Source organism: Allomuricauda sp. F6463D (assembly GCF_023015965.1).
GTDB lineage: Bacteria > Bacteroidota > Bacteroidia > Flavobacteriales > Flavobacteriaceae > Flagellimonas.
Genome location: NZ_JALKAN010000001.1, coordinates 1864470 through 1922140, shown reverse-complemented (window position 1 = coordinate 1922140; position 57671 = coordinate 1864470). Strand labels below are relative to the sequence as shown.

Sequence of the window (57671 nt, the reverse complement as noted above, 5' to 3'; positions counted from 1 at the left end):
GCCGCTTGTCTACCTTCAGAAATAGCCCAGACAATTAAGGATTGACCTCTTCTTTGATCACCAGCTGCAAAAACACCAGGAATATTGGTTTTATAATTGTGCGCCGAAGCTTTGATATTGGTTCTGGCGTCCAATTCCAAATTTAACTGATCGGCCACTGTAGTTTCCGAACCTGTGAAGCCCATAGCTAAAAGAACTAGGTCACAATTCCATTCTTTTTCTGTACCTTCCACCTCCTTGAGCTGGGGGCGTTGGCCAGGTTGTTTTACCCATTCAACCTCTACAGTTACCAAACTCTTAACATTGCCATTCCCATCGATATTAAATCTTTTGGTAGATATGCTAAATACTCGTTCTGCACCTTCTTTGTGCGATGTGCTTGTTCGTAGGCGCATTGGCCAAAACGGCCATGGCTGTCCTTCTGGGCGGTTTGATGTTCCTTTCGGCATTATTTCGAAATTGGTTACAGATACAGCACCTTGTCTTATAGAAGTTCCGATGCAATCAGAACCTGTATCACCACCACCGATTACAATCACTTTTTTTCCTTTTGCAGTAATTTCCTCACCCTTATATGGTATTCCATCTACTTTTCTATTGTTCTGTGGCAGGAAATCCATGGCTTGAACAACACCTTTCGCGTCTGCTCCTGGAACAGGAAGACCTCTCCTAACTGTTGCGCCGCCACATAGTACGATGGAGTCGTATTTATTTTGGAGTTCTTTGGCGGTTATGTCTACACCAACATGGATATTGTTTTTAAATTCAATACCTTCTTTTTCCATTATCTCCAGCCTTCGGTCTATGACACTTTTTTCCATTTTAAAATCTGGAATACCGTATCTCAGGAGTCCACCTGGTTTTTCATCTCTCTCAAAAACCGTTACGTTATGTCCGGCGCGATTAAGCTGCTGGGCAGCGGCCAAGCCTGTTGGTCCAGACCCTACAACGGCAACTTTTTTATCGGTTCGTACTAATGGAACCTCCGGCTGAACCCATCCATTCTTAAAAGCGGTTTCCACTATGTTTTTTTCGATATTCTCAATCGATACAGGGTCTTCATTTATTCCCAATACGCATGCTTCTTCACAGGGAGCAGGGCATAATCTTCCCGTGAACTCGGGGAAATTATTGGTGGAATGCAGAATCTCAGCTGCTTTTTTCCATTTTCCTTTATAGACCGCATCATTAAAATCAGGAATTAAATTACCCAACGGACAACCGCTGTGGCAGAAAGGAATACCGCAGTCCATGCAGCGAGCTCCTTGATTTTTTAATTCACCCTCTTTTAGAGGTTTGGTAAACTCCTTATAATTGTTGATACGTTCTTTAACAGGGGCGTATGTTTCGTCCTTTCTGTCATATTCCAAAAATCCTGTAATCTTTCCCATGTCTCAAATTATAAGGTTTGCATTTTTTCTTCTTCTAGTCGGATAAGTGCTTGGCGGTATTCTTCTGGAAATACTTTTATGAAATTTGGCAGACATTTTTCCCAATTTTCAAGAATACTTTGTGCCAATGGACTCAAAGTAGCGTTGTAATGGTTTTCAATCAAACCTTTCAATTCTTTGATATCGTTATCCTCTTCAACCGGGAGAAGGTTCAAGGCCTCTCCGTTGCAGTTTTGTTTAAAGTTCTTGTCTTTATCATAAATAAAGGCTATTCCCCCGCTCATACCAGCTCCGAAATTTCTCCCTACAGCTCCGAGTATTACTGCAACTCCTCCAGTCATATATTCACATCCATGATCTCCAATACCTTCTACTACAGCTTTGGCTCCGGAGTTTCTTACACAGAAACGTTCACCTGCCTTGCCATTGATATATGCTTCGCCCGAAGTGGCGCCATATAAGGTGACATTTCCTGTGATAATGTTGTCTTCTGGTTTTATGGTAGATTTAAAAGGTACTTTAATTACCAGTTTAGCTCCAGATAAACCCTTACCGAGGTAATCATTCGTGTTTCCATTGACTACCATGGTAAGTCCTTTTGTAGCAAAGGCACCAAAACTTTGCCCCGCTGAACCTGTAAAGTTCAATTTCAGTGTGTTTTCTGGCAATCCGTCTGCTCCATAAATTTTTGAAATTTCGTTGCTTATAATCGCTCCCACTGCCCTGTCTGTATTTTTTATTGGAAAATCCAGCGTGGTTTTCTCTTTTCTGAACAGTGCAGGGTGGGCTTTGCCTATAATTTCAAATTCAATAGATTTATTTATTTCGTGATATTGCTTTTCGGTATTGTGTAATTTAGTACCCTCTGGCACATCAATTTGATACAAAATTGGGGTTAGATCGATCCCTGCAGCTTTATAGTGCTCTATAGCTTTTTTTCTATCCAATTTTTGAACCTGTCCAACCATTTCGTCCAAGGTTTTAAAACCAAGTTTTGCCATTATCTCGCGAAGCTCCTGTGCCACGAAATACATGTAGTTGACAACGTGCTCTGGTTTTCCTTGAAACTTTTTGCGCAGTTCTGGATTCTGAGTGGCTATACCAACAGGACAAGTGTTTAGATGGCAGACCCGCATCATTACACAACCGGATGCTACGAGCGGAGCGGTGGCAAAACCAAATTCCTCTGCTCCCAACAGGCAAGCTATAGCTACATCTCGTCCGGTTTTTAGCTGACCATCACATTCTAAAGTAACACGGTTTCTTAAATCGTTCAAGACCAACGTTTGTTGTGCTTCGGCTATTCCAAGTTCCCAAGGTAAGCCTGCATGTTTCAATGAGGTCAAAGGTGATGCACCAGTACCTCCATCAAATCCAGATATTAGAATAACATCGGCTTTTGCCTTGGCAACACCAGCAGCTACTGTTCCAACACCAACTTCCGATACTAATTTCACATTTATACGGGCTTCCCTGTTTGCAGATTTTAAATCGTATATCAACTGTGATAAATCCTCGATGGAATAAATATCGTGGTGGGGAGGTGGAGAGATTAAGCCAACATAGGGGGTGGAGTTCCTTGTTTTTGCAATGGCCGGATTAACTTTAGGTCCCGGTAATTGGCCACCTTCTCCTGGTTTTGCACCTTGGGCCATTTTAATTTGTATTTCTTTAGCACTGGTCAGGTAGTTGGAGGTTACCCCGAATCTACCAGATGCAACTTGCTTTATAGCACTGTTTTTCCAATCACCGGTCTGGCTTTTGTAAAAACGAGCCGAATCCTCTCCTCCTTCGCCTGAATTGCTCTTTCCTCCAATTCGGTTCATGGCAATCGCAAGATTTTCATGGGCCTCCTTACTGATGCTTCCGTAGGACATAGCCCCAGTTTTGAATCTTTTTACAATTTCTGTCCAAGGTTCAACTTCTTCGATGGGAATGGGGTCATAATTCGAAAATTCGAATAGTCCTCGAATGGTCATTAAGTTTTTGGATTGCTCATTTACCAATTTGGAATACTCCTTATAGGTTTCCGGCTCGTTGTTGCGCACCGATTTTTGAAGCATGGCGACACTTAATGGATTGAACATGTGTTTCTCACCATTTCTTCTCCATCGGTACTCACCACCGACTTCGATATCAAGGTTGGCGGCTATTTCTTTTGATAGAAATGCTTTTTTATGACGTTTTGTTATTTCTTTCTCTATTTCATATAGTCCTATTCCTTGAATACGGGTAGGTGTGTTGGGAAAGTATTTATCAACCACCGTGGTTTTGATGCCAATACATTCGAACAATTGTGATCCTCGATAGGAGTTAAGGGTGGATATCCCAATTTTGTTCATCACTTTCAGAATACCTTTACCTACCGCTTTGTTATAATTTTTAATAGCTTCTTCAAAGGTGTAGTCGGTAATATTGTTTTTTTCAATTTGCTCACCTATGATTTCGTTTACCAAATAGGGATTGATAGCACTTGCGCCAAAACCGAACAAAAGGGCGAAATGATGAACCTCTCTTGGCTCGGCAGATTCTATAATAATGCTTAGTTTGGAACGTTTGCCCAATTTTCTAAGCCCGCTGTTTACGAAGGAGCATGCCAAAAGAGCTGAAATAGGTGCCATTTCGGTACTTATCATTCTATCTGATAATATAATTATATTGGCTCCTTCATCGATAGCATTGGACGCTTGTTCTAAAATGCCATCCAGTGCTTCTTCCAATCCATTGTGTCCTTTATTTATTTCGTAAAGTATGGAAATTGACACTACTTTATAGTCTGGGCTGGCATCATAATTTTTGATTTTGTCCAAATCCTCTTTGGAAATCACTGGATTTTGGATTTTTAGCTTTCGACAGTGCAGTTCCGAAAAATCAAAAATGTTATGGTCGCTCCCCAGCGTTAAACTTATATCGGTAATCAACTCTTCCCGAATTCCGTCTAATGGTGGATTGGTTACTTGTGCAAAAAGTTGTTTAAAGTAGTTGTAAATTAATTGTGGGCGCTCGGATAAAATAGCAATAGGAGTATCGGACCCCATTGAGCCAATAGGTTCTTTGCCATTTTCGGCCATCGGCATTATAATGGTGTTAATGTCTTCTTCCGTGTAGCCAAATGCGGTTCTTCTGGTTTTTAATGGAAATTCGCCAAAGAAAACGGGGCAATCATCATAGGGTATATCTTTTAAATGGACCAAATTCTTTTTTAGCCATTTTTGATATGGATACTTTTTGGCAATATGCTCTTTGATTTCTTCATCGTTTATTATTCTACCTTCTTCCATGTTCACCAAGAACATTTTTCCCGGCTCCAGCCTTCCATGAAATTCAATGTCCTCTGGTTCCAGTTCCACAACCCCAGTTTCCGAAGACATAATCACATAACCTTGCTTGGTTACGGAGTATCTTGAAGGACGCAGTCCATTCCTATCCAACACCGCTCCAATATAGTTGCCGTCTGTAAACGGTATGGAGGCGGGTCCGTCCCATGGTTCCATTAGGCAAGAGTTATACTCGTAAAATGCTCTTTTGGACTCGGACATGTCTAAGTTTTTCTCCCAAGCTTCTGGAACAAGCATCATCATAACTTCAGGTAAAGAGCGCCCTGTCATCAATAAAAGCTCAACCACCATGTCCATGCTGGCGGAATCGGATTTTGCGGGCAATACGATGGGAAGTATTTTTTTAATATCCTCACCAAACCAATCACTTTTCATGAGTTCTTCCCTAGAGCGCATACGCGAAACATTACCTCTAAGTGTGTTTATTTCACCATTGTGGCACATATATCTAAATGGCTGGGCCAAATCCCACATAGGGAATGTGTTGGTGGAGAATCTTTGGTGTACCAAAGCCAAGCGGGTAACTACCCTTGGGTCCAAAAGGTCTTCGTAATACCTGCTGATGTCTTTAGGCACCAATAATCCTTTAAAGATGATGATTTTTGTAGAAAGACTTGGTAAATAGAAAAAATCGCTTTCCGAAAGTTTACTTTCAATTATAGTGTGTTCTGTAATTTTTCTAGCAATGAATAGTTTGAGATTAAATTGAAAATTGTCTAAAACCTCTCCTTTTGCAACAAAAATCTGCATCACATAGGGTTCGGTTTCTGAGGCTATCCTACCTGGAACAGACCGATTAACAGGTACATCGCGCCAGCCTAATAATTGTAGACCTTGGTTCTTTATATTCTCTTCTATAACCTTAATACAGAAATTGCGTTGATTTTCTTTTTGTGGCAAAAACACGTTACCTACAGCATATTCTCCTGCTTTTGGTAAATCAAATGTGCAAGTATCAACAAAAAAGTTATGGGGAATATCGATTAATATTCCGGCACCATCTCCTGTTTTGCCATCTGCACTTACTGCACCTCGATGTTCTAATTTATCAAGAATTTCAAGGGCCTTGTGAATTATATCGTTGGATTTTATTCCTTTTAAGCTACAGATGAAACCTGCACCACAGTTATCATGCTCAAATTCGGGTAAGTATAAACCTTGCTTTTTCAACTTCATCATTAACGTATTTCTTCAAAAATATCAAAATGAATGAATAAAATGCAATATATTATTTGGTTTGATTGTAAATAATCAACACAACACATTAATGATTAAAAAATACTCAATTCAAAAATTTAAGGAATGTTAAATTATCATTATCTCAAAATGTAGGCTTGTAGTTGCTTCTTCCTCATAATACAGAGAGTATTTCTTGAAAAAGAATGCTATTTGTAAATGTATAGGTTAAAAATAGTTGGGGAGTATGATTAAAGAGGTCCTTTATGTAAAGAAGAACCCCCTCTTTTGGGGAGGGGGTCATAATTATTTAATCTTGAAGTATGCTTCTTGAGATGACAATTTTCTGAATCTCGGATGTTCCCTCATATATTTGAGTGATTTTGGCATCCCTCATTAATCGTTCTACATGGTATTCTTTTACATATCCATTACCCCCATGAATTTGTACTGCTTCAATCGTAGTTTCCATGGCAACTTCTGAGGCATATAGTTTGGCCATAGCGCCAGAAAGAGTGTAATCCTTGCCAGCATCCTTATCGCATGCTGCTTGATAGACCAAATGACGGGCCGCTTGGATTTTTGTGTGCATGTCGGCCAATTTAAAGGCAATGGCCTGATGATTGGAGATTTCGGTGCCAAATGCTTTTCGTTGTTTAGAATATTGCAATGCCAGATCGTAAGCTCCTGCGGCAATACCGAGTGCTTGAGCGGCAATTCCAATTCTACCTCCTGCCAAGGTCTTCATGGCAAATTTAAATCCGAATCCATCTGCTCCGATACGGTTTTCTTTAGGGATCATAACATCGTTGAACATTAAAGAGTGTGTATCGCTGCCCCGAATACCCAATTTATTTTCTTTGGGTCCTATGTCGAAGCCTTCCATCCCTTTTTCAACAATCAATGCATTTATACCGCGGTGCGCTTTGTCTCTATCGGTTTGTGCGATTACAATATATACTTCAGCTTGGTTTCCGTTGGTAATCCAATTTTTGGTTCCATTTAATAGGTAATGGTCTCCTTTGTCTATAGCAGTTGTTTTTTGAGAAGTGGCATCGCTTCCCGCTTCTGGTTCGGATAAACAAAAAGCACCAATGATTTTTCCTGAGGCCAAAGGAGTTAAATATTTTTGTTTTTGTTCTTCTGTCCCATAGGTTTCCAGTCCCCAGCAAACCAAAGAATTATTTACTGAAACCATTACTGAAGCAGAGGCATCAATTTTTGATAACTCTTCCATGGCCAACACGTAGGATAATGTATCTAAACCACTACCGCCATAATTGGCATTTACCATCATGCCCATAAAACCATGTTCTCCCATTTTTTTTACTAGGCTATCAGGGAATTTTTGAGTTTCATCGCGCTCAATTACATCTGGTAAAAGTTCGTTCTGGGCAAAATCTTTTGCAGCTTGTTGTATCATTAACTGCTCTTCGGAGAGTGAAAATTCCATAAAATTGAATAATATTTAAAAACTACCTACAAATATAGCTTTAGAATGTTAATATACTACGTTAAAGCTTAAATAAATGAGAATGATTTAATGATTAACAGTTTGTTTAAAAACAATTTCCCCTCTTTCACATTTTTTTAGATCAATAAGATTATGAGGAGATATTCATTTTGAATATCTTTAGCAATTCAGATAACTACTCAAATAAAATCAAACCTTAAATTAAACCAAACTTAATATGGAAACGCTTTTAGTTGTCATTTTTGTAATCGGATATTTGGCAATTACCCTCGAACACAATATAAAAATAGATAAACTTATTCCCGCTTTGGCCATGATGGCCATTTTATGGGCTTTAATGGCATTTGGAATTGATGGTTTTACCACTTGGTTCGATTCCGGTAATCATGCTCTGCTCGAGAATTTCGGAACTTTTGGACACGAGGAGAAGATGGAACTTATGGAAGAGACCTTGTTGCATCACCTTGGGAAGACCGCGGAGATATTGGTCTTTTTATTGGGTGCAATGACTATTGTGGAGATTATCGATTATTTTGATGGGTTTGCTACCATAAAATCATTTGTGAAGACCAGAAGCAAAAAGAAGATACTTTGGATTTTTTCTTTTTTGGCCTTTATTCTATCTGCAATAATAGATAACCTTACTGCTACGATTGTACTTATTTCCATCCTCCAGAAAATTGTGAAGGATAGAGAGGCTAGACTTTGGTACGCAGGTTTGATTATTGTTGCTGCGAATGCTGGTGGCGCATGGTCACCTATTGGAGATGTTACAACTACAATGTTATGGATCGGAGATAAAGTTTCGACTGCCATGCTTATAGAGCATTTATTGATTCCATCTTTGGTTTGTATGCTTATTCCATCTTTTATTGCATCTTTTCTACCAGCTTTTCAAGGTGAAATTGATGTAGAAGAAGAAGACCCTCAGAAATCAAAGTTTGGCCCGACCATGCTTTATCTTGGTTTGGGAGCGATTGTTTTTGTTCCGATTTTTAAAACTGTAACACATTTACCACCCTATGTAGGTATGATGTTGTCTTTAGCAGTAGTGGCAACTTTTGCTGAAATTTACAGTAATTCCAAGATTGCCATATCCTCTGTAGATCATGAAAGTGATGCAGCATCGCACCATAGTCCTGTACATAGTGCTTTAACTAAAATTGAATTGCCCAGTATTCTGTTTTTCTTGGGTATTTTAATGGCAGTTGCCGCATTGGAATCTTTAGGATTATTGTTCAATTTTGCCGATGGATTAAAACAGGGCATACCACTTATGGGTACCGAAATGGCTGGTACGCAAGTATCTGATTTGGTAGTAATCCTTTTAGGAATTGGTTCTGCAATTATAGATAATGTGCCATTAGTGGCAGCAAGTTTGGGGATGTTCTCCGAGCCTATGGATGATCAATTGTGGCATTTCATAGCTTACTCTGCGGGGACTGGAGGAAGCATGCTGATTATTGGTTCTGCCGCAGGTGTTGTGGCCATGGGGATGGAGAAAATTGATTTCTTTTGGTATCTTAAGAAAATATCGTGGTTGGCTTTTGTAGGATTTATTGCAGGAGCAATTTGCTTTATGGTGATGCGATATTTGTTCTAAAAAAAATACTTTAGTTCAAAAATCTCCGTTATAATTGCAACTTAAATTGGGGATTTTATATGAATATGTTTCAAGAAGTAACGGAAGGCGTTGAGGCAGCTGCTTCAATTTCCGAAGAAAAGACTTTGTCCGTAATAGATCTTATTGTTAACGGAGGAGCAGGAAGTATCATTATTATTATGGTGCTTTTTGTTCTTCTGTTTGTTGCCATGTATATTTATTTTGAACGCATTTTTGCTATTAAGGCAGCGTCCAAAATAGATAAGAATTTCATGAACCAGATTCGTGATCATGTCATGAATGGGAAACTGGAAGCTGCAAAATTATTGTGTGCACAAACAGATTCTCCTGTTGCACGACTCATTGAAAAAGGCGTGGTCCGCATTGGAAAGCCTTTGGACGATATAAATACGGCAATAGAAAACGCAGGTACCCTAGAGGTGTACAAACTCGAAAAAAACGTTAGTGTTTTGGCAACAGTGGCCGGTGCTGCACCCATGATCGGTTTCTTGGGAACCGTAATTGGTATGATTTTGGCATTCCATGAAATGGCAAGTAGTGGTGGGCAGGCAGAAATGGGGTCTTTGGCTTCTGGTATTTATACTGCAATGACCACAACGGTTGCTGGTTTGGTCGTAGGAATCATCGCATACATAGGTTACAATCATTTGGTGAACAGGACCGATAAGGTGGTTCATAAAATGGAAGCCAATGCCGTTGAGTTTTTGGACCTTTTGAACGAACCCATCTAAGATTTTCATATGAAACTGAAGGGAAGAAATAAGGTGAGTCCTGAATTTAGCATGTCATCCATGACAGACATTGTGTTCTTGTTGTTGGTGTTTTTTATGCTGACTTCCAACGCTCCCAATGCATTGGATTTACTTTTGCCAAAGGCTAAAGGAAAGTCGACCAATACGCAGAATGTTTCGGTTACCATTAATAAAGACTTGAAGTATTTTGTCAATAACGAGCAGATTAACAAGGAATACATTGAAATTGAATTAAAAAAGGCACTTGAAGGTCAAGAAAAGCCAACAATTATCCTAAGGGCAGAAGAAAACGTAGCCATTAAAGAAGCGGTAAACGTTATGGATATTGCCAATAGGAACAGTTACAAGGTTATCTTGGCGGTGCGGCCAAAATAATGTCCTTTTTAGATACGAGACACAAGAAAAAATCATTCACGCTTACAACACTTTTGTTAAGCGCACTCCTCTTATTGCTTTTTTATATTGGTTTGACTTACCTCGACCCGCCCATAGAAAATGGAATTGCTGTCAATTTCGGAACAATGGATTTTGGTAGTGGGGAAGTACAGCCTACGGAGCGAGTAAGGTCAGAACCAAGAGAAGTTGAAAGTCAACCTGAACCTCGAGAAGTGGCTGAGCCTGAGCAACCAGAAGAAACTGTTGTAGAAGAAGCTCCGGTCGAGGAGGTTTTGACGAGCAATGATGAGGAGACCATCAAATTAAAGCAACAACAAGAAGCTGAGCGAAAGGCGGAAGAGGAGGCAAAAAGAGCCAATGCCGAGGCTGAACGTATTGCTCGTGAAAAACGTGAAGCCGAAGAACGGCAAAGACAAGAGGAAGAAGCCAAGAAAAAAAGTGTAGATGCCCTGATCGGCGGAATCGGTAAATCCGATGGGACTACCACAGGTAGTGAAGGGGACGATGACAGGGCAGGAGATAAGGGTCAGCAGGATGGCGACCCGTATGCCTCATCCTATTATGGCACCCCAGGAAGCGGCACAGGTGGTTATGGTTTAAGTGGTAGATCTTTGGCCAACCAAGGTAAGGTACAACAAGAATGTAATGAAGAAGGTAGAGTAGTCGTTAGAATTACGGTGGATAGATCAGGTAAGGTCATAAATGCTCAAGCAGGTGTAAAAGGCACAACCAATACTGCCGCATGCCTTCTGGAACCCGCACGTAAAACGGCTATGCTTCATCGATGGAACCCTGATTCCAACGCTCCGGCCCAACAAATAGGTTTTGTGGTGGTAAACTTTAAATTAGGGCAGTGACCTATAAAGAAACTTTGGACTGGATGTTCGGTCAGCTTCCAATGTACCAACAAAAAGGTGCTGTGGCATTAAACGCAAAACTGGATAACATTGTTCATTTTTGCGACTTTTTACATAATCCAGAAAAAAAATTTAAAAGTATTCATGTTGCTGGCACCAACGGTAAAGGGTCCAGTAGCCATATGTTGGCATCCATTCTTCAAGAAGCAGGTTACAAGGTGGGATTGTACACATCTCCTCACTTAAAAGATTTTCGTGAGCGTATCAAAATAAATGGAAAAGTTGTAAGTAAGAAGTATGTAAAAGATTTTATAGGAAGGCACAAAGTTTTTTTTGAGTACAACAACCTGTCTTTTTTTGAAATGACTGTTGGGATGGCCTTTAGCTATTTTGCTGAAGAAAAAGTTGATATTGCTGTAATCGAAGTGGGGCTGGGTGGAAGATTGGATTCTACCAATATTATTACTCCCGAAGTTTCATTGATTACCAATATTGGGATGGATCATACACAGTTTTTAGGAAACACGCTTAAAAAAATAGCATTGGAAAAGGCTGGAATTATAAAACGGAAAGTCCCAGTTGTTGTTAGTGAGACCCAACCTGAGACAAAAGTAATCTTCAATCTAATCGCACATCAGTTAAAATCCGAGATAGTTTTTGCCGATAAGGAACCTATTCCAGAGTATGAAACCGATTTATTGGGAGCGTATCAAAAAAAGAATATTAAGGGCGTAGTCATGTGTATACGCCAATTGCAAAATTTAAAGGTTCCGGAAAATGCCATTTCTGCTGGACTCAAAAAAGTTGTGGAGAACACGGGACTTTTGGGAAGATGGCAGATACTGAATACAAATCCTTTAGTAGTCTGTGATACGGCTCACAATAAAGAAGGGCTTCAGTTGGTTTTAAAGCAGATAGAAGAACAAACATTTGATCAGCTCCATATTGTACTGGGATTTGTAAAGGATAAAGATGTGAAATCGGTTCTTGGCCTATTTCCGAAGAATGCAAAATATTATTTTGTGAGGCCTAGCATTCCTAGAGGTATGGATGCTTCTCAGTTGCAGGAACTTGCCAAGGAAAAACAACTTATCGGCAAGGCTTTTAAGTCGGTAAAAAAAGGGGTTGACAAGGCGTTAAAGAAAGCAAGCAGTAATGATATAATCTATGTGGGAGGCAGTACTTTTGTTGTGGCAGAAGTGGTTTGATTTGGTTAAAGCCCTAAATTGCTAAAAAAGATGGACTTATAACTTTCCCCAATGGGAATTCTCATATCGTTGATCACGATTCGGTTCCGTTGAACTGTTTTAATACAGCTAATATTGACGACAAAGGATTTATGAACCCTTAAAAATTGATTTGAAGGAAGTTTATCTAAAATTTCCTTAAAACTCATAAGGGTGAGTATCGCTTTGTTAGTGTTTTTAATATGGATTTTTAGATAGTCCTTTAGGCCTTGGATATACTCAATATCATCAAGATTTATTTTTACGCTTTCGTACTCGGCTTTCACAAAAACATACCCTGGGTTAGTTGTTTTTGAATCGCCATGAGAAGGGAAAACATTATCGTTCAAATTGGTTGGTGTTTTTCGATAGGTCAATATTTCTTTAGCCCTTGAGACCGCTTTTATAAATCTATTATAGGGGATAGGTTTTACCAAATAATCAATGGCATTGAGGTTGAAGCCTTCTACGGCGTATTGCGAATAGGCCGTGGTAAAGATGAACAAAGGAATGTTGTCCAAAGAATTTATAAAATCTATCCCATTCATCTGGGGCATTTCAATATCGCAAAAAATAAGATCTATTTTTTTTCTTTGATTACTGAAATTGCTTCCAAAGGATTGGTAAAGGTTTCTTCCAACTCAATAAAATCCAGTTTTTGGCAATATTCCATTAACACATCTATAGCCAAAGGTTCGTCGTCGATAATAACACACTTCATAGTCTATAGTTTTGGCATTAATTTAGATTGAGGGTCAGGTCCACCAAAAACGTTGCACCGTTATTGGTTATTTGTAATCTATGGGAATTGGGGTACAATAGCCTTAAACGATTTTTTATGTTCTCTAATCCCACTCCAGAATTTTTAATATTTTTTCTGTGTACACCAATCTTGTTCTCGACTTTAAAGTGAATATTGTTTTTTTCAATCAACAAATTGATGTTTACATACGTTCTTCCTTTATAGTCCGTCCCGTATTTAAAAGCATTTTCAATAAAGGAGATGAACAGTAATGGAGGAACCTTTTTTCCTTTGTCCTCTCCCGAAATTTTTAAATGAACATTGACACTGTCCGATAAACGTAACCGTTGTAACGCTACATAATTTTTGGGACGCTACAGAGCAGTTTGAAAGTGTAGGCACATATATGGATCAGGATGTTTATGGCGTGGGAATCGAATATCTAAAAAATGACAGAGGATATAAATATTTGGATCGTGTTCGCTATAGGGGCGGTTTCAATTATGACAATGGCTATCTTGCCATTAACGACAATCAGATTGATGGTTACACCCTAACAGCTGGGCTGGGATTGCCTGTAGGGCGTGCCAGCAATTCCATGATGAATATATCTTATGCCTACGGGAGCAAGGGGCAAATACAAAATATCCTTGTTAAGGAAAATTACCAGACCATTACAGTTAATTTTAGCTTGGAGGACCTTTGGTTCAGAGACAGGAAAATCAATTAAAAGTAAAGTGTGATTCTTTTTTAATTTTTTCTTTTTGGTAATGAAAAACTATTATATATTTGCACTCCCATTTAGGAAATTGAATGGGCGCTTAGCTCAGTTGGTTCAGAGCACCTCGTTTACACCGAGGGGGTCGGGGGTTCGAATCCCTCAGCGCCCACAACAGGAAAAAAAGCCTCCGATTTATCGGAGGCTTTTTTAATTTATATAGTTATTGATTCCCCAATATCCGGTAGCATCAGTTTCTTTCCTTTTTTATTAAAAAACTCAACTGCTTTTACTTTGTCTATTTTAATGGGAGGAAAGGTATCATAATGACACCCTATTATTTCATCACAAGCAATAAAGTCACTGGCTATTGCGGCATCTTCATATCCCATCGTAAAATTATCCCCAATGGGTAAAACGGCAATATCGAGTTTGGGGCAGGTTTTGGAGATGAGCTCCATATCCATGGTCAGAGCGGTGTCGCCAGCAATATAGATGGAATTTGACTCATTATAAAGAACAAACCCTCCTGGGTTTCCTCCATTGCTGCCATCAGGTAATGTGCTCGAGTGGATAGCGGTTACATATTTTGCAGTGCCAAAATCAAAATCGTATTTTCCTCCATGGTTCATGGGGTGTCCTTTGATATTTTTTTCCCCGAACCAAGTAATAATCTCAAAATTGGAAACTAATAGTGCCTTTGGGTTATTTTTTGCAATTGTTTCCACATCCAATACATGATCTTGATGGCCGTGGGTCAGAAAAATGTAATCTACCTCTAAACTATCTATGTCAATATCGGAAGCCATTTCATTTCCAGAGATAAAAGGGTCGAACATAATTTTCTTATCATTCATCTCAACAAGTAAAGTGGCATGGCCTAAGTATGTAATTGTCATATAATGGGATTTTTATTTCTGTAATACTTTTGACTTGTTTGATAAAGTTAACAAGAACTCTTCGGAATTTCAATTTGAAATTAGATTACGATAAATCTTGGTCAGGTATTTTTTGAATTAGAAATATGGATTGTAGAAAAAGCGTTTAACTTTGCAATATGATTGCTACAATTTGCAGGAAAGCACATTTTAATGCCGCACATAGGTTACATAATCCTAAGTGGAGCAAAGAAAAGAACATCCAAGTTTTTGGTAAATGCAACAGTCCCAGTTTTCATGGTCATAATTTTGACCTTGAAGTAAGGATTAAAGGTGAGGTGGACCCTGATACCGGTTTTGTAATGGATCTTGCAGATTTGGGTAATTTAATCAAGGATGAGGTGGAAGAGCGTTTTGATCATAAGAATTTGAACGAAGACTGCCCTGAATTTGAAAATTTATTGCCAACAACCGAATATTTTGTAAAAGTGATCTATGATATCCTGAAACCGAACTTGAAAAAAGGGCTATTGTTGCACATAACCTTGCACGAGACATCAAAGAATTCGGCAGAGTATGGAGATTGGGATTAATTTCCGATATTGCACACCCTTTAAAGGGATATTAGCTCAGTTGGTTTAGAGCGCTGCCTTGACAGGGCAGAGGTCACTGGTTCGAATCCAGTATATCCCACTTCCTTTTTTTACAGAATGTCCAAAACTCGTTCTAGAGCCATGCCTCGGGAACCCTTAATCAACAATGTTCCCTTTTCTACAGGATGTTTTTCTAAAAATGCTTTTAGGTCCTCAAAGGACTTAAACTTATTAAATTGGGTTTTGGTGCCAAAGAAATTCTTGCCTACCAGGTATACATTGCTAAATTTGAGTTCTTTTGTTAAATCGGCAATGGATTGGTGCTCTTCCGAAGCTGTATCACCAAGCTCGAACATATCTCCAATAATTATTGTTTTGGGTGTGCCATCCATTAGATTAAAGTTTTCTAATGCCGCTTTCATACTGGTAGGGTTAGCGTTGTAGGCATCAAGAACAATGTTGTAACCGTTTTTGGATACTATTTGTGATCGATTGTTATTTGGAAGATAGGTTTCAATCGCTGTTTTGATGTCTTTCAAAGGCACATTAAAATATTTACCCATGAGAATGGCTGCGCAACAGTTGAGAAAATTATACTTCCCTACCAGTTGTGTTTTGATTTCTATTCCTTCGACTTTTAGTGTTACAAATGGATCGATTCCATTAAATGTTATATTATAAAATCGATGGTCGTTTGTACTGAAACCTATTTTTTTATGGTAATTCTCTAATTTCTCTTTTTGAACTTTATCATCAGCATTAAAGAAAATATATTTATTATGCGAGGTTAGATAATCATATAGTTCACTTTTCCCTTTTATGACTCCTTCGAATCCCCCAAAACCCTCTAAATGTGCTTTGCCAAAGTTGGTGACGTATCCAAAATCGGGTTGCGCAATATTGCTCAAGGACTTTATTTCCTGCCTGTGATTGGCGCCCATTTCAATAATCGCTATTTCTGTATCTTTTTGAATGGATAAAAGGGTTAAGGGAACCCCAATATGATTGTTAAGATTTCCTTGAGTGGCTATGGTTTTGTACTTTTTGGATAGCACGGCATTTATGAGCTCCTTTGTGGTTGTTTTACCGTTACTTCCAGTTAGCGATACCACTTTTGCTTTACAATAGTTTCTATGGTAGGTTGCCAATTCTTGCAATGTTTTTAAAACATCTGGACACAAAATAGTTTTATGTGAGGACTTAGGAGGTTTCTCATCTACGATTGCATAGGCAGCTCCTTTTTTTAAGGCGTCTAGAGCAAAATTATTTCCATTAAAATGAGGTCCTTTAAGCGCAAAAAACAGACAGTTTTCAGTTATTTTCCGTGTGTCTGTAGAAATTGTGGGATGCTCCAAGAACAGAGCATGCAATTCTTTTGTTGTCATGAATCGAAGATAAAAAAAAGCTCCGACCTTTTGGTCAGAGCTTTTTTTAAATACTCAAAAATTAAATTTTATCTCGCTTTTTTGTGACGAACCGTTTTATTGGACTTGGATTTAGACCCAACTCTTGACATGGCACATCTAAAGCCTATATCGTCTGTTGCCATATATTGTGGTAAATATCTACGCTGAGCAGGATCTAACCAAAATGCCCTGTCTCTCCATGAGCCACCTTTGTAAACCCTTACCTCATCATTGATCAAAGAAGTTCTATGGTTTGAGGTGTCATATTTGCCTACTAGTTGACCCGTTGAGTCACGCTCTGCTTCGAATTGTGGGGAATCGTACATTTTCTGTTCATCCTCCTCATCGATAAAACGGCTAAAGAACCTTGAAGAGCCTACGTCACCATCCCTGAATCCTCTGTTGTCACTTTTATCAAAATTGGTTCTTAGGTAAGTTTCTTCTTGTCCAACAGGAACTTCTTTAACCTCGCCGGGAAGGTTCATGGCTACTATTTTACCGTTTGGTAAAGTATCATAAACAATTTTATCTTTTAATATCTCAACCTTTCCATCTTCCCCAATGGCTTTTTTCATAAAGACATTTCCGCGATAGTAATTAAAGTCACTTATTTCATCATCTACAATGGGACGATACACATCGGCTACCCATTCATTTACGTTTCCAGCCATGTCATACAGGCCAAAATCGTTGGGTTTATAGGATTTAACCTCACCTGTAATATCCGCACCGTCATCGGACCATCCAGCGATACCGCCGTAATCACCTTTACCTTGTTTAAAGTTGGCCAATTGGTCACCTCTTCCAACGCGTTGCCCACTACGGGTGTAATCACCTTCCCATGGATATTTTTTTCTACCTCTGTAATTATTATATTCTCTGGTGCCTACCAATGCTTGGGCAGCATATTCCCACTCGGTTTCAGTAGGAAGTCTATATGCAGGCATAATAATTCCACTGCTTCTTTTGGCAAAAGCATTGGTGGAATCTTGTTTTTGTTTCCCTTGGAGGGAATCTATTTGTCCACCATATACAGATTCTGGGTTGTTCAAGTAGGCCTCGGTGCTAAAAGTACCATCAACATCGCCGTTTAGAACTTTATATTTGGAATCTTCTGCCAAATATCCTTCTCTTTCCAACATTACCTCGTTTACCCGGTCGGTTCTCCATTCTGCATATTGGGTAGCCTGCACCCAATTAACACCCACAACTGGGTATTCAGCATAGGCAGGGTGTCTAAGGTAATTATTTGTCATTGTTTCGTTAAAGCCCAATCTATTTCTCCAGACCAAGGTGTCAGGTAGAGCCCCTTTATAGATATTGGCATAATTTGGATTTTCCGGAGGATAAACTTCCTTTAGGTAATCCAAGTATTCCAAGTACATTAAATTGGTTACTTCAGTTTCGTCCATATAAAAAGACTGAACATGCTGTTGGGTAGGGGTGTTGTTCCAATCTTTCATTATATCATCTTGAACCTTACCTTTGGTGAAAGTTCCACCCTCTACAAATACTGTTCCTGGTGGAGTTTCTTGTTCCTTGAAGTCAGAATTGTATTGAAATCCCCCTTCTTTGGCATTAATATTCCAACCAGTGGCTCTGGAGACGTTCTTGGATGAAGAAGAGTTTTTACAACTGGAAAAACTTCCCATCACTACGGCGCAAGAAAGTACAACTTTGATTAAGTGTTTTTTCATAATTTGGGCTTGAGTACTTTAAAACTCAGGGCTTAAACCCTCAGTAACTTCAACTTGTTTTGATTTTTTTAAATCCTTCGATGGCATTAAAACGATGTTTTTGCCATTATATTTTGTGCTGGTCAAATATTTATGACGATGTACCATTTGGCACATGCTACACTTCAGTAACGCAGAAGGGGACAAATTAGTATGGACAGCTTTATTTTTAACCAATAAGGGGTGTACTAAAATTATTGTTGGATGTAGTTGTGGTTGCATTGATTTTAAAAAATACATATATAAGTACAAGAATTTATGGAAAAGAACGTTTACTGTAATAATCCAATAATTTTATTGTTGGACCTAGATCTTTACTAAACGCTAAAAACTTAGAATGAAAAAGTTACTCGTATTGGTAGTGCTGCTTGCCATAGCCCCATGGGTGAGCGCACAGCAGGAAAGGGCAATCACTACAGCTGTTCCATTCCTTACCATTGCTGCAGATGCTAGGGCGTCTGGTATGGGTGATATGGGTGTGGCAACCTCTTTTGATGCCTATTCCCAGCAGTGGAACCCCGCTAAATATGCTTTTGCAACCCAAAAATCGGGTGTAGGTGTGAGCTATACACCATATTTGGAAACTATTGTCAACGATGTTTCCCTGTTAAATGCCAATTACTATAATAAACTTAATGATCGAAGTGCTTTTGCCTTCGGACTTAGGTATTTTGGATTGGGAGAAATAGAATTGAGACAAACTATCGATCAGAATGCTACCTTGGTAAAACCAAATGAGTTTGCATTGGACGGATCCTATTCCCTTAAACTGAGTCAAAGTTTTTCCATGGCAGTAGGAGGTAGGTTCATCAGTTCCAACTTAAGATTTCAGGATGGTGTGCAGGATTCACAAGCTGCAAATGCGTTTGCGGTGGATATTGCTGGATTTTATAGGTCTCGAGAGATTGCCTATAGCAATTATGATGGCCGTTGGAGATTTGGTTTCAATATATCGAACATAGGAGGTTCGCTTCAATATGACGAAGGTGGTCAAGAAAACTTTTTGCCAACTAACCTAAAATTTGGAGGAGGGTTTGATTTTATCTTTGATCAAGACAATGTTTTGGCAATCAATACCGAGTTCAATAAACTATTGGTTCCTACTCCAAGAGATTTTGATGGAGATGGAGACATTGACTCCAATGATAATGATGAGTACCAGAACATTAGTTTCTTTAATGGAATCTTTGAATCCTTTGGGGATGCCCCCGATGGTTTTGGTGAAGAGTTAAAAGAAGTTACTTGGGCGCTTGGGGCCGAATATAGGTTTAGGGAAGCTTTTATGTTGCGAAGTGGCTATTTTAATGAAAGCGAAGAAAAAGGATCTAGAAAGTATTTTACTCTTGGAGCAGGTTTCAAATTCAAATCTGCACAAATAGATCTTTCTTATCTATTTTCAACCTCACAGGTTAAGAACCCATTGGAAAATACGTTACGTTTTTCGCTTACCTTTAATTTTGGTGAAGAATTTTATAATGATTAGGATTATATAATATATCTAGTAAAAACCTGTCTCTTCGACAGGTTTTCTTATTTTTGAGACACACCTGAAAGTTACATGAAAAAAAAGAAAATTGGTTTTGAACTACTCGTTTTTGAGAACGCATCAGAGTTGTCACAAAACGATCACAAATTGTTACAAGAAGCCATGAATGCAAGGGAGAATGCCTATGCTCCATATTCAAAATTTAAGGTCGGTGCAGCGGTATTGTTGGAAAATGGTCAGATTGTTATAGGAAACAACCAAGAAAATGCATCGTATCCTTCAGGACTATGTGCCGAACGAGTCGCGGTATTTTACGCCGGTGCTAATTACCCAGGAACAACCATTAAGTCCATTGCGATTAGTGCTTCCTCCAGCGAACATGAGGTGGCTGCCCCAGCGGCTCCCTGTGGCAATTGCAGACAATCTCTCATTGAGTATGAGCAAAAGCAAAAGTCTCCAATATCCATAATTCTTGGTTCGGAAAATGGTCCAATTTATAAATGTGCTTCGTTGGAAGATATATTGCCTTTGGCATTCAATAGTTCATTTTTGAGCGATTCTTAATTCAAATATTTTTCCAAAAGAGATATATATGTATTTTTGCTTTTCTCCACCGCTGGAGAAATTCATTTAATACTACTGTAGATGAAAAAAATTACTAAAGAAGTTTACCTTAAATGGTACGAAGACATGTTTTTCTGGAGGAAATTCGAGGATAAACTTGCTGCCGTATATATTCAACAAAAAGTTAGGGGTTTTTTACACCTGTACAATGGTCAGGAAGCCGTATTGGCTGGTGCACTGCATGCTATGGATCTTGATAAAGACCGTATGATCACTGCATATCGAAACCACGTTCAACCAATTGGTATGGGTGTGGATCCAAAAAGAGTGATGGCCGAGCTTTATGGGAAAGTAACCGGGACATCCAAAGGTATGGGTGGTTCTATGCATATTTTTTCTAAAGAACACCGTTTCTATGGAGGTCATGGAATCGTCGGAGGACAAATTCCTTTAGGTGCAGGATTGGCATTTGCAGATAAGTACTTTAAAAGGGATTCTGTAACCCTCTGTTATATGGGAGATGGTGCTGTTCGACAAGGTGCGTTGCACGAAGCATTTAATTTGGCGATGTTGTGGCAACTGCCCGTAGTTTTCATTTGTGAAAACAATGGTTATGCCATGGGAACATCAGTGGCGCGTACATCGCATTCAACTGAAATTTGGAAATTGGGTCTAGGGTACGAAATGCCATGTGGGCCTGTTGATGGAATGGATCCAGCAATAGTTGCCAAAGAAATGGATAAAGCTATTGAGCGTGCCAGAACTGGTGGCGGACCAACTTTCCTGGAGATGAAAACCTATCGGTACCGAGGGCACTCCATGTCGGATGCTCAGCATTACCGAACAAAAGAAGAGGTTGAGGAATATAAAAAAATAGATCCTATTTCTCAGGTGAAAGATATTATTCTCGAAAAAGGATATGCATCTGAAGACGACCTAAAGCAAATCGATAAGAAAGTGAAAGACTTGGTGAAAGAGTGCGAGAAATTTGCAGAAGAATCGGATTTCCCACCAAAAGAACAATTGTTCGACACCGTGTACGAGCAAGAAGACTATCCATTTTTACAACATAAATTATAATAAGATGGCAGAAGTAATCAACATGCCTAGATTGAGCGATACCATGGAAGAAGGAACCGTGGCCAAGTGGCTCAAAAACGTAGGGGACAAAGTCGAAGAAGGAGATATATTGGCCGAAATCGAGACCGATAAGGCCACCATGGAGTTTGAATCCTTTCATGAAGGTACTTTACTCCATATCGGGATAGAGGAAGGTGATGGAGCCCCGGTTGATTCACTTTTAGCCATAATCGGCGAGGAGGGAGAAGATATTTCGGGTCTTTTGAACGGAGCTGAAGAACAAACTGCTCCAGACCAAGAACCAAACTCTTCCGAATCTGAAGAAGAAGCAAGTTCTGCACCAGAAAATACATCAGCCAATATTCCAGAAGGCGTGGAAATTGTAACCATGCCCCGATTGAGTGATACCATGGAGGAAGGAACCGTGGCTAGTTGGTTGAAAAGTGTTGGTGACGACGTTGAAGAAGGAGATATTCTGGCCGAAATCGAAACCGATAAAGCCACTATGGAATTTGAATCTTTTTATTCCGGTACCTTATTGCATATCGGTATTCAAGAAGGTGAAGGAGCTCCTGTCGATTCCCTTTTGGCGATAATTGGTCCAGAGGGCACCGATGTCAATGCAATTTTAAAGGCACAGGATTCAGCAGGGTCCTCCAAAAGTGCACCCAAGAAAGAGGCTAAAGAGGAAGCTCCAAAAGCGGAACAAGTATCTTCTAAAAAACAAACTTCTAACGATGGACAACGTGTTTTTGCGTCACCATTAGCTAAAAAGATCGCAGAAGAAAAAGGTATCAATTTGGCCGATGTAAAAGGAACTGGTGACAATGGTAGAATCGTAAAAAAGGACATTGAAAACTTTAAACCTTCACAAGCTGCTCCAAAAGCGGAAAAAACAGCCGAAACGGCGGCTCCATCTGCTCAGGTAAGTTTGCCAGTGGGTGAGGAAAGTATGGAAGAGGTTAAAAACTCAACTATGCGCAAGGTGATTGCCAAGCGCTTGGGTGAATCCAAATTCTCTGCACCTCACTATTATCTCACCATTGAGGTGGATATGGACAATGCAAAAGCTTCCCGTTCGCAGATTAATAGTTTGCCCGATACCAAAGTATCTTTTAACGATATGGTACTAAAGGCATGCGCCATGGCGCTTAAAAAGCATCCGCAAGTAAATACGTCATGGAACGGTGATACAACGGTTTATAAGCACCACGTACATATGGGCGTTGCTGTGGCTGTGGATGAAGGGCTAGTTGTTCCCGTCATCAAATTTGCGGACCAAATGAGCTTGACCCAGCTTGGTACCTCCGTAAAGGATTTGGCCGGTAGAGCAAGAAACAAAAAGATTAAGCCGGACGAAATGGAAGGTAGTACTTTCACCGTATCTAATTTGGGAATGTTTGGTATCCTGGAGTTTACTTCGATTATCAACCAGCCCAACTCTGCAATTTTATCTGTAGGAGCCATTGTTGAAAAACCAGTGGTCAAAAATGGTGAAGTTGTACCTGGTAGTACAATGAAAGTTACTCTGGCGTGCGATCACAGAACTGTTGATGGTGCTTCAGGAGCACAATTCCTTCAAACATTACGAGCGTATCTAGAAAACCCTGTCACAATGTTGGCATAATTTTCTTGGCCGTTTGATTTGATGTTTGCAACCTGAGGAACATTCAATAACTTACATATCAAAAGCATCCTTTTAAGGATGCTTTTTTTATCTTTAAAAAAATCAAAAAACAAAAAGAATGAAAATATTATGCTTTGCCGTGGCTACACTTTTAGCAGTGAATTGTGGATCTACGCAAGTTTCAGAATCCACAAAAATGGAATCTCCTGCATTGCCTGCATCAGAAGAATCCTTTACCAACGCACAAAGAATAGGGGAGATGATGAACTATTTGGCTTCCAATGATCTTAAAGGAAGAGAGGCAGGTAGTGAAGGTATTGAAATGGCAGCGCGGTATATAGAGAATTATCTCAAGTCGTATAGGGTACAACCATATTTTGAAACCTATCGAGATACGTTGTCAAATTTCAAAAATATAGCTTATAACTTAGTTGGGGTTGTCGAGGGTAACGACCCTATATTGAAGGATGAATTTATACTGATAGGTGCACATTATGATCATATTGGTACCATAAATCCTGAAAATGGTGACTACATCGCCAATGGAGCCAATGACAATGCTTCAGGTACTATTTCAGTCTTGGAAATGGCACGTTATTTTGGTGCACACAACACAAATAAACGGAGCTTGATATTTGCATTGTTCAGTGCTGAGGAAAAAGGGTTGCTAGGCTCCAAATATTTGGCTAAAAAACTAAAAGAACAAGAGTTGAACCTATACACCATGCTCAATTTTGAAATGACAGGTGTCCCCATGAAAGATAAAGATTACTTGGTGTATATCACTGGATATGAAATGTCAAATTTGGCTGAAGTCAGTAATAAGTATGCAGAGGAGAATTTAGTGGGATTTTTACCTACTGCGAAAGAGTTTAATCTGTACCAACGATCTGATAATTACCCGTTCCATGAAGAATTTGGCGTGCCATCCCACACTTTTTGCACTTTTGATTTCACAAATTATGCCTTCTACCACAAAGTAGGGGATGAAGCCGATCTTATGGATTATGGGCATATGGCAACGTTAGTCAACAAGACCATTCCGGTAATAGAAGATATTGCCAATGCAGCAAACCAAGAAATTAAGCTAAATAATTAAAAAGTGTCATGTGGAAACCCTTAGAAAATGTAAGGTACTCTTAGTATGAATAGGTTTTCACTTTCGGTGGAAATATGAAATAATAACAAATATGGCAAACATCATAATAACGGGAACAAGTAGGGGCATAGGTTTTGAACTAGTCAAGCTCTTTGCCAAAGAAGGACATCAAGTATTGGCACTATCAAGAAATGTTAAGCCTATTGAAAGTTTGGGATTGTCCAATGTTCATTGTTTTCCATTTGATTTGGGTAATCCAGGCGATTTTGAAAAAGTAACTAAATTTCTTGAGCAATGGCATGTGGTGGATGTGCTGATCAATAATGCTGGTCGATTACTGAATAAACCTTTTTCAGAGACCACAACCGATGAATTTGAAGCTGTTTATAAAGTAAATGTATTCGGTGTAGCAGAAATAACCAAGACCGTATTGCCACTAATGGGTAAGGAAGGGCATGTAGTGACCATAAGTTCCATGGGCGGGGTACAAGGCAGTATGAAATTCCCAGGCCTTTCTGCATATAGCTCTAGCAAAGGTGCTGTTATCACCCTTACTGAACTTTTGGCCGAAGAACATAAGGAAACAGGCCCCAGCTTTAATGTGTTGGCACTTGGTGCGGTCCAAACAGAAATGTTAGAAGAGGCATTCCCCGGTTATAAAGCACTGGTTACCGCTCTAGAAATGGCAACATATATCAAAGAGTTTGCCCTGACAGGACAAAAACTATATAATGGAAAACTGTTGCAAGTGAGCAATAGTACGCCTTAGATTATTTCAGAGATATTTTATGGATAAACTTGTAACTTTATACCAGTGAACAATACCCTCCAAAAATATCTCCCAGAGCTCGCCGCGGCCCCCTGTTTTGAATTGATCAAAACACATGGGGTGCATTTAAAAATTGTAAGCCATCGTGTTACACGGCATGGGGATTATCGCAGGTTGCCCAATGGATTACATCAAATAACGGTTAATGCGTCACTCAATAAATATAGATTCCTTATTACGCTCGTCCATGAAATTGCGCATCTGGTAGCTTTTGAAACATACGGTCGTCGAATAAAACCGCATGGTTTGGAATGGAAACGTACCTTTCAGCAATTAATGCTTCCATTCATTAGGCCAGAGGTGTTTCCATCACAGTTGTTGCCCATTGTAGCCAATCATTTTAAGAACCCCAAGGCCAGTAGTAGCACCGATGCTAGATTGTCTATCGCATTAAAGGCTTTTGATGAGGAAGAGCGGCAGCACAGTTATGTATACGAATTGCCTAAGGACAGTGTTTTTAGATTGTACAACGGTAAGTTGTTCAAAAAAGGAAATAAAAAAGTAAAACGGTACGAATGTGTAGAGTTGTCGACCGGGAGATTATATTTGTTTCAACCTAATGCGGAAGTTGAATTAGTGAAATAAATTACAATCTCTAATTAATGCACTGCTGATTATGGTTAAATAACATCATTTAAAATGCCCAGATAACTACGGAGAAATGATAAAAAATAAAAGAATGAACAAGAATTATTACGCAGTATTGATGGCAGGAGGGGTAGGGTCCCGATTTTGGCCCGTGAGTACATCCTCCAATCCCAAACAATTTCATGATATGTTGGGAACGGGTAAAACTTTGATTCAAAAAACTTTTGATCGTTTAAACAGATTTATTCCCACCGAAAATATTTTAATTCTGACCAACGAACGATACAATGATTTGGTTTTGGAGCAATTACCAAAGGTGAAACAAGATCAGGTTGTTTTGGAACCTGCGATGCGCAACACGGCGCCTTGCATTTTATATGCCTCGTTGAAGATCCAGAAAATGAATCCCAATGCAGTAATGATCGTTGCTCCCAGTGATCACTGGATAGAGGATGAAGCTGCTTTTGAAAAAGATGTGACAGCTTGTTTTGATAAATGCGAAAAGGAAAATGTAATGTGCACATTGGGCATACAGCCCACATTCCCCAACACTGGTTTTGGCTATATCGAATTTGAGAAGGAAAGTGATGATAAGCTTAAAAAAGTATCTCAGTTCAGGGAAAAACCAGATTATGAAACTGCAAAAGAATTTTTGGCACAAGGAAATTTTCTTTGGAACGCAGGTATATTTATGTGGAGCGTGGAAACCATCGTGGATGCCTTCAAAAAATATCAACCAAGTCAATATCGCTTGTTTGGGGAAGGCATTCCTTGTTATAATACGCAAACGGAAAAAGACTTTATTCAAGAAAACTATGGCAAGGCTGAAAACATATCCATTGATTATGCTATCTTGGAGCAATCGAAGTCAATATACACATTGCCGGCAACCTTCGACTGGAACGATCTTGGGACTTGGGGTGCACTGTATGATAAACTGGATAAGGATGAGGAAGAAAACGCTGTCGTAAACGCCAAAGTGATCCTAGAAGACGCTAAAGGTAATATGATTAGCTCTCCAAAAGGGAAAGTGGTTGTGATAGATGGTTTGGAGGATTATATTATTGTAGATAAAGAAGATGTGCTTTTGGTATACCCAAAGAATAAACAACAGGATATTAAAAAAGTATTAAATCAGGTTAAAGATAAATTTGGTGATCAGTTTGCTTAAAAAATGAATGAAAATCAGAACAATGCCACAATGCCTCCTGGGCAAGATAGCGGAGATGAAGTAAAAAAGGACTTTAAAGGGCTTTTGGGCAGTATTCGTAGGTTTCTTTCCGATTTATTGGAAATCCGTTCCAACACGGATGCCGCTGCCACAAAAGAATCCATAAATGCGGATATTCCTTTTAAAGGACACACCTCTTGGATTCTTGTATGCTCCATATTTATAGCCTCCATTGGGTTGAATGCTAACTCTACTGCGGTTGTAATTGGAGCGATGTTGATATCCCCCCTCATGGGACCTATTTTGGGTATGGGAATGTCGTTGGCCATTAATGATATTGATACACTTAGACGTTCGTTGAAGAATTTTACCGTGATGGTTGTTTTGAGTGTGATCACCGCCTTTTTGTTTTTCTATCTTTTCCCACTTCGAGATGAATCCTCTGAGTTGTTGGCACGTACCAAGCCGGACATTCGAGATGTGCTCATTGCATTTTTTGGTGGACTTGCCCTAGTGATAGCCAGAGCTAAAAAAGGAACAATTGCAAGTGTGATTTTTGGTGTTGCGATAGCCACAGCACTTATGCCGCCACTCTGTACGGTTGGGTTTGGATTGGCCATTGGGAAACCATGGTACGCAGCAGGGGCCATGTATTTGTTCATAATCAACACCATTTTTATTGGTTTGGCCACCTTCTTGGTTATAAAGTATTTGCGTTTTCCAATGGTGCGCTATGCGAATTCCCAACGCAGAAGGCTTATTGCCCGGCTGGCATCCATTACAGGTATTTTGGTAATGATCCCAGCCGGATTTACATTCTATCAAGTATTTCAGGAGTCGCTTTTTAAAAAGCAGGCACAAGAATTTTTACAGGATACCGTAGAGATTTATCAATTTAATGGATCTGGTAGATATGTGGATAACTTAACTAAACTCGAATATGTTGATGAAGGAGAATCCTTGGTTGAGGTTGTGTTCATGGGTGATGAATTGATTCCTGAAAATGTAATCAATACTTGGAGGACGCAGAAAAATCAATTTTCAAGATTAAAAAATGCAGAGTTTCATATTATTCAAGGTGGTAAGGATGATTCCGAAGAGAAATTCAATTATGTAAGTGAGTTGTATGAAAAAAATAAAGCAGAACTGTTGAATAAAGATGAACAGATTCGATTGCTTGAGGAAGAAGTGGCCAGCTTAACACAGAATGTAGGGAAACAAATTCCGTTTAAAGATGTTACAGCAGAAGCCAAGGCCAACTATGAAAATATTGACGCCATTGGTTTTTCTTATCAAATACGGACCGATTTTAAGAAACTGGATACTGTTCCAGTTTTTGAAGTGGAATGGAAAGAAGGAATAAATGCGAATCAAAAAGGAGAGGATACTCGAAAAATGCTAGCTTGGTTAAAGTTAAGATTACAAGATTCCACGCTAATTATTAAGGAGATTGATTAATATCAATTACGTTCTTCAATATACATTTGTCTAACTTTTTTGAAAAGCTCCGAAGAGTACACGAAATCTGTTACTGCTTTATTATCAGTTTTAAAAATTTCTTTGTTCGTGCCTTCCCACTCTTTTAATCCATTTTTGAGAAAGATTATTTTTTCTCCGATTTCCATTACACTGTTCATATCGTGCGTGTTGATTACAGTGGTTATATCATATTCTCGGGTAATTTCTTGGATTAGGTTGTCTATTAGGATGGCAGTTTTGGGGTCAAGTCCAGAGTTGGGTTCGTCACAAAACAGATATTTCGGATTCATAACAATAGCTCGCGCAATGGCAACCCTTTTTTGCATTCCCCCGGAAATTTCGGCAGGAAATCTTTTATGTGCATCCACAAGATTTACTCGTTTTAATACAAAATCAACGCGGTCTTGTTTTTCTGATTGGGACTGAGTGGTGAACATATCCAAAGGAAACATCACATTGCCCTCAACAGTCATGGAATCAAAAAGAGCACTTCCTTGAAACACCATGCCCATTTCTTGGCGTAGATTTCTTCGTTCTTTTGTGGAAAGTTTAGAGTAATATCGGTCATTGTAACAAATTTGTCCTTCATCGGGCTCAAATAGACCCAGTAAGCATTTCATAAAAACGGTCTTGCCGGATCCACTTTGTCCAATAATCAAGTTGGTCTTTCCTGTTTCAAAAATTGTTGAAATACCTTTTAGAACATGATTGTCCCCAAACGATTTATGTATGTTTTCTACCTCTATCATTAGCCTAATAACAATTGTGTTAAAACGTAATTCACAATAATAATAACAACACTAGTCCAAACAAAGGAAGTGGTACTGGCCTTGCCCACCTCAAGTGCGCCGCCAGTCATGTAAAACCCATGATAAGAGGGGACCGTTGCGATTACAAAAGCAAACACCACAGACTTTATCAAAGCATAGGTTACATGGTACGAATCAAAATCCATTTGCAACCCCTGAATAAAATCGCCACTCGGAGCAAAACCACCAAATACGGCTGCTACCCATCCTCCAAAAATACCGACAAACATGGAAATTGCAACCGCAAAAGGATAAAGCATGGTAGCAACGATTTTTGGAAATACCAAGTAATTCAAAGAGTTGATGCCCATTACTTCAAGAGCATCAATTTGTTCTGTAACCCGCATGGTTCCTATACTGGATGTGATATATGACCCAACTTTACCTGCCATGATTATAGAAGTGAAAGTTGGTGCAAATTCCAATATAACGGATTGCCTTGCGGCAAAGCCGATAAGACTTTTAGGCAATAGAGGGTTGGTTAGGTTAAGGGCTGTCTGAATGGTGACTACACCTCCAATAAAAAAGGAGATAAAAATAATGATACCCATGGCCCCATAGATGAGTTCATCAATTTCCTTAAAAATTAAGGTTTTCATGATGCGCCACTTTGTAGGTTTTTTAAATACTTCCCAAATCATGATGAAGTATTTTCCAATCGCTTCTAGGTATTTCATGCGTTTATGGACTTGAGTTGATAAAAATAAGAATATTGTACAGCATTTAACCTTCAGTTAAACTTATTATACAGGATAAATCAATAATTTTGCTTTTTTGATTAAAAAAACACCATGAAAACAACCAACCTTGTAGTTTCAATTTTAGCCTTATGTGTACTTAGTATTTCATACGGCCAACGCAAAAAAAAGAATCCTGTACAAATACAAAAAGAGACCATCTCCCAAACACCGAAGTTGGTCGTGGGTATTGTGGTAGACCAAATGCGGTATGATTATCTTACTCGTTTTTGGAACCAGTATGGAGAAGGAGGCTTTAAGCGAATGGTAAACGAAGGGTTTAATTGTAAAAATAATCACTATAACTATGCTCCAACCAGTACGGGGCCAGGTCACGCTTCTGTTTACACAGGCACTACCCCCGCAACGCATGGTATTATTGGCAACAATTGGTATGATAAAGCATTGGGAAAAGATGTGTATTGTGCAGGCGATGATAATTTTACATCTATAGGAACCACCTCAGATGCTGGGCAAATGTCTCCGAATAGAATGTTGACAACTACAATCACCGATCAATTACGTTTGCATACGCAAAAACGAGGAAAAGTAATCGGTGTTGCTTTAAAGGATAGAGGTGCTGTTCTACCCGCGGGTCACGCTGCCAATGCAGCTTATTGGTTTGAAGGTGGTGAGATGGGTAACTGGATTACCAGTTCCTACTATATGAACAAATTGCCACAATGGGTAACGGATTTTAATGCATCAAATGTAGTTGAATCCTATAAAAAAACCTGGAATACCCTCAAGCCTATTGAAACTTACGTAGAAAGTGGATTGGATATCAATAATTATGAAGGAATTCTAAAAGGCGCAGAAAACAATGCGTTTCCACACGATCTTCCAGCAATATGGGAAGAAAATATGGGATTTGATATTCTGAAAGCTACGCCATACGGAAACAGTATTACCACTGATTTTGCTTTGGCAGCTTTGGAAGGTGAAGATTTGGGTGCGGATACCATTACGGATTTCTTGGCCATCAGTTTTTCCAGTACGGATTATGTAGGCCATTTTTTTGGGGTAAATTCCAAAGAGGTGGAAGATACCTATATTCGTTTAGATCAAGATTTAGCACGAATTTTCACCGCTTTGGATGAAAAAGTTGGTAAAGGAGAATACACGGTTTTCTTAACAGCCGACCATGCTGCCGTTAATGTTCCCTCGTACTTGATGGACTCTAAGATTCCTGCTGGTTATTTGGATATAAAAGACATGGAAGCAAAGTTTGATGAGTTCCTACAGTACAAATATGGCACCACGGATGTGGTTAAAGATTTGAGCAATTATCAATTGTTTCTAGACCATAAAATCTTGACCAATTTAGATATCGACATTAAAGAAGCTCAAAAAGACATGGCTATGGAACTATTATCTTATGAAGGCATTGGTAGGGTTTATACTGGGTATCAAATGTGGGAAAACGAATATACTGAAGGAATCCCGTACATTTTACAGAATGGTTATAACCCCAAGCGTTCGGGAGATGTTCTTTTAGTGCCGAATACTGGCTATATTTCTTATAGCAGAACGGGTTCTACACATGGTTCTGCTCAAATTTACGATACGCATGTACCTTTATTACTTTTTGGAAAGGGAATTAAGCAAGGAAGCACTGTGAACAGAACAGAAATCCCTGATATTGCTCCCACCATAGCTTCGTTGTTGGGTATTGCTTTTCCTAATGGAACAACTGGGGAGCCGATAGGAGAAGTTTTGGAGTTTAAATCAATTACTGTAGATTAATAGAATAGCGCATCTATTTATTTATAATCAGTTTCTTGACAATCCTATTTCCAGTATCCAAATCGTGGTATATTAAAAAGTAGATTCCGTTGGATAAGTGTGATACCTGCAAAGTAGACCGATTTTGTTCGCTGTACACGAGTCTTTTGTTTGCATCAAAGATTTCAATTTTGAAGTCATTGTTGTCGTCTTTTTCGATGTACAAGTTTTGACTGGCAGGATTAGGATAAATAATAAAGTCACTTTTGTTTTTTAGCTCAGGCTCAGGCTCAGGCTCAGGCTCAGGCTCAGGCTCAGGCTCAGGCTCAGGCTCAGGATTGGTATTTGGTTCTGATGGGGATGTAATTTCTATGTTTCCATCACAATTTTCATCTATCTGATTATCTAAGGTTTCTTCCGCATCGGGATTTATATCTGGGTCAGAGTCATCGCAATCATTGGCATTGTTGAATCCATCTTGGTCAAGGTCATCGTCCAGAGTTACAGGGTTGCAGTCGTCGTCAATGCCGTTGTAGGGAATCTCATTCGCATCGGGATTTATATCCGGGTCGGAATCATCGCAATCATTTGCATTGTTGAACCCGTCTTGGTCAAGGTCATCGTCCAGCGTGTTGGGGTCGCAGTCGTCGTCTATGCCGTTGTAGGGAATTTCCTGTGCATCGGGATTGATGTTGGCATTGGTATCATCACAATCATTGGCTTGGTTGAACCCATCTTGGTCAAGGTCATCGTCCAGAGTTACAGGGTTGCAGTCATCATCAATGCCGTTGTATGGAACCTCCTCCACATCGGGGTTAATATTGGGATTTGAGTCATCACAATCATTGGCATTGTTGTATCCATCTTGGTCTAGGTCATCGTCCAAAGTTGCAGGATCGCAATCATCATCAATGCCGTTGTATGGAACCTCCTCCACATCGGGGTTAATATTGGGATTTGAGTCATCACAGTCATTGGCTTGGTTGAACCCATCTTGGTCAAGGTCATCGTTCAGAGTTACAGGGTTGCAGTCATCGTCTATTCCGTTGTATGGAATCTCCTCCACATCGGGGTTGATGTTTGGGTCGGAGTCATCGCAATCATTGGCATTGTTGTATCCATCTTGGTCTAGGTCATCGTCCAAAGTTGCAGGATCGCAATCATCATCGATACCGTTGTATGGAATCTCTTCCTGATTTGGGTTGATATTTGGGTCGGAGTCATCACAATCATTGGCTTGGTTGAACCCATCTTGGTCAAGGTCATCATCCAGAGTATTTGAATCGCAATCATCGTCAATACCGTTATAGGGAATCTCCTCCGCATCGGGGTTTATATCCGGGTCGGTGTCATCACAATCATTGGCTTGATTGAATCCATCTTGGTCAAGGTCATCGTCCAGAGTTATAGGGTTGCAGTCATCATCAATGCCATTGTAGGGAATCTCGTCTGCATCGGGGTTGATGTTGGCATTGGAATCATCACAATCATTGGCATTGTTGAATCCATCTTGGTCTAGGTCATTGTCTAGAGTTACAGGGGCGCAGTCATCATCGATGCCATTGTAGGGAATCTCCTCCGCACCTGGGTTGATATTTGGGTCGGAGTCATCGCAATCATCCGCATTGTTGTATCCATCTTGGTCTAGGTCATCGTCCACAGTTGCAGGATCGCAATCATCATCGATACCGTTGTAGGGTATCTCCTCTGCACCGAGGTTGATATTTGGGTCGGTGTCATCGCAATCATTGGCTTGGTTGAATCCGTCCCCGTCCAAATCATCATCTGGAGTTTCAGCATCGCAGTCATCATCGATGCCGTTGTATGGAATTTCCTCCGCATCGGGGTTTATATCCGGGTCGGAGTCATCACAATCATTGGCTTGGTTGAATCCATCTTGGTCAAGGTCATCATCCAGAGTTGCAGGGTTGCAGTCATCGTCTATTCCGTTGTATGGAACCTCGTCTGCATTTGGATTAACGTCAGCATTAAAATCATCACAATCGATATCGGACATCGTTCCATCTTCATCAAAATCGGTGATGCCTATGCCATAATGAAGGCTTAAGAATTGATTAAGAGATATGGCACATGACTCGGCAAATTGTTCTCTAACCACTTCCCCGCCATTTATTCGAATGTTTTGGTCGCATTCGATTTGAAATGCATCAAAGTTATTATTGAAATGCGCTCCATGATAATATACATTGTATCCGCCGTTATAATAAGGGTCGTTAAAGTCTGGATAAGGATCTGCTGGGCTAGGTACTGCCGGATAACCTTTATCGTGGATGAGTGCGCCAAAGCTGAAAGGACCTCTTACCAGTTCTGAATGGGTAAGATTCAAAACATTATCGTTGACCAAGTTTTTAGTGCTATTTCTATTGATGTGGAACTGTTTGTTCAGTTCTTCATCTGTTGTGTTAAGGTCATTGTGTGTGAGAATATAACCTAGTTCTATACGTTTGATAGCATGGCCGTGCCCATGAAGGTCCATGAGAAGTCCTCTCCCAAAATTTTGAACAATCTTTGTTTTTGCATCTTCTATAAAATTCTGATAGTTTGTCCAAGCTTCTTCGCCAATAGGGTCGCCATCGGCACCATCTTCGATGGAACGGTTGGCGTCCAACTTACTTCTGTCCAGAAGATTGATGATGACATGGGGGTAGTGTCCTGTTAGCTCAAAAAAATATTGTGTAACACTTCTTCCAATTTCTTGGGTAAATGAGTCTCGCTTGTAAGAGCAACCATCACAGTCCCTGTCTGTAATATCATCTGGCACTTCGTATCCACCATGCGGTACCGATATAATCAATGGATAGTTTCCGGCAATATATTCAATATACTCCGTGTCGTCATAATAGCTTTGCCCCGGTATTTGAGCCATTAGCAAACTTCCCCATAGCAAGGAAATAACAAAGCAAAACAGGGTAAAGTGGATATTGGCACAAGGTTTCATATTCGTACTTGTGTTATAAATCCTTGTCGATGTTGAGATTTACATCTAGGGGATTTGTTTACATATAGTTATGTGGCTATGCTAGTGCTTATTTTTTATTAAAGGTATCGATAGGTAAGTATAGAACAGGGGGAAATTGATGGATGCCCTGTTTCAATTGACGAAAAACCAATTGGTTGTGCAGGTGTAGTTTTACTGTGTATTCACTGTAAGTTTATTCCTTTTTATTGATAAATAATAGCGTGTTAAAAACTTACAAATCAATATTTTGAATGAAATATCTAAATTTTTGACCAAATCCCTTTCCAGCGGTAATTTCTTATAAATCTCCCTTCTTGCTTGGAAACATATTTAGGTTTTTTGTCAATAAAGGCTTTAAGGTAACCAGATATTGCTTGAAAGTATAACCTCAAACTTTTTGCTTGCCATGCCATTTTTAGAGCAGCTATTTTTGTGAGTACAATGCCATAGCGCATTCTGTAAAGCGCCTCACCTTTAGTTTGATAATTTTTATAACTGTATCCATGACCGGTAGGGCGAAGATGCTTTACGTGAAGTTGGGGAAGCGTGAGCGTTTCAAAATCATGGTATTTGGCCAAAAGGGTGTCTACGGTATCCCAGCCTACACCAGGACGCAAGCCCTCAATTTTATTAAAGCAGGCTTTGTGGTATAATTTTACAGGTCCTCGGATATGGGATTTGTCTGCAATGCTTTCATATACCCAATCGTTCCCTTTTTTTATATAAAGCAACCCTGAGCACATACCGAGTTTCCAATTGGCCTGAAATTGATTTATGATAAGTTCAAAATAATTATGTGGCAATATGATATCGGCATCGAACTTGCCGATGAGGTCGTATTCGGAAGTATGCTCCAGGCCGAAATTAAAAGTATCCACCACTTTTTTTCCGGGGATATGCTCATCAACTGAATTGCGTTTTAGGACTCTTATCCAATCATACTTTTGAGCGTAGCTTTGTGCAATTCTAAAAGTATCATCAGAAGAGTTGTCATCGACCACAATTACCTCATTCGGTAAATAGGTTTGTGTCACAAAAGAATCCAAGCAATCTTTTAAAAAAGCTGCTTCATTGTGAGCAGGAACAACGATACTTATTTGCATATGCTAATATTTCAAAAATCGAAATTCTTCTCCCAAATTAATGTTGGGTCCTTTCGGCGTAAACAATATAATACCGATTTGTAAAATATCTGAGTATAGGCCGAACACCAATTTTTTTGGTAGGATTTGTCCATTTGGCCGAGTCTACAATGGTCCAGCCTGCTTTCTCCAAAAGCCAATCAAATTGCCAATCTTCGAACTCGTGATAATGTCGGTCCCAAGGGTCGGTCTTGCTGCGATAAGCGGGGGCAAACCATAACCGCAAAGGTATGCTTGCCACTAATTTTTTGGACTTAATTTCTTTCAACACATTAAAAGGTGCAACCAAATGTTCAAATATTTCAAATGCAGTTACTACATCTGCATCTGATTGAGCAGCCTTTTGAAAATCAATATCTAAATCTTCGCCATCAGTATTTGCTACCGTATATTCGTTGGACTTTAATATTTCAGAAAATGGATTTTGTACACCTAAATCTAAGATGGATTCTGATGTATTTATATGTTTCTGAAGGAACGCCAAGGTATGTCTATAGCGTTTGTTGGGAAAGTTGTTTTCGTACATGGGCTAAAATTCCTAAAAACTTATTACAAATCCCAACGAAGTTTTCATGTTATTTATTTATAGGGTGTTCAATAGCGATATACCATGGCATTAATGTTCATTCCAGCGCCAACACTGGCGAACATAACAACATCTCCTTTGTTTACTTCATGATTAGCAAGATTTCCTTTAATTACCATGTCGTAAAGTGTGGGAACTGTTGCTACGGAACTGTTGCCTAGGTCTTGAATGCTCATTGGCATTATATCCTTAGGCATCGTTTTGCCATATATTTTATAAAACCTTTTGATGATGGCATCATCCATTTTTTCGTTGGCCTGATGGATAAAAATTTTCTTGACTTCATCTATACTTACCCCACTCTCATCCAAACAACTGGCCATGGCTTTGGGTACATTAATGCAAGCAAATTCATATATTTTTCTCCCTTGCATTTTAATATAGCGTGTGTCATTGCTGGTAGGGCTATTGGACTTATCAAAATATAGGTAATATGCCTCTTCATTTGCATAGGTAAGGGATGCGTGGGATAAAATTTCCCCACTGGATGTATCTGCTTCTAGTATAGTGGCTCCTGCTCCATCAGAAAAAATCATACTGTCCCTGTCGTGTTGGTCTACTACTCTGGAAAGTGTTTCCCCTCCGATGACCAAACATTTTTTTGCCATACCACTTTTAATGAATGCAGTAGCTTGAATCATGCCCTCAATCCAACCAGGGCAGCCAAAAATAAGATCATAGGCTACACATTTTGGATTTTTGATACGTAACAAATGTTTAACTCTGGTAGCAAGGCTTGGTAATGTATCTCCTTGGATTTTACCAGGGGTAAGGTCCCCGAAATTATGGGCAAAGATGATGTAATCCAGTTCTTCCTTATCGATTCCAGCATTTGCAATGGCCTCTTCAGCTGCTAAAAAACCCAAATCCGATGTTTTTAAATCTGGTTTTGCGTACCTGCGGTTGGCTATTCCGGTTATGGCTTCGAATTTTTCAATGATTATATTGTTTTTTTGTTCGAAAGGAGTTCCATCGGTTTCCATAAACTTATGATTCAAAAAATCTTCGTTTTTGGTAACTATGGATGGAATATGACTTCCTGTGCCTGTAATGCCAATTTTCATTTTGTGTGGAGGTTTTTAATTACACCAATTTAAAACATGCAATTAACAATGCTATGCATGCATAATAAATCTTACAATGTCCAAATGATTGCATAATTGCTTTATTATACGAAAAAAGCCTTGATTAAACTTAAGTTTCAAGGCCTTTTAATAGTATTCATAATGGTTTTTACGCTTCTATATAATCTTCAATAGGGGCGCAAGCACACATTAAATTACGATCCCCAAATGCTTCGTCTGTTCTACGAATACTTGGCCAAAACTTGTTCTCGGCCACGTATGGCAATGGAAAAGCAGCTTTTTCCCTACTGTATGGATAGCTCCAAGTGTCACTTGTAAGCATTTCTAAGGTGTGCGGTGCATTTTTGAGTACATTATCCATATCGCTGGAGGCAACTTCATCTATTTCAGCTCTAATGGATAACAAGGCATCACAGAACCTGTTAAGTTCAGCCAGGCTTTCACTTTCCGTTGGCTCGATCATCAACGTTCCAGCAACTGGAAATGATACAGTAGGTGCGTGGAATCCATAATCTATAAGGCGCTTGGCAATATCGGTAACCTCAACCCCATTCGATTTAAAAGGCCTGCAGTCAATAATCATTTCGTGTGCCGCACGTCCACGTTCTCCGGAGTAAAGCACATCAAATTTACCTTTTAAACGGTCTTTAATGTAGTTGGCATTTAAAATTGCAGCTTCCGTAGCTTTCGTAAGTCCTTCGGCACCTAACATTTTTATATAGCCATAAGAAATTAAGCACACCAACGAACTACCCCATGGTGCACCAGAAATCGCTGTAATAGCTTTATTTCCACCAGTGGTAATTACAGGATTAGAAGGCAAAAAAGGTTTTAATTGTTCTGCAACACAAATTGGTCCCACTCCAGGGCCTCCGCCTCCATGAGGGATTGCGAATGTTTTGTGTAGGTTGAGATGGCATACGTCAGCCCCGATAGTAGCGGGATTGGTTAATCCTACCTGTGCGTTCATATTGGCGCCATCCATGTAAACCTGTCCACCATTATCGTGAATTAGTTTTGTGATTTGTTTTATGGATGACTCAAAAACGCCATGGGTTGAAGGATAGGTGACCATTAATGCGGCTAAGTTTTCCGCATGCTGTTCCGCCTTTTCCACCAAATCGTCCATATCGATGTTTCCTTTGTCATCAGTTTTGGTGACCACTACTTTCATGCCTGCCATTACTGCCGACGCCGGGTTTGTTCCATGTGCCGATGCAGGAATGAGGCATATGTTTCGGTGACTTTCGCCTCTCGATTCGTGATAAGCTCGGATAACCATTAATCCGGCATATTCTCCTTGAGCTCCTGAATTTGGCTGCAGTGATGTTGCTGAAAATCCTGTAATTACATTTAACTGTTCTTCCAGAGATTTTAACATTTCCTGGTATCCTTCGGCCTGATTTATTGGTGCAAATGGATGCAGGTTGCCCCATTCTGGCCAACTTAATGGCAGCATTTCCGAAGCTGCATTCAATTTCATGGTACAGCTGCCTAAAGAGATCATGGAGTGGTTCAATGCTAAATCTTTGCGCTCCAATTTTTTAATATAACGCATCAATTCTGTTTCAGAGTGATAGGAATTGAATACTTGGTGCTCCATAAAAGGAGTTCGTCTTTGTAGATTTGATGGAATGGCTTCACCTAAATCTATTTCTTCCAAAGATTTTTCTTTTAGGTCTTGTGACTCCAAAAAGCATGAAACCAAAGTATTTAAGTCATCTTCGGAAACGGCTTCGTTCAAGGAGATGGAAACCGTTGAATCATCGACATAATATAAGTTGATGCCCTTGTTCTCTGTTGCCTCTTTTAGTCGCTCTAAATCTTTGGCTTTTATCTGAATAGTGTCAAAATAAGCGCTGTTCAGTTGTTCAAATCCGTAAGCTTCTAAGGTTTTGGCTAATTTTTTAGTATTATCATGAACTTTTCCGGCGATGAATTTCAAACCTTCTGGTCCGTGATATACTGCGTACATTCCAGCCATGACGGCCAAAAGCACCTGAGCGGTACAGATGTTGGAAGTTGCCTTGTCCCTTTTAATGTGCTGTTCCCTAGTCTGTAGAGCCATACGCAGAGCGGGGTTGCCATCGGTGTCTTTTGTAATTCCGATTATTCTTCCGGGAATGTTTCTTTTATAGGCTTCTTTGGTTGCGAAAAATGCAGCATGTGGCCCACCATAACCCAGTGGAATCCCAAATCGTTGTGTGGTTCCAACCACTGCATCCACACCCCATTCTCCTGGAGGGGTGAGCATCGCTAAACTCAAAATATCTGCAGCAACGGCAACTTTAATATCGTTTTCCTTGGCTTTTTCAACAAAGGAGGCATAGTCGTTTACTTGCCCATGTTTACCAGGGTATTGCAACAACGCGCCATAATAACCTTCGGAAAAATCGAAGGTTTCGTGATTACCCACCACTAACGCTATACCTAAAGGTAAAGCTCGTGTTTGGAGCAAACTCATGGTTTGGGGGAGTATTTCTTCGGAAACAAAGAATTTTACAGTGCCATCCTTTTTTTGTTGGCGGCTACGAAGTTCAAACAGCATGCTCATGGCTTCCGCGGCAGCTGTGCTTTCGTCCAAAAGTGATGCGTTGGCAATCTCCATTCCAGTAAGATCACTGATCACGGTCTGGAAGTTTAAGAGAGCTTCTAGTCTACCTTGGGCAATCTCAGCTTGGTATGGTGTGTAGGCCGTGTACCATCCTGGGTTTTCCAAGATGTTTCGTTTTATAACGGAAGGTGTCAGCGACTCATGGTAGCCTAGACCAATATAGCTTTTGAAAACTTTATTTTTCTTGGCCAGTTCGCTCAAGTGGCTTAAGAACTGGTGCTCACTGATTCCTTTAGGAAGATCTAAAGGTGTTCCTAATTTAATGTCATCTGGAATTGTCTCATAAATGAGCTGTTCCATACTTTTTACCCCAATGGTTTCGAGCATGCGGGGCAAGTCTCTCTCTGTAATGCCTATGTGTCTGGCAGCAAAAACTTCTGTGTTCATGTCCTATCCAATAAAGTGAACAAAATTAGGGATTTATTCGATGAAAATGGTCAATTTTGATAGTCTCGAGAGCAAAGTTGTTAACCACTGGTTAACCTTTAAAAAACATGATAAGGTTTCAGCTTGATGGCAATGTTAAAAAAAATTTTAAATTTTTATCTGGACGCCAGTATACATGTGGCTGTATCGGTAATTTCCATGGCCGGGGTCACTTTTCATCTATTGGGAAGTTCGTCGGACATCAATCTTTTGGGATTTATTTTTTTTAGTGTAATTGTTTGCTACAATTTTATCAAGTATGGCGTGGAAGCTTATAAATATCTGATTGTTTCAAATTCTTATCACAAAATCATTCAAGCTTTTAGTTTTGCTTCCTTTGTTTGCGCTATTTATTTTTTACTACAATTAGATAGAAATATTTTGGTGGCAACCATTGTACTTGGGTTGCTTACGGCACTTTATGCAATACCATTGATGCCGAGAGCCAAAAACCTAAGAAGCTTGGCAGGACTAAAGATTTATATAGTTGCCTTTGTGTGGGCAGGTTTTACAGTTTTGTTGCCGGTTCTTGACGCAAAAATGTCTTTGGATTGGGATTTTTTCGTAACATTTATTCAAAGAATGTTATTGGTCTTGGTGCTAATCTTGCCTTTTGAAATAAGGGACATGCAATGGGATGATAAATCATTGAGAACCTTACCGCAAATACTGGGCGTTAAAAACACAAGACGATTGGGAGTAGGACTTACCCTAGGTTTCTTTTTACTAACTTTTTTAAAAGATCAGCTTTATTCAATTGAGATTGTGTTTCGATTGGTGTTGGCAATAGTGCTCATCTTGGTACTTATAGGTGGCAAGCGCACGCATTCAAAGTATTTTGTAGTCTTCTGGGTTGAGGCAATTCCGATTTTCTGGTTTTGTATGTTCTGGTGGGCCGAACGTTATTTTTGAAGCTCTTTGTCTTTAAGGTCTCTTTCCATTTTTTTCTTGTCATCCTCGGAAAGCATGGTCAGCCCTGCACGATCGCATAAAGAGGTGAGTTCGGTATTCGTTTTGGAATAACCTTTACATACCTTACAAAATAATATGTGAACACGTAGTTTTACAATATCCCAAAAACCTGCTTCCTTGTACTGGGATTTGTCACAAATATTCGCTGCTTCTTTACATGAAATCTTCATATCTAAAACCAATTATCATTTAAACAACCCATAAGTGTCACTCTGGCCCTATGAATCATTACCCATAGGTTGGACGGATTTATGCTCAGTTCATTACAAACATCTTCGGTGCTCATACCTTGAATTGTTTTCAGTTTAAAAACCAAGGCCTGTTTTTGTGGTAGTTTGGTAATACAGTCTTGAATGGCCAATCCCAATTCTTCATTTTCAAGAACATAGTCCCCGTCTTTGCTAAAAGGGTCGGCCACTTGCTCTTCTAGCCAATCTCCTTCGGAATCAGGGTCGGACTTGTAGTTCATCCGAACTTCTGCTTTGCCCTTTTTAGAGTTTATTTTTCTATAATGATCAACTACTTTTCTTTTTAAGATGGATATTAACCAAGTGCGCTCGGCTGCATCACCTTTGTAGTTCTTAGCTGAGTTAAGACCTGCGAAAAAAGTTTCCTGGACCAAGTCCTTTGCTATTTCGGCGTCGCTTACACGAGAAACTGCATAGTTGAACAAGTAATCCGCATAATGGCTTACCCAATTGTCTGGTTGTAGTTTATGTTTGCCCATATTTCTATCGTGTTTCCAAAAGTAATGGTTTTGGACATATAAATCGATGGTCTGAAACGACTTCGACGTATTATGGATTCAGTACTGACAAAGGAACTGGAGTTTAACACAGATTTTTGAATTGGGAAATTTTAAAATAGAACCCTCAATTGTTAGCTTTTTGCCTTTTATGCTCTCTGTTGATGTATACGTTGTGTACTTTAATGAATACGGGGTGCTATGTAAGTTGCGATAAGATTTCTTTAATATCATTCGCTTTTAAGGGCTTTACCAGATAATCAGATATAGCATTAATTCTTTTTGCTTTTTTGATGTCCTTCGGGTCTATGGAAGAGGAAACCAGATATACTTTTATTGTTTTTTTTAGTTTAGGAAGCAAGTCAACAAATTCTTCCATAAACTGAAAACCATCCATTACCGGCATATTAATATCTAAGAAGATAATATCTGGGAGTGCATCCGGTGTATTTTGATTAGCTATAATATGTTCTAGTGCTTCGGCTCCATCACTAAAAGTACTTGTAGACCCTATTTCCGGAACATTTTTCAGGGTTACCCCCATAGTGAATTGATAAATATCATCATCATCAATAATAAAGACATTGATAGGTTCCATAATCATTATTGATTTAGATTTATAAAAAAAGAAGTGCCTACTCCAGGTTCGCTTTCTGCCCAAATTTTTCCACCCATGGCATCTATTTGCGCTTTTGTTAAAAACAGTCCAACTCCTTTGGCGTCCTTATTTCTATGGAAAACTTTACTGAATCCAAAAAGTTTATGTCCGTTTTTCTTTAGATCTATTCCTAGTCCATTATCCTTGAATTCAAGTTGTGTTTTGCCTTCGATGTCCTTAGATTTAATCAAAATCTCCGGTATTCTGTCTTCAGCTTTATATTTAAGGGAATTGCTGATTAGATTAAGAAAAATACTCTCCAAATAAATCTTATTGTACATTACTTTAGGTGATTCGGTGAAGTCATATTTTATAATTGCTTTGGTTTTCAATATTTCAGCAGCAAGCATTTCCTTTGTTCTTTGTAAAGTGCCTTCAAAAAAGGTTTCTTCTAGGGATAGCGGTGTTTTGTTTTTGATTACCAAAGATTCCACCAAGGTGTCCAATGTCCATGTTAAATGGTTGGTGACGGACTCTATTTTTTCAATGAGAGATTCTTTTATGTTAGGATCCTCTTCTGTTTTATAAATTGTTAGTAAAGCATTCAAGTTACTTACGGGAGATCTCAGGTTATGTGACGTAATATGATTGAATTCTTCCAGTTGTTTGTTTTGGGCCTTGAGCAGTCTTGCCGACTCCTTAAGGCTTTTGTTGGTTTCCAAAATGCGATGGGCCGATTGTTTTTGTTCCGTGATATCTCTGATTGCAATGGAAACAAGGAGTCGTTCGGACGTTTCAAGAGGACTAAGGGTGATTTGAACGGGTATTTGAAAACCCGTTTTGTTGTGCACGAAAAAATCGAGATTAGTTGGAAGTCCAGTATGTTTCGGGTCTTTAAAAAATTCGATAGCATAGTATTCCATAGTGTCCCAGAGTCGATTTGGAACGAGAGAGGATACATGTTGGTTTATAAGTTCTGCAGATTTATAACCGAACATTTTTTCCGCTTGTTCATTAATCAACTGGATAGACCCTTCTTGATCAATGATTACCATGGTGTCCGGTGCGGAATTTAAAAGCCCCCTAAACTTGATTTCGGACATTCGCTGTTCTGTTATGTCCTGGGTTGTTCCCACTATTTTTACCACGTTCCCTGCATTGTTAGTAATGACTTCCCCGTAAAGCTCAACTGTTCGCACCGTACCATCTTTATAAACAACCCGATGCATGAACTTTCTGAATTTTTTTTCAGCAATAAATTCCTCTGCATGGGCGCGGAACATATCCCTGTCATCGGGATGTAGGGCAGCTACTACATTCTCGAAACCAAGCGGAGTTCCTATTTCCATATTAAAGATTCGGTACATGTTATCGGACCACGAAAGATGGTCGTTCACCACATCCCATTCCCAGTAGCCTATTTTTGCCAATTCCTCCGCGAATGTCAACTGTTGGTTTTTTTTCACTAGTTCTTGTTCTCTAGTGATCTGTTCAGAAATATCCTGACAAGTGCCCAGTATTTCCAATGCTTTTTCGCTGGTTTTTTTTACAACACCAGTAGATTTAATGGTTTTTATGGATTGATCATTTAATTGAATGCGATAGATAAGATCTTCATATATTTCAGTTTCAATTGCCTTGTGTATTTTTTTTTCTACAAAAAGCCTATCATCTTTGTGTATGTAGTTCAAATATGTTTCATAGGACACGGTCTCTTTTTTTGGATGGCCATAGATTTCATAAAGGCTATCAGACCATATTACTTCCCCAGTATTGGCATTCCATTTCCAATGGCCTATTTTGGATATTTTTTCGGCAAAACTTAGTAATTGATTCTTTCTGGCAAGTTCAAATCGAGTTTTTTTACGTTCGGTAATATCTTGAAGTATACCAAAAATCGTTACACAACTACCGTTTTCAAATTTAGGATGTCCTATGTTTCGGACAAAGCGTTGATTACCATTTGCCGTGATCATCTCCATGTCCAAATCAAATGGTTTGGCTTTAGTTAGAGCTTCATGCAATGCCTTCTTGGCATTCTCTCTGCATTGACCTTCCTTAAAAAAAAACTCAATATTATCAAGTTTTGGAACAAACTCCTCTGAAACTTCCGTAATTTCTTTGGTAATCTCGCTCCAGTAAATTTCATGGGAGATTGCATCTAGTTCATATAATCCGATTCGTGCAATTTTAGCTGTATTTTCAAACAATTCCCTAGTTCCGTTCTGATCTAAATTCTTCATACTAGCTATAGGATTTTGCAATAAAAGGAAGTTTGCAATTTAAACATAAACCGTGTTGAAATTATTGGATAAATCTTCATTGATTAAAAATCAACAAGTTATAAAATTTGCAATACCTTTTACATGATAATTGTCAAATTGTTTGTAGAATTGGGTTAGCTTTTTAGCAATCCTGCTCTTTTCAATAAGGCATCAATTTTGGGTTCGGCACCTCTAAATTGTTTGTACAGATCCATAGGGTTTTCCGTACCTCCTTTGGATAGTACATGTTCCTTGAACTTATTTGCCACCATTTTACTGAAAATTCCATTTTCTTTGAAATATGCAAAGGCGTCTGCGTCCAAAACTTCGGCCCATTTATAGCTGTAGTAACCGGAAGAATACCCGCCTTGAAAAATATGGGAGAAAGAAGTGCTCATGCAGGTTTCTGCTGTCTCTGGGAACAGTTTGGTGCTTTCAAAGGCTTGTGTTTCATAAACTTTTACATCTTTTATGTTTGATGGGTCTTTTCCGTGCCAAGCCATATCCAACAATCCAAAACTTAATTGACGTACCGTTGCCAAACCTTCTTGGAAAGTTGCCGATTCTTTAATTTTTTCCACCAGTTCCATAGGGATCAGTTCACCGGTTTCATAGTGATGTGCAAAGAGTTCCAATGCTTCTTTTTCATAACACCAATTCTCCATTACCTGACTGGGCAATTCCACAAAATCCCAATATACGGAGGTGCCGGATAAACTAGGATATGTAGTGTTGGCCAGCATGCCGTGCAAACCATGTCCAAATTCATGGAAAAGGGTAGTCACCTCGTTAAAAGTAAGTAGAGAGGGCTTTGAACTCGTTGGTTTTGTAAAATTGCACACATTGGAAATGTGTGGTCTACTGTTTTTTCCGTCTAAGGTATATTGTGGTTTGTAGGATGTCATCCAGGCACCACCGCGTTTTCCGGGTCTGGGATGAAAGTCGGCATAAAACAGTGAGATGAAATTGTCGTTTTCATAAACTTCAAAAGTTTTTACCTCTTCATGGTATTTGTCCACATGGTCAACCTCTTTAAAAGTAAGTCCGAACAATTTTTCTGCTACCTTGAACACCCCGTTGATCACATTTTCGAGTTTAAAGTAGGGTTTCAGTTTTTCATCGTCCAAATTGAAAAGCTTTTGTTTCAATTTTTCAGAGTAGTATGCGCTGTCCCATTTTTCCAGCCGATCTATGTGGTCCAGTTCTTTGGCAAACGCTTCCAGTTCTGCGAACTCTCTTTCCGCAGCAGGTTTGGCTTTTTCCAAAAGTTCGTTCAAAAAGTCCAATACCTTTTCGGGAGTCTGGGCCATGCGTTCTTCGAGCACAAAATGGGCATGGGTTTTATATCCCAAAAGATTGGCACGTTCGTACCGTAGTTTCGCAATCTGCTTTACGTTTTCTTGGTTGTCCAGTTCATCATTGTGAAAACCTTTACTGCCAAACGCCAAGGAAAGTTCTTTGCGCAGTACTCTGTTCTTGGCATATTTCATAAAAGGAATGTAGCTCGGGTAATCCAATGTAATCAACCATCCCTTTTTATCTTTGGATTCGGCGAGTTGTGCGGCCGCTTCCTTGGCACCTTCGGGAAGACCGTCAACATCTTTTTCATCCGTCAGCAACATTTCGAATTTATTGGTCTCGGCCAAAACATTTTCGCCAAATGTCAACTTCAATTTAGAAAGCTCGGCATCTATTTCACGAAGACGTTTTTTGTCCTCTTCATTAAGATTGGCTCCGTTTCTACTAAAGTTCTTGTATTTTTTCTCCAGTAGTGTTTGCTGTTCTTTGGTGAGGTCCAATGAATCCCGTTGCCCATAAATAGTTTTGATACGCTCAAAAAGTACTTCGTTTAAAGTAATGTCATTACTGAATTCAGACAATAGGGGGGAGATTTCTTGAGCTATTTTTTGAATCTCCTCATTGGTTTCGGCAGAATTCAAATTGAAAAACACACTGGAGACACGGTCCAATTGCTGACCGCAAAAATCCAACGCCTCCAACGTATTCTGAAATGTTGGGAGAGCTGGGTTGTTCGCGATTTCATCGATTTCCTTTTTGGCATCCGCGATAGCCTGAAGAAATGCAGGCTTGAAATGTCCGTTCTTTATTTTTGAAAATGGAGCCTCGTCAAAAGGTTCCAATAGTGGATTATTCATGTATTATAAGTTCTTTTAATTTTTAAAAAAGTAATTACAACATCAATAAGTAAATATAATAATGATACTAGGAAAGAAAATACGCCAACAGTCAGAAATGCAAAATTTCTGGGGGCATCATCTATTATCTTTCTTACTGCGTTTTGTGATTCTGAATTGGTTTCTCTCCAATCGATAAAACCATTGTTGTTAAGATCAAAACTTGCGGCATATTCATGAAAATAATACCAACGAATTTCTACAATGGTCAAGACCAAAAAATAAAATGAAAATAGTAAAAGGGTAGTTCTCCAAATACTTTTTGAATAGGATTGATGAATCCTTTTTCTTGCCCATAGGGTTATAATTATACATCCAAGGGTAAGAATTAGAGCGCTGATATTTGGACTCAAAACTTCATTTATTTTTTGATTCTTTGTCTTTTAAACGTGTCACAAACCAATCGCTCACTAAATAAGCAAAACCAATTATCGAAGAAAATGCTGCCATGGTCAGTGGGGCATATCCACGAACGGTTGAGCCATAGGTTTTTTTGTTCATGGCCTTGATTGCCTCATCTGAATATTCATTGAGGTCCACAAAACCATTGCCATTCAAATCATATGCATTGGCGTATTCTGATATAAATTGCCAACGGATTTCAATAAAAATCAACAGGGCGGCATATAAGGTGAAAACCAACAGAGCACTTTTCCATAGCCCTTTTATGTATGGGTTGTTCGCTTTTTTCCATGTAATTCCGAGAAAAGCAATGACGCAGATGCTTAATAATATCCCAATTTGATTATAGTTCATAGTCAACCTAAGTTATCTTTAAAAAGATTTCTTTACTTCTTCAGCACCTTTGATAACCTTGTCTTTTAGTCCTTCTTTGTAAGAAATAATATTGTTCATTATTTCAGTATTGGAGCTTCCGATGATTTGAGCTGCGAGTATTCCTGCATTTTTTGCACCGTTAAGGGCTACCGTGGCAACGGGAACCCCACCAGGCATTTGTAGAATGGACAAAACTGAATCCCAGCCATCAATGGAGTTGCTGCTTTTTACAGGAACTCCGATAACGGGAAGGGGAGATAATGATGCTACCATTCCTGGCAAATGAGCTGCCCCGCCTGCTCCAGCAATTATTACAGCATAACCATTGGTGTGGGCACTTTTGCTAAAACTGAACAATTTTTCGGGGGTTCTGTGTGCGGAAACTATATCAACATCAACATCAACCCCTAATTCTTTTAATATATCAATGGCATCTTGCATTACTGGGAGGTCACTTGTACTTCCCATAATCACGGCTACTTTGCTCATATTTTATTTGCTTATCACTTTAATGGTTTCTTTTACCTGTTGTGCCAGTTCTCTGGCTCTGGTCATATTTTCATCGACAATAGTAACATGGCCCATTTTACGGAAAGGCCTTGTTTGCTTTTTTCCATAGATGTGTGGAGTGACACCATCTATCCCCAATATTTTTTCGATGTTTTCATATACAACATCCCCGGTATATCCTTCGGCACCCACCAAGTTAACCATAATTCCAGCCACTTTGCTATCGGTTTTACCCAAAGGAAGGCCTAAAATGGCTCGGATATCTTGTTCAAACTGGTTGGTATAACTGGCTTCAATGCTGTAGTGTCCACTGTTGTGTGGTCTCGGCGCAGATTCGTTTACTAGAATTTGATCATCCTTGGTTTGGAACATTTCCACAGCCAATAAGCCTACATGCTTTATATGCTCCGAAACCTTTAAAGCTATTGCTTGGGCCTTTTTGGCCACGGTATCATCAATTCGTGCGGGGCAGATTACATATTCCACTTGATTGGCCTCGGGGTGGAATTCCATTTCCACCACGGGATACGTTTTTACTTCACCTTTGGTGTTCCGTGCTACCACAACCGCCAATTCATTTTTAAAATCAATCATTTTTTCGGCGATGCACTCCACATTGGGCAAGTCATTAAGGTCTTCGATCTTGCGGACGACTTTGACGCCTTGTCCATCGTAGCCAAACTGTGCACTTTTCCAAATAAACGGCAATGAAAGTCCTCCGTTGCTTATGCTGTCCTCGATTTCGGAAGTGTAGGCAAACCGTGTAAAGGAAGCAGTTGGAATATTATGATCTGTATAAAACAGTTTTTGTACTGCTTTGTTCTGAATGGTTCTCAAGGTTTTGGTAGGAGGGTACACTTCTACTCCCTCATGTTCCAACTTTTCAAGTGCATCCACATTTACATTTTCAATTTCTACGGTGAGCACGTTCACATCTTTCCCAAAACTATAGACCGCATCAAAATCCATTAAATTGCCTTGGACAAATTCGTTGCAAGCTATTTTGCAAGGAGCATCTTCAGAAGCATCCATCACCTTGGTTTGGATGTCCCATTTACGAGTTTCGTAGAGCATCATTTTGCCCAACTGCCCACCACCTAATATTCCTAGTTTAAAGTCGGAAGAGAAAAATTGCATTGATTTGTAAATTGAATGTGAACAAAAATACATGAAATCTACGAGGCTATAAAAGAAGTGAGAGTTTAGCACCTTTAAAAATATTATCTTTGCCAACCTGACCATAACTTGAACACATTGATTAAACTCCACGACAAGTTTTTTAAGCCATACATTAAGGAGGAGGAAATCCTTGCCGCCATAGATAAAATGGCCAAGGAAATCGCTGAAGAATATAAGGATGAAACACCCTTGTTCGTCGGTGTGTTAAATGGAGCTTTTAGGTTTGTGGCCGATTTTCTAAAAGCTTATCAGCACCCTTGTGAGGTTTCTTTTGTGCGTCTGAGCTCCTATCAGGGACTTACTTCAACAGGAATTGTGGAGACTCTTTTGGACGTTCCCGAGGAAATTGAGGGGAAGAGTGTGATTATTTTGGAAGATGTTGTGGACACTGGCCGTACGTTGAAACAACTTGTTCATCTATTCTCCAATACCAACGTTAAAGAGTTTAAAATCGGTACACTTTTTTACAAGTCCGATGTGTACAATGGCGAATATGCCATAGATTATGTAGGTTTGGAAATCCCCGATCATTTTATTGTGGGATATGGTTTGGACTATAACGAGTTGGGTCGAAATCTAAGAGAAGTTTACCAATTAAATCAAACAGATATGATCAACCTAGTGCTTTTTGGAAAGCCAGGAGCAGGAAAAGGTACTCAAGCCGGGTTCCTAAAAGAAAAATATAATTTGAGACACATTTCCACGGGGGATGTTTTCCGTTTCAATATAAAAAACGGGACGGAACTTGGAAACTTGGCCAAGTCTTACATGGATAAAGGTGATTTGGTGCCAGATGAGGTGACCATAGAAATGTTGAAGGCAGAAGTCGAGAAAAGTCCAGATGCGGCAGGCTTCATTTTTGATGGATTTCCGCGTACGGCCGCCCAAGCTGAAGCATTGGACAATTTTTTGGAATCCAAGGACATGAAAATCAATGCGACCATTGCGTTAGAAGCAGAAGATGATATTCTAGTGGCACGTTTACTGGAACGTGGCAAAAGCAGTGGACGTTCCGATGATCAAGATGAAAGCAAGATCCGTAATCGTTTTGATGAGTACAATCAAAAAACTGCTCCGTTGAAAGCGTTTTACAAAGCGCAAGGTAAATTTCATTCTGTAAACGGAATTGGTGAAATCGAAGACATCACTGAGCGCTTGAGTAAGGTGATCGATTCCCTATAATAACAGTTCAACTAGGACTTAACACATATATATGACCGAGGGCAACTTTGTGGATTACGTAAAAGTGCATGTTTCTTCTGGTAAGGGGGGGCAGGGCTCTGCGCATTTGCGACGCGAAAAATATGTGGCCAAGGGCGGGCCAGATGGAGGTGATGGTGGCCGTGGAGGACATGTTATAGTCAAAGGGAACAAAAATTTGTGGACGCTCGTACATTACAAGTTTAAAAAGCATTTCAAGGCAGGTCATGGTGAACACGGAAGTAAAAGCCGTAGCACCGGTGCAGATGGCGAAGATGTGTATCTTGAAGTGCCATTGGGAACGGTTGTACGAGATGCTGACACAAACAAAGTACTTTTTGAAATTACCGAGGACGGGGAGGAGAAAATTGTTCTTGAAGGAGGTATGGGAGGTCGAGGTAATTGGCACTTTAAAAGCCCTACCAACCAAACTCCAAGATATGCCCAGCCCGGAATTGATGGTCAGGAAGGACAACTTACTTTAGAACTGAAAGTTTTGGCCGATGTAGGTCTTGTTGGCTTTCCAAATGCAGGAAAATCCACATTGCTCTCCGTAATGACCTCCGCAAAACCTAAAATTGCCAATTATGAGTTTACAACTTTAAAACCCAATTTGGGTATTGTGGAATATCGTGATTTTCGGAGTTTTGTGATGGCGGATATTCCCGGGATCATAGAAGGTGCCGCAGAGGGCAAAGGACTTGGACATTATTTTCTGCGCCATATAGAGCGCAATGCATCCTTATTGTTTCTAATTCCTGCCGATAGTAAGGATATTAGCCAGGAATATGAAATTCTTTTGGATGAGCTAAGAAGATATAATCCCGAATTGTTGGATAAAAATCGCCTGGTGGCTATCTCTAAATGCGATATGTTGGACCAAGAATTGATTGATGAAATGGATGCGGATATGAAAGAAGATTTTAAAGATGTCCCATACACTTTCATATCATCGGTAAGTGGCTTGGGAATTCAACAACTCAAGGATAACTTTTGGAAGTTGTTGAACGAATAATAGGTATTCTTCTGCCCACTTAATCAATATATTGATTAATTTTAAAGGAACCCAAATGTCCTATAATGCGTTTTTTTCTTTCCTTAATATTGGTGTCGACACTTTTGTCCTGTAGTGGCATAAAGGTGAATTATGACTATGACAAGGCAGTTGATTTTTCGAACTATTCTACGTACAACTACTATTCGGATATGCAATCTGGATTGAGTCAACTGGATGAAAAAAGATTGCTCCGGTCCTTGGATTCGACTTTAAAAGCGCGAGGTTATCGATTGGCCGAAGAACCGGAACTCTTTATCAATATTTTGAGCGATGCATATAGAAAAGCCCCGAGTAACAATGTTGGGGTCGGCATTGGAGGTGGCGGTCGAAATGTTGGAGGCGGTATTTCTGTTGGGTTGCCTTTAGGTGGTTCCAGTATACAGCGAAGTATTCAGTTTGATGTGGTGGATGCGCAACGCGATGCTCTAGTTTGGCAAGCTACGACAGAAAGTGGCTTCAGGGACAATGCATCTCCCAATGTAAGAGAAGAGAAGTTAAAGGCCTTGATAGAAAAAGTGTTTTCCAAATTCCCTCCTAAAGTAAAATAGACTATTAATCAGGTTGTTGCGCAATTTCCGGTTGATTTTCATCCATAGAACAAATCGGTTTTACCGTTCGGTATCACAAAATTGCCACTTGTCATAATTCACTTCACCAGGCAATAGTTGTCCATTACTTTAGCTATAGAATTATAATCTAAAACCGAAGAATCATGATAGCACTGGCTAAATTAATAATCACACTTTTAGTTACTATTATTCTTTAATTCGCAGAAGCGACAGTTAAAATCAATCGATATGAGCAAACTTAATACAAAACAAAAAGTAATTTTAGCAATGGGTGCCCTTGGCATTATGATAGGGATATACGGCAAGTTTAATACTTGGGAATATATGGAGTACTTTCCATTTTTCTATTCAGGTGCTACCCTGATGTGGATAGCATTTTTACCGAATAAAAAATCTTGTTATAATCCATTTAAGAAGAAGGAAGTCCAGAAATCTTAAGGTCAATATATAAATTGAGGTTATCCCATATAAGTTTAATGTAAATTTGGGTAATTCAAGCTCAACATAATGGAGTTAAGTACACGAAAAAGGAATATTGCATTTTGGGTTCTCCAATTTCTTGGTTGGGGTTTTATTAATTCCATAGGGGCTTTGATTCCGCAAAATATAAGTTTTGAGATGATTGTATTCTCGATTATCGTTGGAACTTTTATTGGTGTGTTTTCAACCTCCATATTGAGATGGTACCTCAAAAGAAACGTTCATTTTGATTCTTTTGGAGGAAAAGAAGTCATTAAGATAATCGTTTCCACATTGCTGGTAGCTACACTTTTTGGCCTTTTGAACGTTTTTTTTGGATATCTCTATGTGAAATTTGGGCCAGAACTCACCGAAACAGAAATGCACATATTCGAGGGGTACGACAAAATCATGGTTCAGGTGCTCAACTCTGTATTTTTGGTCGGTGCTTGGGTGATAACGTATTTGGTGATCAAACTTCTTCTTAGATTAAACCAAAACCGGATAGAGCGTTTAGAGTTGAACACTACTTTGAAGCAAGCACAATTAAATACGTTAAAGGGACAAATCAACCCACATTTTATGTTCAATAGTCTCAACAATATTCGAGGCTTGATGTTGGAAGATGTGGAGAAGTCCAGAGAAATGCTCACTAAACTTTCCGAAATAATCCGATATTCCCTAACCAAAAACAATATAAACGATATACCAGTTCATGAAGAATTGGAGGTGGTGGACAATTATATCGATTTGTCAAAAATCCAATTTGAAAATCGTCTGGAGTTCGTTAAAAAAGTGGATGAGGATATACTGGATGTTCGAATTCCGCCTATGATCATTCAATTGTTGATAGAAAACGCGGCAAAACATGGTATTTCCAACCTTAAGGATGGGGGACGGATTGTTTTGGCTGTTTTTAAAAAGGACAATGACCTCTATATTGAGGTGAATAATACCGGTAAATTGAAGATTTCCAAGGATTCCACGCAACTGGGGTTGAAAAACATTGAACAGCGGTTGAAGTTGTTGTACGCTGGTCGTGCATCTTTTAAACTAGAGGAAATATCCGATGAGGTGGTGGCACAAATCAAAATTCCTTTGATATGAAAATCAGAGCGGTAATAGTTGAAGACTCCCGTTTGGCACGTAACGAGTTGAAGGAATTGATCAAACTCCATGATGATTTGGAGATTGTGGGAGAAGCCAGTAATGTTGACGATGGGGTGAAACTGATTGAATCCGAATCTCCGGACCTACTTTTTTTGGACATCAATATGCCAGAAAAAGATGGATTTGATCTTTTGGAAATGTTGGATGAGGTTCCAATCACGGTTTTTACCACCGCATACGACGAATACGCCATAAAATCATTTGAGTACAATGCCTTGGATTATCTTTTGAAACCGGTTAGCGATAAACGGTTCAATATGGCCATGGACAAGGTGAGGGACAAAATATCTTCAAATTCGGAAGCTAAATCGACGACCAAAAAACTTACCGAGGATAGCCAAATATTCATAAAAGATGGGGATTCGTGCTGGTTGGTGAAAATTGGAGATATCTCCCTGTTTGAGATTATGGGCAATTATACCCGTGTGTATTTTGAGGATAAAAAGCCTATGCTGTATAAATCGCTCAACCAAGTAGAAGAAAAGTTGCCGGAGGATTCTTTTTTTAGGGCCAATCGTCAACAAATTGTGAATACCAATTACATCGAAAATGTGGTGCCTTGGTTCAATGGTAAATTAAAGCTTACCATAAAAAATGGTGAGGAAGTCGAGGTTTCCAGAAGGCAATCTTACATTTTTAAGGATAGAATGAGCTTATGATTGCAAAACACCACTCATTCTTAAAATATATGGTAGAAGATAAGGTAGGTCATCATTAAATTAAAACCTGCATGACATAAGGTAGCTCCCCATATGGAGTTGGATTTTTGTTTGAGCATAAAGAACACACGAGAGGCAAAAAACATCAGCATGACCCATAATATGGCAGGAATCCAATAAAACACCCACCTTCCATCAATAAAAAGAATTCCAAAGTGAGCTAAATGGGTCAGCCCAAAGGCAAGGCTGTCTATAATTGATGCTTTATTTTCCCCAAATTTTTCGGAAAAACACCTGTGGATGAGTCCGCGGTACAAAAATTCTTCCCCAATGGGACTAAATATCATGCTCGTAACTCCAAAAATGATGAAATATTTTAACTTGACTGAGTCAAAATTCTGATCCATGGGCACTTGATAGGACCTTGAGATATATACCAGCCAATTTTGAACAGTGTCGTTATATAGCCACGTTCCCACCAGCCAAACTACTAGACAAACAAGTCCACCCAAAATAAACCCAAGGAAGATAGCACTGTAATTATCAGGTTTTTTGATTCCTATTGCTGTCCTTCCCTGTTTGGTCAGCAAAAGAAAAGGTGTAATCCACATTACCACAAAAATGATAGATGTAAACCCATAATCCCCTGTTTTACTTGCATTGAGTACCGCAAGAAACCGGGGAACACCAAAAATAAAGATGAAGGCAAGTCCCAACTTCCAGTTAAAACTCAGCGTAATTTTTAGATGCCTGTTAAAAAAATCCATTTAACATATAATCAGAGAGATTTCAATAACCCTCCATCAATCGGAATATTGGTTCCCGTAATAAATGCCGCTTGCTCCGAAGCCAAAAACGCCACCAAATATCCATATTCCTTTGGGTCGCCTATTCGCTTCATTGGGACTTGCTCTTCCATATTGACGCGCACTTTATCTGGAGAGATTCCCAATTTTTCTGCTTTTTTGGAGTTCAACTGCGCTATGCGGTCTGTATCAAAATAACCAGTCAATGTACTGTTTACCGTGATGCCGTCCTTGGCCACATCATACGCCAAACTTTTGGCCCATGTAACCACTGCAGCTCTTATGGTATTGGAAAGCGCCAAATAATTCAGGGGCTCCTTTACCGAAATGGAGGCGATATTGATTATTCTTCCCCATTTGTTTTCCTGCATATGTTTCAGTGCAAGTTCGGTAGTATATACAACCGATTTGAACAACAGGTCAAAAGCTTGTTGATAATCCTCCACATTTTTTTCCAATGCGCCACCGCCTTCAGGGCCTTGCGTATTGTTGATCAAAATATCTACGGTATTGTGCTCAAAGTATGAAGAAATCACTTCTTTGTACTTATCAAAACTAGAAAAGTCTACAACCAGATATTGGTGTTTTTGCCCTAGGGAGGTATCCATCTCATTAACCAATTCTTTCAAGCGATTTTCACTACGAGCCATAATAGTTACACTGGCACCACTTAGGGCGAGTTGTTGTGCAATGGCGGCTCCAATTCCTTTACTGCTCCCGCCCACAAGGGCATTTTTACTTTTTAATGATATATTCATGGCTTATCGGTATTCGTCTCTTACAGGACTAAAAATGTCCATTAACTTACATGGGGTCAATGCTTTTCCACTATGCGGAATGTTGGATGGGATAATTACAATATCACCAGCTATGTAGGTTTTTTTTTCGCCGTTCAAGGTAAATTCAAAAGTACCCTCGACTACGTGCATGATTTGTTCGTGATCGTGTTGGTGTTCTGGTACTTCGGCATCTTGGTCTACATCCCAAAACACCCAGCTCATACGTTCACCATGCACCAGTTTGCCATGGTAGCCCGGCATAATTTCCTTTGGTTGGATTTCTGATAGGTTCATAGTTCTCAAATTTAGACCAAGATAGAAATTAATAACAAGTTTCTTTATTTGTAATGGTACGCACATTGGCTATTTTTGACAGATAAATTGATTCAATGCAGGTACATTTTATAGGATTGGGTGAAGCTAATTTGAGCAACTTGGCCGTTGCGCTACAAAAAAAAGGAGAAACCATAACAGGAAGTGATGAGGTGTTTGATGAATCACTGACATCCTTGATGAAAGGGCAAGGACTTTTGTCCAACGAAACAGGGTGGTCGCCCAGTAAAATCCACGCACAATTAGATGCCGTTGTAATCGGGTCAAGCGTAAAACAAGGTAATCCTGAGTTGGTCAAGGCCCAAGAATTGGGGCACCATATTTTTTCTTATCCTGAGTTCCTCTACGAACTATCAAAATACAAAACAAGGGTTGTAGTTGCTGGTAGCCAATGTAAAACAACAATTGCTACTATGATTTTACATGTATTGGATTATAATGATGTTGCCGCGGACTATGCATCATCTGCCCCACATGGAATTCATCTGACCGAGGAAAACGACTTTATTGTTATTGAAGGTGATAGTTCATTATCTGGAATCGATGGAACTCCACAACTTCAATTATATCAACCCAATATAGCTTTGTTGAGTGATATTCGATTTGAGAATAATGGGGTTTACTCAGGTTTTGAAAACTATGTGGAACAATATAGTGCATATGTGGACGGGATTGTAAAAGGTGGAAGCATTACCTATAACGAAGAAGATGAAGAAGTGAGAAAACTTGTGGAATCATCGGAAAATCCCATTAGAAAGTTTCTGTATGGCACTCCGGATTATCAAGAAGTCGATGGAGAATTTTTCTTGGACACGCCCGATGGCGAAATGCCATTGGAAATTTCAAGAACTTCAGATTTAAGAAATATGGCAGGAGCCAAGTGGATATGTCAGCAAATGGGGGTGGACGAAGTGGAGTTCTACGAAGCTATGGCGACGTATAAATAATTATCTAAACCCCAAATTGTCGAAGATGATGGTCTAGATGTTTGTACTGCATCTGTCCCCATTGTTCGTGTGTAAAAGAACCAAATACAGGATGTGGGTCCCAACTTTTTCTATTTTT

54 protein-coding genes and 2 tRNA genes (2 of these 56 cut by a window edge) are annotated in these 57671 nt (G+C 39.4%); 27 read left to right on the top strand and 29 right to left on the bottom strand.

Annotated features, from left to right (window positions below; genetic code table 11):
• From MWU56_RS08570 to MWU56_RS08560, 3 genes are all read right to left on the bottom strand, one after another.
• On the bottom strand, positions 1 to 1391 hold the 5' portion of the coding sequence (locus MWU56_RS08570) for a glutamate synthase subunit beta (protein WP_247043667.1). The gene continues 76 nt to the left of window position 1, outside the view; the window shows 1391 of its 1467 coding nt (coding positions 1-1391); it begins with the start codon at positions 1389 to 1391; its stop codon lies off the left edge, out of view.
• 8 nt (positions 1392 to 1399) lie between these two features.
• Entirely contained in the window at positions 1400 to 5905 is a 4506-nt protein-coding gene (gene gltB, locus MWU56_RS08565; protein WP_247043728.1) for a glutamate synthase large subunit, read from the bottom strand.
• A gap of 310 nt (positions 5906 to 6215) precedes the next feature.
• Positions 6216 to 7358, bottom strand: a complete 1143-nt coding sequence (locus tag MWU56_RS08560; protein ID WP_247043664.1) for an acyl-CoA dehydrogenase — start codon at positions 7356 to 7358, stop codon at positions 6216 to 6218.
• Between the two features lie 238 nt (positions 7359 to 7596).
• Between MWU56_RS08560 and nhaD the strand changes: the two genes are divergently transcribed.
• Genes nhaD through MWU56_RS08535 form a run of 5 tightly spaced genes read left to right on the top strand, consistent with a single transcriptional unit; the run spans position 7597 to position 12216 of the window.
• Complete coding sequence (nhaD, locus tag MWU56_RS08555) at positions 7597 to 8982, top strand: sodium:proton antiporter NhaD (protein WP_247043662.1); 1386 nt, start codon at positions 7597 to 7599, stop codon at positions 8980 to 8982.
• Between the two features lie 59 nt (positions 8983 to 9041).
• Positions 9042 to 9734 (top strand): MotA/TolQ/ExbB proton channel family protein, encoded by a 693-nt coding sequence (locus MWU56_RS08550; protein ID WP_247043661.1) that lies wholly within the window; start codon positions 9042 to 9044, stop codon positions 9732 to 9734.
• 9 nt (positions 9735 to 9743) lie between these two features.
• Positions 9744 to 10130, top strand: a complete 387-nt coding sequence (locus tag MWU56_RS08545; protein ID WP_247043659.1) for an ExbD/TolR family protein — start codon at positions 9744 to 9746, stop codon at positions 10128 to 10130.
• Positions 10130 to 11008, top strand: coding sequence for an energy transducer TonB (locus MWU56_RS08540; protein WP_247043657.1), 879 nt, complete (start codon positions 10130 to 10132; stop codon positions 11006 to 11008). Before MWU56_RS08545 ends, MWU56_RS08540 begins: the two co-directional genes overlap by 1 nt.
• Positions 11005 to 12216, top strand: a complete 1212-nt coding sequence (locus MWU56_RS08535; protein ID WP_247043655.1) for a bifunctional folylpolyglutamate synthase/dihydrofolate synthase — start codon at positions 11005 to 11007, stop codon at positions 12214 to 12216. The genes MWU56_RS08540 and MWU56_RS08535 overlap by 4 nt, the downstream gene beginning before the upstream one ends.
• Before the next feature lie 5 nt (positions 12217 to 12221).
• On the opposite strand, the gene MWU56_RS08530 is transcribed toward MWU56_RS08535, so the two are convergent.
• From MWU56_RS08530 to MWU56_RS08525, 3 genes are read right to left on the bottom strand one after another with little or no spacing between them, the layout of a single operon-like run.
• Complete coding sequence (locus MWU56_RS08530) at positions 12222 to 12782, bottom strand: LytTR family DNA-binding domain-containing protein (protein ID WP_317236523.1); 561 nt, start codon at positions 12780 to 12782, stop codon at positions 12222 to 12224.
• A 32-nt stretch (positions 12783 to 12814) separates the two neighbouring features.
• Positions 12815 to 12955: a hypothetical protein gene (locus tag MWU56_RS16620; RefSeq protein ID WP_317236521.1), complete on the bottom strand. Its 141-nt coding sequence runs from the start codon at positions 12953 to 12955 to the stop codon at positions 12815 to 12817.
• A gap of 17 nt (positions 12956 to 12972) precedes the next feature.
• On the bottom strand, positions 12973 to 13167 hold the full coding sequence (locus MWU56_RS08525) for a hypothetical protein (protein ID WP_247043653.1): 195 nt from the start codon (positions 13165 to 13167) through the stop codon (positions 12973 to 12975).
• Between the two features lie 215 nt (positions 13168 to 13382).
• Between MWU56_RS08525 and MWU56_RS08520 the strand changes: the two genes are divergently transcribed.
• Both MWU56_RS08520 and MWU56_RS08515 read left to right on the top strand, forming a co-directional pair.
• Complete coding sequence (locus MWU56_RS08520) at positions 13383 to 13706, top strand: hypothetical protein (protein ID WP_247043651.1); 324 nt, start codon at positions 13383 to 13385, stop codon at positions 13704 to 13706.
• An 85-nt stretch (positions 13707 to 13791) separates the two neighbouring features.
• A tRNA-Val gene (locus tag MWU56_RS08515) sits at positions 13792 to 13866 on the top strand.
• A 43-nt stretch (positions 13867 to 13909) separates the two neighbouring features.
• Here the strand turns inward: MWU56_RS08515 and MWU56_RS08510 are convergent.
• On the bottom strand, positions 13910 to 14593 hold the full coding sequence (locus MWU56_RS08510; RefSeq protein ID WP_247043650.1) for a metal-dependent hydrolase: 684 nt from the start codon (positions 14591 to 14593) through the stop codon (positions 13910 to 13912).
• Positions 14594 to 14751: 158 nt separating this feature from the next.
• On the opposite strand from MWU56_RS08510, the gene MWU56_RS08505 reads away from it, so the two are divergent.
• Both MWU56_RS08505 and MWU56_RS08500 read left to right on the top strand, forming a co-directional pair.
• Entirely contained in the window at positions 14752 to 15165 is a 414-nt protein-coding gene (locus MWU56_RS08505) for a 6-carboxytetrahydropterin synthase (protein ID WP_247043649.1), read from the top strand.
• A gap of 25 nt (positions 15166 to 15190) precedes the next feature.
• A tRNA-Val gene (locus MWU56_RS08500) sits at positions 15191 to 15265 on the top strand.
• A 10-nt stretch (positions 15266 to 15275) separates the two neighbouring features.
• On the opposite strand, the gene MWU56_RS08495 is transcribed toward MWU56_RS08500, so the two are convergent.
• Both MWU56_RS08495 and gldJ read right to left on the bottom strand, forming a co-directional pair.
• Complete coding sequence (locus tag MWU56_RS08495) at positions 15276 to 16550, bottom strand: UDP-N-acetylmuramoyl-tripeptide--D-alanyl-D-alanine ligase (RefSeq protein ID WP_247043648.1); 1275 nt, start codon at positions 16548 to 16550, stop codon at positions 15276 to 15278.
• A 68-nt stretch (positions 16551 to 16618) separates the two neighbouring features.
• Positions 16619 to 18268, bottom strand: a complete 1650-nt coding sequence (gldJ, locus tag MWU56_RS08490; protein ID WP_247043647.1) for a gliding motility lipoprotein GldJ — start codon at positions 18266 to 18268, stop codon at positions 16619 to 16621.
• A gap of 376 nt (positions 18269 to 18644) precedes the next feature.
• Between gldJ and porV the strand changes: the two genes are divergently transcribed.
• The 9 genes from porV to MWU56_RS08445 all read left to right on the top strand — a co-directional run bounded on the left by porV (position 18645) and on the right by MWU56_RS08445 (position 28209).
• On the top strand, positions 18645 to 19790 hold the full coding sequence (gene porV / locus MWU56_RS08485) for a type IX secretion system outer membrane channel protein PorV (protein ID WP_247043646.1): 1146 nt from the start codon (positions 18645 to 18647) through the stop codon (positions 19788 to 19790).
• Between the two features lie 75 nt (positions 19791 to 19865).
• Positions 19866 to 20357 (top strand): cytidine deaminase, encoded by a 492-nt coding sequence (gene cdd / locus MWU56_RS08480; RefSeq protein ID WP_247043645.1) that lies wholly within the window; start codon positions 19866 to 19868, stop codon positions 20355 to 20357.
• A gap of 81 nt (positions 20358 to 20438) precedes the next feature.
• Positions 20439 to 21437 (top strand): pyruvate dehydrogenase (acetyl-transferring) E1 component subunit alpha, encoded by a 999-nt coding sequence (gene pdhA, locus MWU56_RS08475; protein WP_247043643.1) that lies wholly within the window; start codon positions 20439 to 20441, stop codon positions 21435 to 21437.
• 4 nt (positions 21438 to 21441) lie between these two features.
• Positions 21442 to 23064: a pyruvate dehydrogenase complex dihydrolipoamide acetyltransferase gene (locus MWU56_RS08470; protein ID WP_247043642.1), complete on the top strand. Its 1623-nt coding sequence runs from the start codon at positions 21442 to 21444 to the stop codon at positions 23062 to 23064.
• A gap of 118 nt (positions 23065 to 23182) precedes the next feature.
• A complete protein-coding gene (locus MWU56_RS08465; RefSeq protein WP_247043640.1) occupies positions 23183 to 24163 on the top strand; it encodes a M28 family metallopeptidase in 981 nt (326 codons plus the stop codon).
• A gap of 91 nt (positions 24164 to 24254) precedes the next feature.
• The gene (locus MWU56_RS08460) at positions 24255 to 24932 is read left to right on the top strand and encodes an SDR family NAD(P)-dependent oxidoreductase (protein ID WP_247043638.1); all 678 of its coding nucleotides are present in this window, start codon (positions 24255 to 24257) and stop codon (positions 24930 to 24932) included.
• 45 nt (positions 24933 to 24977) lie between these two features.
• On the top strand, positions 24978 to 25577 hold the full coding sequence (locus MWU56_RS08455; protein ID WP_247043636.1) for a SprT-like domain-containing protein: 600 nt from the start codon (positions 24978 to 24980) through the stop codon (positions 25575 to 25577).
• A gap of 94 nt (positions 25578 to 25671) precedes the next feature.
• Entirely contained in the window at positions 25672 to 26751 is a 1080-nt protein-coding gene (locus MWU56_RS08450; protein ID WP_247043635.1) for a mannose-1-phosphate guanylyltransferase, read from the top strand.
• Positions 26752 to 26754: 3 nt separating this feature from the next.
• Entirely contained in the window at positions 26755 to 28209 is a 1455-nt protein-coding gene (locus MWU56_RS08445) for a DUF389 domain-containing protein (protein WP_247043634.1), read from the top strand.
• 2 nt (positions 28210 to 28211) lie between these two features.
• Here the strand turns inward: MWU56_RS08445 and MWU56_RS08440 are convergent, their stop codons facing one another.
• Both MWU56_RS08440 and MWU56_RS08435 read right to left on the bottom strand, forming a co-directional pair.
• Positions 28212 to 28979, bottom strand: a complete 768-nt coding sequence (locus MWU56_RS08440; RefSeq protein ID WP_247043633.1) for an ABC transporter ATP-binding protein — start codon at positions 28977 to 28979, stop codon at positions 28212 to 28214.
• On the bottom strand, positions 28979 to 29716 hold the full coding sequence (locus MWU56_RS08435; RefSeq protein WP_247043632.1) for an MlaE family ABC transporter permease: 738 nt from the start codon (positions 29714 to 29716) through the stop codon (positions 28979 to 28981). The genes MWU56_RS08440 and MWU56_RS08435 overlap by 1 nt, the downstream gene beginning before the upstream one ends.
• Positions 29717 to 29830: 114 nt before the next feature.
• Between MWU56_RS08435 and pafA the strand changes: the two genes are divergently transcribed.
• A complete protein-coding gene (gene pafA / locus MWU56_RS08430; RefSeq protein WP_247043630.1) occupies positions 29831 to 31522 on the top strand; it encodes an alkaline phosphatase PafA in 1692 nt (563 codons plus the stop codon).
• A 13-nt stretch (positions 31523 to 31535) separates the two neighbouring features.
• Here the strand turns inward: pafA and MWU56_RS08425 are convergent, their stop codons facing one another.
• The 5 genes from MWU56_RS08425 to gcvP form a co-directional block, all read right to left on the bottom strand.
• A complete protein-coding gene (locus MWU56_RS08425) occupies positions 31536 to 34460 on the bottom strand; it encodes a T9SS type A sorting domain-containing protein (RefSeq protein ID WP_247043629.1) in 2925 nt (974 codons plus the stop codon).
• A gap of 281 nt (positions 34461 to 34741) precedes the next feature.
• The gene (locus MWU56_RS08420) at positions 34742 to 35584 is read right to left on the bottom strand and encodes a glycosyltransferase family 2 protein (RefSeq protein WP_247043628.1); all 843 of its coding nucleotides are present in this window, start codon (positions 35582 to 35584) and stop codon (positions 34742 to 34744) included.
• Between the two features lie 37 nt (positions 35585 to 35621).
• Positions 35622 to 36149 carry a class I SAM-dependent methyltransferase gene (locus MWU56_RS08415; protein ID WP_247043627.1) on the bottom strand — a complete coding sequence of 176 codons (528 nt, stop codon included), beginning with the start codon at positions 36147 to 36149 and terminating at the stop codon, positions 35622 to 35624.
• 68 nt (positions 36150 to 36217) lie between these two features.
• A complete protein-coding gene (locus MWU56_RS08410; RefSeq protein WP_247043626.1) occupies positions 36218 to 37273 on the bottom strand; it encodes a 3-oxoacyl-ACP synthase III family protein in 1056 nt (351 codons plus the stop codon).
• Between the two features lie 169 nt (positions 37274 to 37442).
• Entirely contained in the window at positions 37443 to 40295 is a 2853-nt protein-coding gene (gene gcvP, locus MWU56_RS08405; RefSeq protein WP_247043625.1) for an aminomethyl-transferring glycine dehydrogenase, read from the bottom strand.
• Between the two features lie 132 nt (positions 40296 to 40427).
• Here gcvP and MWU56_RS08400 point away from each other — a divergent pair, with 132 nt between their 5' ends.
• Positions 40428 to 41246 carry a hypothetical protein gene (locus tag MWU56_RS08400; RefSeq protein ID WP_247043624.1) on the top strand — a complete coding sequence of 273 codons (819 nt, stop codon included), beginning with the start codon at positions 40428 to 40430 and terminating at the stop codon, positions 41244 to 41246.
• Here the strand turns inward: MWU56_RS08400 and MWU56_RS08395 are convergent.
• The 9 genes from MWU56_RS08395 to MWU56_RS08355 form a co-directional block, all read right to left on the bottom strand.
• A complete protein-coding gene (locus tag MWU56_RS08395; RefSeq protein WP_247043623.1) occupies positions 41237 to 41476 on the bottom strand; it encodes a hypothetical protein in 240 nt (79 codons plus the stop codon). The genes MWU56_RS08400 and MWU56_RS08395 overlap by 10 nt on opposite strands.
• A 2-nt stretch (positions 41477 to 41478) precedes the next feature.
• A complete protein-coding gene (locus tag MWU56_RS08390) occupies positions 41479 to 42033 on the bottom strand; it encodes a sigma-70 family RNA polymerase sigma factor (RefSeq protein WP_247043621.1) in 555 nt (184 codons plus the stop codon).
• 217 nt (positions 42034 to 42250) lie between these two features.
• Complete coding sequence (locus MWU56_RS08385) at positions 42251 to 42649, bottom strand: response regulator (protein WP_262917788.1); 399 nt, start codon at positions 42647 to 42649, stop codon at positions 42251 to 42253.
• A 5-nt stretch (positions 42650 to 42654) separates the two neighbouring features.
• Positions 42655 to 44892 (bottom strand): PAS domain-containing sensor histidine kinase, encoded by a 2238-nt coding sequence (locus tag MWU56_RS08380; RefSeq protein WP_247043619.1) that lies wholly within the window; start codon positions 44890 to 44892, stop codon positions 42655 to 42657.
• Between the two features lie 155 nt (positions 44893 to 45047).
• Positions 45048 to 47069 (bottom strand): M3 family metallopeptidase, encoded by a 2022-nt coding sequence (locus MWU56_RS08375; protein ID WP_247043617.1) that lies wholly within the window; start codon positions 47067 to 47069, stop codon positions 45048 to 45050.
• Positions 47066 to 47461, bottom strand: a complete 396-nt coding sequence (locus tag MWU56_RS08370; protein WP_247043615.1) for a hypothetical protein — start codon at positions 47459 to 47461, stop codon at positions 47066 to 47068. The genes MWU56_RS08375 and MWU56_RS08370 overlap by 4 nt, the downstream gene beginning before the upstream one ends.
• A 4-nt stretch (positions 47462 to 47465) precedes the next feature.
• On the bottom strand, positions 47466 to 47864 hold the full coding sequence (locus MWU56_RS08365) for a hypothetical protein (RefSeq protein ID WP_247043614.1): 399 nt from the start codon (positions 47862 to 47864) through the stop codon (positions 47466 to 47468).
• Between the two features lie 18 nt (positions 47865 to 47882).
• Positions 47883 to 48374: a 5-(carboxyamino)imidazole ribonucleotide mutase gene (gene purE, locus MWU56_RS08360; protein WP_247043613.1), complete on the bottom strand. Its 492-nt coding sequence runs from the start codon at positions 48372 to 48374 to the stop codon at positions 47883 to 47885.
• Positions 48375 to 48377: 3 nt separating this feature from the next.
• Positions 48378 to 49532, bottom strand: a complete 1155-nt coding sequence (locus MWU56_RS08355) for a 5-(carboxyamino)imidazole ribonucleotide synthase (protein ID WP_247043612.1) — start codon at positions 49530 to 49532, stop codon at positions 48378 to 48380.
• A gap of 117 nt (positions 49533 to 49649) precedes the next feature.
• Here MWU56_RS08355 and MWU56_RS08350 point away from each other — a divergent pair, with 117 nt between their 5' ends.
• From MWU56_RS08350 to MWU56_RS08325, 6 genes are all read left to right on the top strand, one after another.
• Entirely contained in the window at positions 49650 to 50756 is a 1107-nt protein-coding gene (locus MWU56_RS08350; RefSeq protein ID WP_247043726.1) for an adenylate kinase, read from the top strand.
• A gap of 31 nt (positions 50757 to 50787) precedes the next feature.
• Positions 50788 to 51789: a GTPase ObgE gene (gene obgE / locus MWU56_RS08345; protein ID WP_247043611.1), complete on the top strand. Its 1002-nt coding sequence runs from the start codon at positions 50788 to 50790 to the stop codon at positions 51787 to 51789.
• A 65-nt stretch (positions 51790 to 51854) separates the two neighbouring features.
• The gene (locus tag MWU56_RS08340; RefSeq protein WP_247043610.1) at positions 51855 to 52379 is read left to right on the top strand and encodes a DUF4136 domain-containing protein; all 525 of its coding nucleotides are present in this window, start codon (positions 51855 to 51857) and stop codon (positions 52377 to 52379) included.
• Positions 52380 to 52628: 249 nt separating this feature from the next.
• Complete coding sequence (locus tag MWU56_RS08335; protein ID WP_247043609.1) at positions 52629 to 52838, top strand: hypothetical protein; 210 nt, start codon at positions 52629 to 52631, stop codon at positions 52836 to 52838.
• Positions 52839 to 53018: 180 nt separating this feature from the next.
• Positions 53019 to 53966 (top strand): sensor histidine kinase, encoded by a 948-nt coding sequence (locus tag MWU56_RS08330; protein ID WP_247043607.1) that lies wholly within the window; start codon positions 53019 to 53021, stop codon positions 53964 to 53966.
• On the top strand, positions 53963 to 54688 hold the full coding sequence (locus MWU56_RS08325) for a LytR/AlgR family response regulator transcription factor (RefSeq protein WP_247043606.1): 726 nt from the start codon (positions 53963 to 53965) through the stop codon (positions 54686 to 54688). The genes MWU56_RS08330 and MWU56_RS08325 overlap by 4 nt, the downstream gene beginning before the upstream one ends.
• Before the next feature lie 20 nt (positions 54689 to 54708).
• Here MWU56_RS08325 and MWU56_RS08320 read toward each other — a convergent pair whose 3' ends face one another.
• The 3 genes from MWU56_RS08320 to MWU56_RS08310 are packed head-to-tail and all read right to left on the bottom strand — an operon-like array spanning position 54709 to position 56567.
• Complete coding sequence (locus MWU56_RS08320; protein WP_247043604.1) at positions 54709 to 55455, bottom strand: CPBP family intramembrane glutamic endopeptidase; 747 nt, start codon at positions 55453 to 55455, stop codon at positions 54709 to 54711.
• Positions 55456 to 55466: 11 nt separating this feature from the next.
• On the bottom strand, positions 55467 to 56252 hold the full coding sequence (locus MWU56_RS08315) for an SDR family oxidoreductase (protein WP_247043603.1): 786 nt from the start codon (positions 56250 to 56252) through the stop codon (positions 55467 to 55469).
• Positions 56253 to 56255: 3 nt separating this feature from the next.
• The gene (locus MWU56_RS08310; RefSeq protein WP_247043601.1) at positions 56256 to 56567 is read right to left on the bottom strand and encodes a cupin domain-containing protein; all 312 of its coding nucleotides are present in this window, start codon (positions 56565 to 56567) and stop codon (positions 56256 to 56258) included.
• A gap of 95 nt (positions 56568 to 56662) precedes the next feature.
• Between MWU56_RS08310 and MWU56_RS08305 the strand changes: the two genes are divergently transcribed.
• Positions 56663 to 57553 carry a Mur ligase domain-containing protein gene (locus tag MWU56_RS08305; protein ID WP_247043599.1) on the top strand — a complete coding sequence of 297 codons (891 nt, stop codon included), beginning with the start codon at positions 56663 to 56665 and terminating at the stop codon, positions 57551 to 57553.
• 4 nt (positions 57554 to 57557) lie between these two features.
• Here the strand turns inward: MWU56_RS08305 and MWU56_RS08300 are convergent, their stop codons facing one another.
• Positions 57558 to 57671 carry the 3' portion of a DUF1569 domain-containing protein gene (locus MWU56_RS08300; RefSeq protein ID WP_247043597.1) on the bottom strand. The gene runs 339 nt beyond the window's last position, so 114 of the gene's 453 nt are visible here — the last part of the coding sequence; the start codon falls outside the window, past its right edge — the gene reads right to left on this strand; its stop codon occupies positions 57558 to 57560.

What these genes read in the sequence shown, in the direction of transcription:
- gltB (WP_247043728.1), bottom strand. Translation starts at nt 5,905, where the DNA reads ATGAAGTTGAAAAAGCAAGGTTTATACTTACCCGAATTTGAGCATGAT.
- MWU56_RS08560 (WP_247043664.1), bottom strand. Translation starts at nt 7,358, where the DNA reads ATGGAATTTTCACTCTCCGAAGAGCAGTTAATGATACAACAAGCTGCA.
- nhaD (WP_247043662.1), top strand. Translation starts at nt 7,597, where the DNA reads ATGGAAACGCTTTTAGTTGTCATTTTTGTAATCGGATATTTGGCAATT.
- MWU56_RS08550 (WP_247043661.1), top strand. Translation starts at nt 9,042, where the DNA reads ATGAATATGTTTCAAGAAGTAACGGAAGGCGTTGAGGCAGCTGCTTCA.
- MWU56_RS08545 (WP_247043659.1), top strand. Translation starts at nt 9,744, where the DNA reads ATGAAACTGAAGGGAAGAAATAAGGTGAGTCCTGAATTTAGCATGTCA.
- MWU56_RS08540 (WP_247043657.1), top strand. Translation starts at nt 10,130, where the DNA reads ATGTCCTTTTTAGATACGAGACACAAGAAAAAATCATTCACGCTTACA.
- MWU56_RS08530 (WP_317236523.1), bottom strand. Translation starts at nt 12,782, where the DNA reads ATGAATGGGATAGATTTTATAAATTCTTTGGACAACATTCCTTTGTTC.
- MWU56_RS16620 (WP_317236521.1), bottom strand. Translation starts at nt 12,955, where the DNA reads ATGAAGTGTGTTATTATCGACGACGAACCTTTGGCTATAGATGTGTTA.
- MWU56_RS08520 (WP_247043651.1), top strand. Translation starts at nt 13,383, where the DNA reads ATGGATCAGGATGTTTATGGCGTGGGAATCGAATATCTAAAAAATGAC.
- MWU56_RS08510 (WP_247043650.1), bottom strand. Translation starts at nt 14,593, where the DNA reads ATGACAATTACATACTTAGGCCATGCCACTTTACTTGTTGAGATGAAT.
- MWU56_RS08505 (WP_247043649.1), top strand. Translation starts at nt 14,752, where the DNA reads ATGATTGCTACAATTTGCAGGAAAGCACATTTTAATGCCGCACATAGG.
- MWU56_RS08495 (WP_247043648.1), bottom strand. Translation starts at nt 16,550, where the DNA reads ATGACAACAAAAGAATTGCATGCTCTGTTCTTGGAGCATCCCACAATT.
- gldJ (WP_247043647.1), bottom strand. Translation starts at nt 18,268, where the DNA reads ATGAAAAAACACTTAATCAAAGTTGTACTTTCTTGCGCCGTAGTGATG.
- porV (WP_247043646.1), top strand. Translation starts at nt 18,645, where the DNA reads ATGAAAAAGTTACTCGTATTGGTAGTGCTGCTTGCCATAGCCCCATGG.
- cdd (WP_247043645.1), top strand. Translation starts at nt 19,866, where the DNA reads ATGAAAAAAAAGAAAATTGGTTTTGAACTACTCGTTTTTGAGAACGCA.
- pdhA (WP_247043643.1), top strand. Translation starts at nt 20,439, where the DNA reads ATGAAAAAAATTACTAAAGAAGTTTACCTTAAATGGTACGAAGACATG.
- MWU56_RS08470 (WP_247043642.1), top strand. Translation starts at nt 21,442, where the DNA reads ATGGCAGAAGTAATCAACATGCCTAGATTGAGCGATACCATGGAAGAA.
- MWU56_RS08465 (WP_247043640.1), top strand. Translation starts at nt 23,183, where the DNA reads ATGAAAATATTATGCTTTGCCGTGGCTACACTTTTAGCAGTGAATTGT.
- MWU56_RS08460 (WP_247043638.1), top strand. Translation starts at nt 24,255, where the DNA reads ATGGCAAACATCATAATAACGGGAACAAGTAGGGGCATAGGTTTTGAA.
- MWU56_RS08450 (WP_247043635.1), top strand. Translation starts at nt 25,672, where the DNA reads ATGAACAAGAATTATTACGCAGTATTGATGGCAGGAGGGGTAGGGTCC.
- MWU56_RS08445 (WP_247043634.1), top strand. Translation starts at nt 26,755, where the DNA reads ATGAATGAAAATCAGAACAATGCCACAATGCCTCCTGGGCAAGATAGC.
- MWU56_RS08440 (WP_247043633.1), bottom strand. Translation starts at nt 28,979, where the DNA reads ATGATAGAGGTAGAAAACATACATAAATCGTTTGGGGACAATCATGTT.
- MWU56_RS08435 (WP_247043632.1), bottom strand. Translation starts at nt 29,716, where the DNA reads ATGAAATACCTAGAAGCGATTGGAAAATACTTCATCATGATTTGGGAA.
- pafA (WP_247043630.1), top strand. Translation starts at nt 29,831, where the DNA reads ATGAAAACAACCAACCTTGTAGTTTCAATTTTAGCCTTATGTGTACTT.
- MWU56_RS08425 (WP_247043629.1), bottom strand. Translation starts at nt 34,460, where the DNA reads ATGAAACCTTGTGCCAATATCCACTTTACCCTGTTTTGCTTTGTTATT.
- MWU56_RS08420 (WP_247043628.1), bottom strand. Translation starts at nt 35,584, where the DNA reads ATGCAAATAAGTATCGTTGTTCCTGCTCACAATGAAGCAGCTTTTTTA.
- MWU56_RS08415 (WP_247043627.1), bottom strand. Translation starts at nt 36,149, where the DNA reads ATGTACGAAAACAACTTTCCCAACAAACGCTATAGACATACCTTGGCG.
- MWU56_RS08410 (WP_247043626.1), bottom strand. Translation starts at nt 37,273, where the DNA reads ATGAAAATTGGCATTACAGGCACAGGAAGTCATATTCCATCCATAGTT.
- gcvP (WP_247043625.1), bottom strand. Translation starts at nt 40,295, where the DNA reads ATGAACACAGAAGTTTTTGCTGCCAGACACATAGGCATTACAGAGAGA.
- MWU56_RS08400 (WP_247043624.1), top strand. Translation starts at nt 40,428, where the DNA reads ATGTTAAAAAAAATTTTAAATTTTTATCTGGACGCCAGTATACATGTG.
- MWU56_RS08395 (WP_247043623.1), bottom strand. Translation starts at nt 41,476, where the DNA reads ATGAAGATTTCATGTAAAGAAGCAGCGAATATTTGTGACAAATCCCAG.
- MWU56_RS08390 (WP_247043621.1), bottom strand. Translation starts at nt 42,033, where the DNA reads ATGGGCAAACATAAACTACAACCAGACAATTGGGTAAGCCATTATGCG.
- MWU56_RS08385 (WP_262917788.1), bottom strand. Translation starts at nt 42,649, where the DNA reads ATGGAACCTATCAATGTCTTTATTATTGATGATGATGATATTTATCAA.
- MWU56_RS08380 (WP_247043619.1), bottom strand. Translation starts at nt 44,892, where the DNA reads ATGAAGAATTTAGATCAGAACGGAACTAGGGAATTGTTTGAAAATACA.
- MWU56_RS08375 (WP_247043617.1), bottom strand. Translation starts at nt 47,069, where the DNA reads ATGAATAATCCACTATTGGAACCTTTTGACGAGGCTCCATTTTCAAAA.
- MWU56_RS08365 (WP_247043614.1), bottom strand. Translation starts at nt 47,864, where the DNA reads ATGAACTATAATCAAATTGGGATATTATTAAGCATCTGCGTCATTGCT.
- purE (WP_247043613.1), bottom strand. Translation starts at nt 48,374, where the DNA reads ATGAGCAAAGTAGCCGTGATTATGGGAAGTACAAGTGACCTCCCAGTA.
- MWU56_RS08355 (WP_247043612.1), bottom strand. Translation starts at nt 49,532, where the DNA reads ATGCAATTTTTCTCTTCCGACTTTAAACTAGGAATATTAGGTGGTGGG.
- obgE (WP_247043611.1), top strand. Translation starts at nt 50,788, where the DNA reads ATGACCGAGGGCAACTTTGTGGATTACGTAAAAGTGCATGTTTCTTCT.
- MWU56_RS08340 (WP_247043610.1), top strand. Translation starts at nt 51,855, where the DNA reads ATGCGTTTTTTTCTTTCCTTAATATTGGTGTCGACACTTTTGTCCTGT.
- MWU56_RS08335 (WP_247043609.1), top strand. Translation starts at nt 52,629, where the DNA reads ATGAGCAAACTTAATACAAAACAAAAAGTAATTTTAGCAATGGGTGCC.
- MWU56_RS08330 (WP_247043607.1), top strand. Translation starts at nt 53,019, where the DNA reads ATGATTGTATTCTCGATTATCGTTGGAACTTTTATTGGTGTGTTTTCA.
- MWU56_RS08325 (WP_247043606.1), top strand. Translation starts at nt 53,963, where the DNA reads ATGAAAATCAGAGCGGTAATAGTTGAAGACTCCCGTTTGGCACGTAAC.
- MWU56_RS08320 (WP_247043604.1), bottom strand. Translation starts at nt 55,455, where the DNA reads ATGGATTTTTTTAACAGGCATCTAAAAATTACGCTGAGTTTTAACTGG.
- MWU56_RS08315 (WP_247043603.1), bottom strand. Translation starts at nt 56,252, where the DNA reads ATGAATATATCATTAAAAAGTAAAAATGCCCTTGTGGGCGGGAGCAGT.
- MWU56_RS08310 (WP_247043601.1), bottom strand. Translation starts at nt 56,567, where the DNA reads ATGAACCTATCAGAAATCCAACCAAAGGAAATTATGCCGGGCTACCAT.
- MWU56_RS08305 (WP_247043599.1), top strand. Translation starts at nt 56,663, where the DNA reads ATGCAGGTACATTTTATAGGATTGGGTGAAGCTAATTTGAGCAACTTG.